Source organism: Streptomyces sedi (assembly GCF_006335015.1).
In the GTDB taxonomy this organism is placed as follows: Bacteria; Actinomycetota; Actinomycetes; order Streptomycetales; family Streptomycetaceae; genus Streptomyces; species Streptomyces sedi.
The window spans coordinates 227259-284929 of the sequence record NZ_VDGT01000003.1 but is presented as its reverse complement, the minus strand read 5'-3'; the positions used below and the strand labels follow the sequence as shown (position 1 = coordinate 284929).

Annotated in this window: 46 protein-coding genes, 2 pseudogenes and 1 CRISPR repeat array; of the genes and pseudogenes, 23 read left to right on the top strand and 25 right to left on the bottom strand. The window is 74.6% G+C overall.

The features are described 5' to 3' along the window. Positions 1-104 precede the first annotated feature (104 nt). A complete protein-coding gene (locus FH715_RS05975) occupies positions 105-1184 on the top strand; it encodes a ThiF family adenylyltransferase (protein WP_170184644.1) in 1080 nt (359 codons plus the stop codon). Between the two features lie 50 nt (positions 1185-1234). Further along, positions 1235-2716, top strand: coding sequence for an ABC1 kinase family protein (locus FH715_RS05970; protein ID WP_139641452.1), 1482 nt, complete (start codon positions 1235-1237; stop codon positions 2714-2716). A 49-nt stretch (positions 2717-2765) separates the two neighbouring features. After that, positions 2766-3038: a CRISPR direct-repeat array (repeat unit 29 nt; unit sequence CTGCTCCCCGCACGCGCGGGGGTGTTCCC). 109 nt (positions 3039-3147) lie between these two features. Here the strand turns inward: FH715_RS05970 and FH715_RS28755 are convergent. From FH715_RS28755 to FH715_RS05950, 4 genes are all read right to left on the bottom strand, one after another. Beyond that, complete coding sequence (locus FH715_RS28755) at positions 3148-3492, bottom strand: hypothetical protein (protein WP_139641450.1); 345 nt, start codon at positions 3490-3492, stop codon at positions 3148-3150. After that, positions 3489-3839: a WhiB family transcriptional regulator gene (locus tag FH715_RS05960; RefSeq protein WP_097229783.1), complete on the bottom strand. Its 351-nt coding sequence runs from the start codon at positions 3837-3839 to the stop codon at positions 3489-3491. The genes FH715_RS28755 and FH715_RS05960 overlap by 4 nt, the downstream gene beginning before the upstream one ends. A 124-nt stretch (positions 3840-3963) precedes the next feature. Then, positions 3964-4284, bottom strand: a complete 321-nt coding sequence (locus FH715_RS05955; RefSeq protein ID WP_139641448.1) for a hypothetical protein — start codon at positions 4282-4284, stop codon at positions 3964-3966. A 143-nt stretch (positions 4285-4427) separates the two neighbouring features. Beyond that, the gene (locus FH715_RS05950) at positions 4428-6788 is read right to left on the bottom strand and encodes an ATP-dependent DNA helicase UvrD2 (protein WP_139641447.1); all 2361 of its coding nucleotides are present in this window, start codon (positions 6786-6788) and stop codon (positions 4428-4430) included. A gap of 107 nt (positions 6789-6895) precedes the next feature. On the opposite strand from FH715_RS05950, the gene FH715_RS05945 reads away from it, so the two are divergent. Continuing rightward, positions 6896-7150 carry a glutaredoxin family protein gene (locus FH715_RS05945; RefSeq protein WP_139641445.1) on the top strand — a complete coding sequence of 85 codons (255 nt, stop codon included), beginning with the start codon at positions 6896-6898 and terminating at the stop codon, positions 7148-7150. 53 nt (positions 7151-7203) lie between these two features. Here the strand turns inward: FH715_RS05945 and nudC are convergent, their stop codons facing one another. The 4 genes from nudC to FH715_RS05925 all read right to left on the bottom strand — a co-directional run bounded on the left by nudC (position 7204) and on the right by FH715_RS05925 (position 15342). Further along, positions 7204-8151 carry an NAD(+) diphosphatase gene (nudC, locus tag FH715_RS05940; RefSeq protein ID WP_139641443.1) on the bottom strand — a complete coding sequence of 316 codons (948 nt, stop codon included), beginning with the start codon at positions 8149-8151 and terminating at the stop codon, positions 7204-7206. A 10-nt stretch (positions 8152-8161) separates the two neighbouring features. Beyond that, positions 8162-11542: an ATP-dependent helicase gene (locus tag FH715_RS05935; RefSeq protein WP_139641441.1), complete on the bottom strand. Its 3381-nt coding sequence runs from the start codon at positions 11540-11542 to the stop codon at positions 8162-8164. A 68-nt stretch (positions 11543-11610) separates the two neighbouring features. Then, positions 11611-14865, bottom strand: a complete 3255-nt coding sequence (locus tag FH715_RS05930) for an ATP-dependent helicase (RefSeq protein WP_139641439.1) — start codon at positions 14863-14865, stop codon at positions 11611-11613. Positions 14866-14988: 123 nt separating this feature from the next. Then, a complete protein-coding gene (locus FH715_RS05925; protein WP_139641437.1) occupies positions 14989-15342 on the bottom strand; it encodes an MGMT family protein in 354 nt (117 codons plus the stop codon). Between the two features lie 122 nt (positions 15343-15464). Between FH715_RS05925 and FH715_RS05920 the strand changes: the two genes are divergently transcribed. After that, on the top strand, positions 15465-18146 hold the full coding sequence (locus FH715_RS05920) for a lysylphosphatidylglycerol synthase transmembrane domain-containing protein (protein ID WP_139641435.1): 2682 nt from the start codon (positions 15465-15467) through the stop codon (positions 18144-18146). A 330-nt stretch (positions 18147-18476) separates the two neighbouring features. On the opposite strand, the gene FH715_RS05915 is transcribed toward FH715_RS05920, so the two are convergent. Continuing rightward, positions 18477-20852, bottom strand: a complete 2376-nt coding sequence (locus FH715_RS05915) for an ABC transporter permease (protein WP_139641432.1) — start codon at positions 20850-20852, stop codon at positions 18477-18479. Then, positions 20849-21610: an ABC transporter ATP-binding protein gene (locus FH715_RS05910; protein WP_097229792.1), complete on the bottom strand. Its 762-nt coding sequence runs from the start codon at positions 21608-21610 to the stop codon at positions 20849-20851. The genes FH715_RS05915 and FH715_RS05910 overlap by 4 nt, the downstream gene beginning before the upstream one ends. Positions 21611-21720: 110 nt before the next feature. On the opposite strand from FH715_RS05910, the gene FH715_RS05905 reads away from it, so the two are divergent. From FH715_RS05905 to FH715_RS05870, 8 genes and pseudogenes are all read left to right on the top strand, one after another. Beyond that, positions 21721-22890 carry a histidine kinase gene (locus tag FH715_RS05905; RefSeq protein ID WP_170184643.1) on the top strand — a complete coding sequence of 390 codons (1170 nt, stop codon included), beginning with the start codon at positions 21721-21723 and terminating at the stop codon, positions 22888-22890. Then, complete coding sequence (locus FH715_RS05900) at positions 22887-23525, top strand: response regulator transcription factor (RefSeq protein ID WP_139641742.1); 639 nt, start codon at positions 22887-22889, stop codon at positions 23523-23525. Before FH715_RS05905 ends, FH715_RS05900 begins: the two co-directional genes overlap by 4 nt. Positions 23526-23792: 267 nt before the next feature. Continuing rightward, complete coding sequence (locus FH715_RS05895; protein WP_139641430.1) at positions 23793-24194, top strand: TOBE domain-containing protein; 402 nt, start codon at positions 23793-23795, stop codon at positions 24192-24194. A gap of 7 nt (positions 24195-24201) precedes the next feature. Further along, complete coding sequence (gene modA, locus FH715_RS05890; RefSeq protein ID WP_139641428.1) at positions 24202-25017, top strand: molybdate ABC transporter substrate-binding protein; 816 nt, start codon at positions 24202-24204, stop codon at positions 25015-25017. 7 nt (positions 25018-25024) lie between these two features. Next, positions 25025-25810, top strand: a pseudogene (locus FH715_RS05885) (ABC transporter permease); the annotation flags it as partial. 179 nt (positions 25811-25989) lie between these two features. Then, the gene (locus tag FH715_RS05880; RefSeq protein ID WP_139641424.1) at positions 25990-27588 is read left to right on the top strand and encodes an alpha/beta hydrolase; all 1599 of its coding nucleotides are present in this window, start codon (positions 25990-25992) and stop codon (positions 27586-27588) included. 78 nt (positions 27589-27666) lie between these two features. Continuing rightward, positions 27667-29295, top strand: coding sequence for an alpha/beta hydrolase (locus FH715_RS05875; protein WP_139641422.1), 1629 nt, complete (start codon positions 27667-27669; stop codon positions 29293-29295). A gap of 44 nt (positions 29296-29339) precedes the next feature. After that, positions 29340-30929: an alpha/beta hydrolase gene (locus tag FH715_RS05870; protein WP_246108583.1), complete on the top strand. Its 1590-nt coding sequence runs from the start codon at positions 29340-29342 to the stop codon at positions 30927-30929. Positions 30930-31053: 124 nt separating this feature from the next. On the opposite strand, the gene moeZ is transcribed toward FH715_RS05870, so the two are convergent. The 6 genes from moeZ to FH715_RS05840 form a co-directional block, all read right to left on the bottom strand. Beyond that, the gene (moeZ, locus tag FH715_RS05865) at positions 31054-32232 is read right to left on the bottom strand and encodes an adenylyltransferase/sulfurtransferase MoeZ (protein ID WP_139641419.1); all 1179 of its coding nucleotides are present in this window, start codon (positions 32230-32232) and stop codon (positions 31054-31056) included. A 161-nt stretch (positions 32233-32393) separates the two neighbouring features. Continuing rightward, positions 32394-33329 carry an NAD-dependent epimerase/dehydratase family protein gene (locus tag FH715_RS05860; protein ID WP_139641417.1) on the bottom strand — a complete coding sequence of 312 codons (936 nt, stop codon included), beginning with the start codon at positions 33327-33329 and terminating at the stop codon, positions 32394-32396. A gap of 3 nt (positions 33330-33332) precedes the next feature. Next, positions 33333-34640: a hypothetical protein gene (locus tag FH715_RS05855; protein ID WP_139641415.1), complete on the bottom strand. Its 1308-nt coding sequence runs from the start codon at positions 34638-34640 to the stop codon at positions 33333-33335. Further along, positions 34637-36211 carry a DUF3492 domain-containing protein gene (locus tag FH715_RS05850; RefSeq protein WP_139641413.1) on the bottom strand — a complete coding sequence of 525 codons (1575 nt, stop codon included), beginning with the start codon at positions 36209-36211 and terminating at the stop codon, positions 34637-34639. Before FH715_RS05850 ends, FH715_RS05855 begins: the two co-directional genes overlap by 4 nt. Positions 36212-36394: 183 nt before the next feature. After that, on the bottom strand, positions 36395-37507 hold the full coding sequence (locus FH715_RS05845) for a DUF3152 domain-containing protein (protein WP_139641411.1): 1113 nt from the start codon (positions 37505-37507) through the stop codon (positions 36395-36397). A gap of 9 nt (positions 37508-37516) precedes the next feature. Next, positions 37517-38476 (bottom strand): alpha/beta fold hydrolase, encoded by a 960-nt coding sequence (locus tag FH715_RS05840; protein ID WP_139641409.1) that lies wholly within the window; start codon positions 38474-38476, stop codon positions 37517-37519. A 190-nt stretch (positions 38477-38666) separates the two neighbouring features. Here FH715_RS05840 and FH715_RS05835 point away from each other — a divergent pair, with 190 nt between their 5' ends. From FH715_RS05835 to FH715_RS05810, 6 genes are all read left to right on the top strand, one after another. Next, positions 38667-38903 (top strand): hypothetical protein, encoded by a 237-nt coding sequence (locus FH715_RS05835; protein ID WP_139641397.1) that lies wholly within the window; start codon positions 38667-38669, stop codon positions 38901-38903. Positions 38904-39033: 130 nt separating this feature from the next. Then, a complete protein-coding gene (locus tag FH715_RS05830) occupies positions 39034-39660 on the top strand; it encodes a TetR/AcrR family transcriptional regulator (protein ID WP_139641395.1) in 627 nt (208 codons plus the stop codon). Between the two features lie 612 nt (positions 39661-40272). Then, positions 40273-40500, top strand: a complete 228-nt coding sequence (locus tag FH715_RS05825; RefSeq protein ID WP_139641393.1) for a DUF3107 domain-containing protein — start codon at positions 40273-40275, stop codon at positions 40498-40500. A gap of 97 nt (positions 40501-40597) precedes the next feature. After that, positions 40598-41260, top strand: a complete 663-nt coding sequence (locus FH715_RS05820) for a suppressor of fused domain protein (protein WP_139641391.1) — start codon at positions 40598-40600, stop codon at positions 41258-41260. A gap of 43 nt (positions 41261-41303) precedes the next feature. After that, positions 41304-41942 carry a DUF6758 family protein gene (locus tag FH715_RS05815; protein WP_139641388.1) on the top strand — a complete coding sequence of 213 codons (639 nt, stop codon included), beginning with the start codon at positions 41304-41306 and terminating at the stop codon, positions 41940-41942. Positions 41943-41972: 30 nt separating this feature from the next. Next, positions 41973-42824, top strand: a complete 852-nt coding sequence (locus FH715_RS05810; RefSeq protein ID WP_139641386.1) for a PHP domain-containing protein — start codon at positions 41973-41975, stop codon at positions 42822-42824. A gap of 7 nt (positions 42825-42831) precedes the next feature. Here FH715_RS05810 and FH715_RS05805 read toward each other — a convergent pair whose 3' ends face one another. After that, the gene (locus FH715_RS05805) at positions 42832-43689 is read right to left on the bottom strand and encodes an alpha/beta fold hydrolase (RefSeq protein WP_139641385.1); all 858 of its coding nucleotides are present in this window, start codon (positions 43687-43689) and stop codon (positions 42832-42834) included. Between the two features lie 166 nt (positions 43690-43855). On the opposite strand from FH715_RS05805, the gene FH715_RS05800 reads away from it, so the two are divergent. Beyond that, the gene (locus FH715_RS05800) at positions 43856-45670 is read left to right on the top strand and encodes a bifunctional metallophosphatase/5'-nucleotidase (RefSeq protein WP_139641383.1); all 1815 of its coding nucleotides are present in this window, start codon (positions 43856-43858) and stop codon (positions 45668-45670) included. 41 nt (positions 45671-45711) lie between these two features. On the opposite strand, the pseudogene FH715_RS05795 reads toward FH715_RS05800, so the two are convergent. Beyond that, positions 45712-47401 (bottom strand): annotated as a pseudogene (locus tag FH715_RS05795) (DEAD/DEAH box helicase). A 301-nt stretch (positions 47402-47702) separates the two neighbouring features. On the opposite strand from FH715_RS05795, the gene FH715_RS05790 reads away from it, so the two are divergent. Both FH715_RS05790 and FH715_RS05785 read left to right on the top strand, forming a co-directional pair. Next, on the top strand, positions 47703-48461 hold the full coding sequence (locus FH715_RS05790) for a ferritin-like fold-containing protein (RefSeq protein ID WP_139641379.1): 759 nt from the start codon (positions 47703-47705) through the stop codon (positions 48459-48461). Between the two features lie 715 nt (positions 48462-49176). Beyond that, complete coding sequence (locus FH715_RS05785; RefSeq protein ID WP_139641377.1) at positions 49177-49746, top strand: hypothetical protein; 570 nt, start codon at positions 49177-49179, stop codon at positions 49744-49746. Here FH715_RS05785 and FH715_RS05780 read toward each other — a convergent pair. Further along, on the bottom strand, positions 49713-50414 hold the full coding sequence (locus FH715_RS05780; protein WP_211367459.1) for a hypothetical protein: 702 nt from the start codon (positions 50412-50414) through the stop codon (positions 49713-49715). The genes FH715_RS05785 and FH715_RS05780 overlap by 34 nt on opposite strands. Before the next feature lie 170 nt (positions 50415-50584). On the opposite strand from FH715_RS05780, the gene FH715_RS05775 reads away from it, so the two are divergent. After that, positions 50585-51760 carry an Mrp/NBP35 family ATP-binding protein gene (locus FH715_RS05775; RefSeq protein ID WP_139641373.1) on the top strand — a complete coding sequence of 392 codons (1176 nt, stop codon included), beginning with the start codon at positions 50585-50587 and terminating at the stop codon, positions 51758-51760. 42 nt (positions 51761-51802) lie between these two features. Here the strand turns inward: FH715_RS05775 and FH715_RS05770 are convergent, their stop codons facing one another. The 5 genes from FH715_RS05770 to sigE all read right to left on the bottom strand — a co-directional run bounded on the left by FH715_RS05770 (position 51803) and on the right by sigE (position 56575). Further along, complete coding sequence (locus tag FH715_RS05770; RefSeq protein WP_425472683.1) at positions 51803-52483, bottom strand: hypothetical protein; 681 nt, start codon at positions 52481-52483, stop codon at positions 51803-51805. Positions 52484-52615: 132 nt separating this feature from the next. Next, positions 52616-53164, bottom strand: coding sequence for a sec-independent translocase (locus tag FH715_RS05765; protein WP_139641370.1), 549 nt, complete (start codon positions 53162-53164; stop codon positions 52616-52618). Between the two features lie 134 nt (positions 53165-53298). Then, positions 53299-54846 carry a S1C family serine protease gene (locus tag FH715_RS05760; protein ID WP_246108581.1) on the bottom strand — a complete coding sequence of 516 codons (1548 nt, stop codon included), beginning with the start codon at positions 54844-54846 and terminating at the stop codon, positions 53299-53301. 74 nt (positions 54847-54920) lie between these two features. Beyond that, positions 54921-55763, bottom strand: a complete 843-nt coding sequence (locus FH715_RS05755; RefSeq protein WP_139641366.1) for an anti-sigma factor family protein — start codon at positions 55761-55763, stop codon at positions 54921-54923. After that, a complete protein-coding gene (gene sigE, locus FH715_RS05750) occupies positions 55760-56575 on the bottom strand; it encodes an RNA polymerase sigma factor SigE (RefSeq protein WP_139641365.1) in 816 nt (271 codons plus the stop codon). The genes FH715_RS05755 and sigE overlap by 4 nt, the downstream gene beginning before the upstream one ends. Positions 56576-56669: 94 nt before the next feature. On the opposite strand from sigE, the gene FH715_RS05745 reads away from it, so the two are divergent. Next, positions 56670-57383 carry an O-methyltransferase gene (locus FH715_RS05745; protein ID WP_139641363.1) on the top strand — a complete coding sequence of 238 codons (714 nt, stop codon included), beginning with the start codon at positions 56670-56672 and terminating at the stop codon, positions 57381-57383. Between the two features lie 88 nt (positions 57384-57471). Here FH715_RS05745 and FH715_RS05740 read toward each other — a convergent pair whose 3' ends face one another. After that, positions 57472-57639: a DUF3117 domain-containing protein gene (locus tag FH715_RS05740; protein ID WP_019434894.1), complete on the bottom strand. Its 168-nt coding sequence runs from the start codon at positions 57637-57639 to the stop codon at positions 57472-57474. Positions 57640-57671 lie beyond the last annotated feature (32 nt).

The window sequence follows — 57671 nt, the reverse complement described above, 5'->3', positions numbered from 1 at the left end:
TGTGGATAACTTTCCGCACGTCCGCTCTGTTCCCGTCATGATGGGGCCCGACAGTGAGCCGAGAGCCCGCAGGGGCTCGAAGGGGGGCAATCCCGATGCATCCGATGATCAAGCCTTCGCTGCGCCGCGGCTGGCGGGACCAGAAGACCGTCCGCTACGGGGTCACCCCCGCGCATTCCGTGCTCGTCGGCCCGGTGGACAACACGACGGAGAGCTTCCTCTCGCTGCTCGACGGCACCCGCGGGCTGCCGGCGCTGCGGGACGCGGCGGCCTCGCTGGGGCTCGGGGCCGAGACCGCGGACCGGGTCACCGAGCGGCTGGCGCTGGCGGGCGTGCTCGACGACGCGACGGCGGAGCCCGAGGCGGCGAAGGAGGTCACCGAGTCCATGCGCCCCGACCTCGCCGCGCTCTCCCTGCTCCACGTGCCCCCGGGCGGCGGGCTGCGCGCCTGGACCCGCCGCCGCACGGCACGGGTGCTGGTCCGCGGCGCGGGCCGGGTGGGCGCCGCCATCGCCGGCGCGCTCTCCCAGGCCGGTGTCGGCAGGGTCGAGGTGACGGACGGCGGACGGGTCACCCCGATGGACACCGCCCCCGCCGGGCTCCGCCCCGGCTGCGTCGGCGAGCGCCGCGCGACGGCCGCCCAGGCCCTGGTGCGCTCGCTGCGTCCCTGGCGGCGCGTACCGACTTCGGAGCGACGCGGCCCCGAGCTGGTGATCATGGCTCCCCGGGACGGCCTCGCCGCCTATGTGCCCGATCCCGTCCGCGCGGAGGACCTGATGGCCTCCCGCACCCCCCATCTGTACGTGGGCGTGGTGGAGGCGACGGGCTTCGTCGGGCCGCTGGTGCTGCCGGGCACCAGCTCCTGCGCCGAGTGCCTGCTGCGGAACCTCAGCGACGACGAGCCCTCCTGGCCACTCCTCGTCGCCCAGTGGCGCAACGGCCGCGGCCCCGGAGTCCCCGCCTGCGACACCGCCCTGGCCACCGCCGTCGCCGGGCTGACCGCGTGCGCCGCACTCGCGTTCCTCGACGGCCAGTTCACGCTCCCCCCGCACGGCAGGACCGAGTACGTGCTCCCCGGGCCCACGAGCACCACCCGGACCTACGCGCCGCACCCCGAGTGCTCCTGCGGAGCGGCGGCCCACGACGGGCCCGCACACCCGCCGGCCTCGACGGGTCCACAATGAACGGGAGACCTCGCGCGACGGCCGTGCGATCGCCGGGAGTTGGAGGGGACATGTCTGATCTACCCCGCAAGGCGGTGACCAGGACCGCGAAGCTGGCCACCCTGCCACTGGGCTTCGCCGGTCGGGCGACCTGGGGGTTGGGGAAGCGGATCGGCGGGCGCTCCGCCGAGCTGGTCGGCCAGGAGCTCCAGCAGCGCACCGCCCAGCAGCTGTTCACGGTGCTCGGCGAACTGAAGGGCGGCGCCATGAAGGTCGGCCAGGCCCTCTCGGTCTTCGAGTCAGCCCTCCCCGAGACCGTGGCGGGCCCCTACCGGGCCGCGCTCACCAAGCTCCAGGAAGCCGCTCCCCCGATGCCGGCCGGCTCGGTGGTGAGGGCGATGGAGGAGCGGCTGGGCGAGGACTGGCGCACACGCTTCCAGTCGTTCGAAGAACGCCCCGCCGCCGCGGCCTCCATCGGCCAGGTCCACCGCGCGGTGTGGGAGGACGGCCGCGAGGTCGCGGTCAAGATCCAGTACCCGGGCGCCGGTCCCGCGCTCCTCTCCGACCTGACCCAGCTGGGCCGCTTCGCTCGCGTCCTCGCTCCCTGGGCCCCGGGACTCGACATCAAACCGCTGATCGAGGAGATGCGCGACCGGGTCGCCGAGGAGCTGGACTACGCCCTGGAGGCCGACTCCCAGCGCATCTGCGCCGAGGCGTTCCGCGACGACCCGGACGTGGTGGTACCCGAGGTGGTCTGCCAGCGGGAGGGCCTGCTGATCACCGAGTGGCTGGACGGCATCCCGCTCTCCGAGGTGATCGGCGACGGTGAGCGGCCCGAGCGGGACCGGGCCGGACAGCTGCTGGCGCGCTTCCTCTTCTCCGGCACCGCCCGCACGGGCCTGCTGCACGCCGACGCGCACCCGGGGAACTTCCGGCTGGTCCCCGTCGCCGACGAGCCGGTGGAGCGCTGGCGGCTCGGCGTGCTGGACTTCGGCGCGGTCAACCGACTGCCCGAGGGCCTGCCCCCGGCCATCGGCCGGTCACTGCGGCTCTCGCTGGACGGCTCGGCGGCCGAGGTCTACGCCGAGCTGTGCGAGGAGGGCTTCGCCAAGGAGTCGATCGAGCTGGACCCCGAGGAGGTGATGGACTACCTACTCCCGATGACCGAGCCGGCGCGGGTGGAGGAGTTCACCTTCACCAGGGAATGGCTCCGCACCCAGGCGGCACGGATAGCCGACCCCCGCTCGGCGGCACACCAGTTGGGCCGACGCCTCAACCTGCCACCCTCCTATCTCCTGATCCACCGGGTGACGCTCTCCACCATCGGCGTCCTCTGCCAGCTGAACGCGACGGTCCGCCTACGCGACGAACTGATCGACGGCCTCCCCGGCTTCGCCGACCCCGACCTGCCGCCTCCGGCGAACGACGAGGACGGCGACGAGGCGGAGGCGGTCGCGGCGCCCAAGGCGGAGCCCGGTGCGGTGGAAGCGGAGGGCGAGCCGAACGGTCCGACGCTGACGAAGGCTGAACGAGCGGAGGGCCCGGCTGAGTAAAGTAAGCGAAGTCCGCCGAAGCGACGGATAAAACCCCAGCTCACGACCCCTGCTCCCCGCACGCGCGGGGGTGTTCCCAGTATCCGGCCGCGACGCGGGTCGAGAAACTCCTGCTCCCTGCACGCGCGGGGGTGTTCCCGCCCGCGCTTGTGCGGCGAGGTCTGGAAGCCGCTGCTCCCCGCACGCGCGGGGGTGTTCCCTGCGACATGAGGCCGAACGCCTGCGCGCCGTCCTGCTCCCCGCACGCGCGGGGGTGTTCCCGTCGTGCGACGCCTCGAAGACCCGATGAACGACTGCTCCCCGCACGCGCCGGGATGTTCCCACCCCGCTCGGTGACCGGCTCGCGCCTCCGTGTCCGGAAAAGCCGGACGGCCGGTCCGCGGGTGCGGCCGGCCGTCGTGTGGGTGGGGGCGCTCAGACAGCGCCTGTGGTCACTGCATCACCGCGCGGGCGAGGGCCCGGCGGGCGCGTCGGGAGGCGCGTTCCGCCCGGCGCTGGAGTCGGTCTGATCGGCGGGCTTGGCGCTGTGCCTCCGCGAGCCTGCCGGCCATACGTTGGGACATGGCTTCCGCGGCGCGTTCTTCCATATGGGAACGCGCCATGGCTTCTGGGATGAGTTGCAACTTCCTGGTCCTGTTCTGTTCCTGTCGGGACTGACGTTGTCCGACAGGGCGGCGGCTGGTGGCCGTCTCCGTGTGGGGTTCGATCACCAGCGCCTGGTGATGCCTGCGCGGCCCGTAGGGGGCCGGGCGGCCGATGGTTCCGTGCGTGCTCATGCCGAGACCGGGTTCTTCCGGGGGCGGCCACGGGGCCGCTTCCTCGGGACCACCACGCCCTGGACGAAGAGCTCCCCGCCCCAGACGCCCCAGGGCTCCCGGCGGTCCTTCGCGCCGGCGAGACACGCCTCGCGGAGCGGACAGGTCTGACAGAGGGACTTGGCGTACTCGACGTCGGCGGGCGACTCGGCGAAGAACACCTCGGGGTCGTACGAGCGGCAGGGCACGCTTTCGTCGAGTCGCTCGATGGCCTCGTCGAGCTCGTTCAACGTGAAGAGCGGGGTCACTGAAGTCTCCGGATCGGGTGGCGAGTTGAGGTCAGGTCGGGCGTACGGCGCGAGTGGCACGGTGTTGTCCTCGTGTCGTTGAGTTGTCGAACCGCTCGGCGGTCGCCGGGCGACGGGAAACAAAAGGGCCGCGAAACCCTGTGTGGGTTCCGCGGCCCCTGAGGTGCCGACCTGATCTCGCCGATCAGGTTGGATCACTCCAGGGTTCGAGCCCGCGGAGGGCCCACTTCGAGTGAGACTTGGTCTGCTGTCCAAAGGTCTGGTGGCCGGCGCCGACGAGATTGGCCGTGGCGTTGCCATAGGCGGCCACGCCGCCTGCGACTGCCGCCGCAGCTGCCGTCTCGGGCACCGAGATCGGTCGCTCGTCAGCGAAGACACCGATGGCGTCGGACATGGGCATGGCTGCGGCCAGCAGCGCCACCTCGACAGACGGCAGGGCCTCACTGAGTACGGCGGAGTCGGCGAAAGCCGGGCCGGACAGCTTGTCGTGAGTCAGAACGAGCACGGGAATCGCCTCCTTCGCGGAGTCTCAGGGGCGGCCTGGGCCACCGGGGTGTTTGTCTCAGTACAGCATGGGTCCGTGGGAAGGGAAACCCTCTCCCGGAGTCACGTGGAGCACGCTATGCGGACCGCTCTCGGGGACGCAATCTATTTTTCGGGGTCCTCTTCGGAAGCTTCTTCCGAGCCCTCCTCGGCCCGCTCGGGAAGCGGCTCCCCCGCGCAGAGCGCCAGCAGCTCCGCGCCGAATTGCCGCAGCTTGTGGGGGCCCACCCCGGGAACGCGGGTCAGCTCGCGCTCGGTGGCGGGCGGCTGCTCCGCGATCGCCATCAGGGTGGCGTCGGTGAAGACGGCGTACGCCGGCCGCCCCAGCTCCTGGGCGCGTTCGAGCCGCCACTCGCGCATCCGCTCGTACAGCTCCTCGTCCATCGTCGAGGGGCAGTCCACGCAACGGCGCAGCTTCAGCTCCGTGGCCTCCGTGAGTGTGCGCCCGCACACCCGGCAGGGCACCGGGCCGCGCGGCTTGCGCCCCTTGGCACCGCCGCGCTCCACTCCCCCGGCGCCGCCGCGTCCCCGGGCCGCGTCCGAAGCCGAGCCCGGCCGCAGCCCGTCCAGGAAGCGGCTGGGGCGCCGTCCGGCCCGGCCGCCCGGGGAGCGGGCCAGCGCCCACGACATGCACAGATGGAAGCGGGCCCTGGTGACGCCGACATAGAGCAGCCGGCGCTCCTCCTCGATCTGCTCGGGCGTCTTGGCGTGGGTGATCGGCAGCATCCCGTCCGTGAGCCCGACGAGGAAGACCGCGTCCCACTCCAGCCCCTTGGCCGTGTGGAACGAGGCCAGGGTGACGCCCTCGACCGTCGGCGCGTGCTGGGCCGCGGCCCGCTCGGCCAGCTCGGCGACGAAGTCCGCCAGCACCGCGTCCGGGCGGGAACGCTGGAACTCCTCGGCCAGCCGCACCAGCGCCCGCAGTGACTCCCAGCGGTCCCTGGCCGCCCCCGAGCCGGCGGGCGGCTCCGGCGTCCAGCCGGTGCTGGCGAGCACCGCGCCGACCTCCGCGGCCAGCCCCTCCCCCTCGGCGGCCGAGGTGTCGGTCCCCGCGGCGCGGGAGGCGCCGCGCAGCGCGAGCCCGGCCTGCTGGATCTCCTGGCGGTCGAAGAAGCGCTCGGCGCCTCGGAGCTGGTAGGGCACCCCGGCGTCCGCGAGGGCCTGCTCGTAGATTTCGGACTGGGCGTTGACCCGGTAGAGGACGGCGATCTCGCTGGCCGGGACGCCGGGGCCGCCCTCGGCGACCGGGGTCAGCAGCTCCTTGATCCGGCCGGCCGTGGCCTCCGCCTCGGCCGGCTCGTCGGCGTGCTCGTGGAAGACGGGCTCGGGTCCGGGCTGCCGCTGGGAGACCAGCTCCAACCGGTGCTCGGCCGCGCGGCCCTTCGCCTGGGCCAGCAGCCCGTTCGCCAGATGCACCACCTGGGGCGTGGACCGGTAGTCGCGCACCAGCTTGACCAGGGTGGCCTCGGGGTGCTGGGCACGGAAGTTCAGCAGGTGATCGGGGGTGGCGCCGGTGAACGAGTAGATGGTCTGGCTGGCGTCGCCGACCACGCAGACGCTGTCCCGGTCCCCCAGCCACAGCTGGAGCAGGCGCTGCTGGAGCGGGCTGACGTCCTGGTACTCGTCGACCGTGAAGTGCTGGTACTGGCGGCGGATGGTGTCGGCGATGTCGGGCCTGTCGGTGAGGATGCCGACCGTCAGCAGCAGCACGTCCTCGAAGTCGATCAGGCCCCGGTCGCGCTTGAGGCGCTCGTATGTCGCGTAGACCCGGCTGGTCTCCGCCGGGTCGCGCGGCGCGTCCCGGTCGGACTTGGCGACGACGGCCGGATAGTCCTCGGGGGTGGCCTGGGTGACCTTGGCCCACTCGATCTCGCCGAGCATGTCCCGCAGCTCGGCCCGCTCCAGCCGGATGCGGCAGCGCGCGCCCGCCTCAGCGACCAGCTGGTGCTTGCGCTCCAGCAGCCGCGGCTGCTCGCCGCCGATCGCCTTGGGCCAGAAGAACTGGAGCTGCCGCAGCGCCGCCGCGTGGAAGGTGCGGGTCTGCACGCCGCCGGCGCCCAACTGCCGGAGCCTGCCGCGCATCTCGCCCGCCGCCCTGGCCGTGAAGGTGACGGCGAGCACCGTGTTCGGCTGGTAGACGCCGGCGCGCACGCCGTAGGCGATGCGGTGGGTGATGGCCCTGGTCTTGCCCGTGCCGGCGCCGGCCAGCACGCAGACCGGGCCCCGCAACGTGGTGGCGACCGTGCGCTGCTCCGGGTCGAGGCCGTCGAGGACGGCGTCCGCCGAGTCCGGGACGGCCGGGAAGGCACCGTGCGGTAGCGTCCCGTGCGGGGCGCCGGCCGCGCGACTCCCCGGCGGAGTGCTCCCGGGGAGCGGGCTCTCCGGCGGGACGGCTGAGGCGTGCGGTGCTGAAGTCACCCCGCCATGCTGCCAGGTCCTGGCGGCGGCGCGCTTCGGGTTGTCCACAGCCGGTGGAATTCCTCGTACCGCTCCGGACGTTCCCCCCTCGCAGGGTTCGGACCCGGTGTCCCCATCCTCACCCACCACAGGCCATCTCGCGAAGGAGCCGGACGATGCAGGGCACAGTGACGATGTACAGCACCACCTGGTGTGGTTACTGCCGTCGTTTGAAGAGCCAGATGGGCCGCGAGGGCATCGCGTTCAACGAGGTCGACATCGAGCAGGACCCGGCGGCCGTGGCGCTGGTGGAGAAGGCCAACGGCGGCAACAGGACGGTCCCCACGCTCGTGGTCGTCGGCGAGAGCGGTGCCGAGACGACCATGACCAACCCCTCGCTCAACGAGGTGAAGAACGCCCTGGCCGCCTGAGCCGCGGCCACCTGACCGGTCGGCTGACCACCCGGGCCACCAGGCTTACCAGTTCACCAGAGTGAGCTGACCAGTGGCTTGCCGTACCACTGCTCGACCAGGCGGGAGGCGATGGAGACCCCGGACGGGGCCAGCACCTCGCCCGACTCCATGGCCTCCCGCAGGTCGTCCCGCGAGAACCAGCGGGCCTCCTCGATCTCCTCGCCGTCCACCGTGACCTCGGTGGTCGTGGCGCGGGCGACAAAGCCCAGCATCAGGCTGGAGGGGAACGGCCAGGGCTGGCTGGCCTGGTAGGCGACCTCGCCGACCGTGACACCGGCCTCCTCGGCGACCTCCCGCACCACCGCCTGCTCGATCGACTCCCCCGGCTCGACGAAGCCCGCCAGGGTGGAGAACCGGCCCTTGGGCCAGTGCAGTTGCCGGCCGAGCAGCGCCCGGTCGTCGTCGTCGAGGACCAGCATGATCACGGCCGGGTCGGTGCGCGGGTAGTGCTCGGCGCCGCACGCCTGGCAGCGGCGCACATGGCCGGCCGCCGCGATCACGGTGCGCTCGCCGCAGCGGGAGCAGAAGCGGTGCAGCCGCTGCCAGTTCTCCAGGGCGACCGCGTGCACCATCAGCTCGCTGTCCCGGTCCGAGAGCAGCGTCGCCGCCTCGCGGAGACCGGCCGGGCGGGCCGCGTCGTCCATGCGCCCCGGCAGGGCGTCCTTCTGGAGGGCGAAGTAGCGGACGCCCTCCTCGTCGGTGCCCAGGTAGTAGCGGTGGGCCTCCGTGAGGGGGGCGTCGAAGGACGGCATCATCACCAGCTCGGTGCGACCGTCCGGGGACTCCTCGATGAGCGCCTGCCCGCCCGACACCACGAAGACCCGGGTGCTGGGATGGCTCCACGCGGCTCCCAGCCACGCCTCGTCGAGGCGGTGACCGGAGTCCCGGTCGATGCCTCCGGTCGCGGTGAGGGGGATCGGCTGGACGACGCTGTCCTGGCTGGCCGGGGTGGTACTCATACCCGAAAGCCTAACCGGGATCGTTGAGCTCCCAGGCGTCCTCCCCCGTCAGCAGCCGTTCCAGGCCACGGCGCCCCGGGAGCACGCTGGGGCGCACCAGCTCGCCGCTGCGGACATAGAGAAAAGCGGCGCTGACCTCGCTCAACGGCAGCTGGTGGCGTTCGGCCCAGGCGAGCCGGTAGATGGCCAGCTGGAGCGGGTCGGCCTCCTGGCGGCGGGCCGTCTTCCAGTCGATGACCTCGAAGCGGGGCGTGGGTCTCCCCGGCCGCTCCGGCACCCGGTAGACGGCGTCGATCCGCCCCCTGATCACCCGGCCGGCGAGCTGGAGCTGGAACGGCGCCTCGATCCGGTAGGGGCGGCGGCGCGCGTACGGGGTGCGGCTGAACGCCTCCTTGAGCGCGGCCAGTTCTTCCTCGTCGCGGATCTCGGCGTCCTCGCCCGGGTCGCCGCCCGGCAGCTCGTCCGGGCCGAGCAGGGGCAGCGGCAATGTCTCGAAACTGGACTGCACCCAGGCGTGGAACCGGGTGCCCCGGCGGGCCGCCGGCTGCGGCGGGCGCGGCATCGGCCGGGCCAGCTCGCGGGCGAAGCCGTCCGGGTCGGCCGCCAGCCGCTGCACCTGGGTCGCGGTCAGCGACAGCGGCAGCCGCACCTCCCGCACCCCCGACCTGGCCTGGCGCAGCTCCTCGGCGAGCACCGGCAGGTCGCGGTCCCAGGAGGCGACCTTCCGCCGCTCCTCGGGCGTCAGCTCGTCCTCGGTCACCTCCCCGGCGGGAACGGACTCCGCCGCGGCTTCCTCCCCCTCGTGCTCCCCGTACTCCCCGTGCTCCTCGTGCTGCCCGTGCTCCGCGTGGCGCTGCTCCGGCGGGGCGCCGAGGCGGGCGAGGACCGCGCGGGCCGCGGCGCGGCGGCGGGCCAGCGCCGCCGGGTCGAGCGGCAGCGGCCACGTCGGCTCGGCCGCCCGGGCCGCCGTCAGCGCCGGGTTCTCCGCGTCCTCCTCGGGGGGCTCGGCCCAGTGCTCCACCTCGCCGTGGTCGGCGCCGGCCTCGCAGTGGGCGCGCAGCGCCTCAAGGAACGCGGACGGGCCGCGCGGGCGCTTCTGGCTCGGCCCCCACCAGTGCCCCGAGCCGAGCAGCAGCCGGCGGGGCCGGGTGAACGCGACATAGCCGAGCCGCAGCTCCTCCAGCTCCAACTGCGCGGCGCTCTCCACCCCGTGGGCCTTCAGCCCCGCGGAGGTCCACTCCGGGGTCGCCGGCAGCGTCTCCGCGTCGCCGCGCAACGGGTGCGGCAGGGTCCTGGACTGGCGCAGCCAGGAGTCCCTGGCGCGGGCGCCGGGGAAGACGCCTGCGCACAGCCCCGGCAGCGCCACCACGTCCCACTCCAGGCCCTTGGCCTTGTGCGCGGTGAGCACCTGCACCGCGTCGCCGCCGCTGGGCAGCGAGCCGTCGAGGCCCCGGTCGTACTCCTCGGCGGCCCGCAGAAAGGCGAGAAAGGCGGGGAGGGTGGCCTCCCCCCGCACGGCGGTGCCGGCCCGGCCGGCGGCGAAGCCGGCCGCCACGTCGAGGAACGCGCCCAGCGTCTCCCGGCGCCGCGCCGCCAGCGCCTGCGGCGAGGCCGCCAGCTCCACCTCAAGCCCGGTGGCGCCGAGCACCCGGTGGAGCGTGTCCATCAGCGGGTCGGCCAACGAACGGCGCAACTCCCGCAGCTCGGCCGCCAGGTGGGCGAAGCGGACGCGGGCCTGCGGGGAGAACGGCAGCCTGTCGTCCGGCTCGGCGAAGCCCGGCTGCTCCCCGCCGCCGCCGACGAAGGTGTCCAGCGCGTCGGCCAGCGAGACCACCTCCGCCGGGTCGGTGCCGGCGACCGCGTCGGCCAGCCGGGCCAGCGCCGCCGCCTCCTCGTCGCCGTCGTCCGCGCCGCCCCCGCGCCGCACCAGCAGCCGGGCGCGGCGGCCGAGCAGCGCCAGGTCGCGCGGGCCGATCCGCCACCGCGGGCCGGTCAGCAGCCGGACGAGGGCCGCGTTGGCCGTGGGGTCGGCGAGCACCTGGCAGACGGCGACCAGGTCGGAGACCTCCGGCAGATGGAGCAGCCCGGAGAGCCCGACCACCTCGACCGGCACCCCGCGCGCCACCAGCTCGGCCTGGATCAGCGGGAAGTCGCCCGCGGTGCGGCAGAGCACGGCGATCTCGCCCGGGGCGGTGCCCGTGCCGACCAGGTGGGCGACGGAGTCCGCCAGCCAGCCCAACTCCTCGGCGTGCGTCTCCAGCAGCGCGCAGCGCACCAGCCCGTCCCGCTCGGCGCCGTCCGCCGGGCGCAGCGGGCGGACGGCGGGGTGCCGTGCGCGCAGCGGCGCGGCCAGCTCGTTGGCGAGGGCCAGCAGCCGGCCGCCGCTGCGGCGGTTCTCGCTGAGGGTGAGCACGGTGGCGGGGCGGCCGGCGGCGTCGGCGAAGTGCTCGGGGAAGTCGTCCAGGTTCGCCACCGAGGCGCCGCGCCAGCCGTAGATGGCCTGGCAGGGGTCGCCGACAGCGGTGACCGGGTGGCCGCTGCCGGAGCCGAAGAGGCCGGCGAGCAGCATCCGCTGGGCCACGGAGGTGTCCTGGTACTCGTCGAGCAGCACCACCCCGAACTGCTCGCGCAGCAGCCGCCCGACCTCCGGGCGCTCGGTGGCCAGCCGGGCGGCGAGCGCGATCTGGTCGCCGAAGTCCAGCAGGTCGCGGGCGCGCTTGCGGGCCCGGTACTCCTCGACGCGCTCCAGCAGCGCCCGCCGCCCGGCGGCTGCCTTCGGCACCTGGCGCAGCGCCGCGTTGGTCAGCCTGGCCGTCTCCAGCTCGGCCAGCAGCTCGCCGTCGAAGGCGCGCAGCCGCTCGGGCGTCACCAGGTGCTCCGACAACTCGCCGTCCAGGGCGATCAGATCACTCACGAGGGTGGTGAACCCGGCCTCCGGCGGCTCGAAGTCGGCGGGCGCGCCGCGCAGCACCTCGGCGGCCAGCTGGAAGCGGCCGGCGTCGGCCAGCAGCCGGGAGGAGGGCTCGACGCCGAGCCGCAGCCCGTGCTCGCTCAGCAGCCGGCCGGCGAACGCGTGGTAGGTCGAGATGGTCGGCTCGCCGGACTCGGAGGTGTCGATGCGGGCCCTGGCCAGGGCGGCGCGCACCCGCTCGGCGAGCTCGGCCGCCGCCTTGTTGGTGAACGTCAGGCCCAACACCCGCTCCGGGGCAACCTGTCCGGTGCCGGCGAGCCAGACGACGCGGGCGGCCATCACCGTGGTCTTGCCGGAACCGGCACCGGCGACCACGGCCTGCGGCACCGGGGGCGCGGTGACGCAGGCCAGCTGCTCCGGGGTGAAGGGGACGCCGAGCAACTCGGCGAGCTGCTCGGGACCCGTGAGTCGTGCGGGCACCCGAGTGAGGGTAGTCGCCACCACCGACAGCCGCCGCCGGCGCCGTGCGCGCCGGCCGCACGCGCCGGCTACTCGACGGTCTGGCGCCCCTCGGGCCGGGAGGCGCAGGAACCGCGGAACGCGCAGGAGCCGCAGTGGTTCCCGGTGCGCGGCGCGAACCGTTCGTCCAGGACCCGGCCGGCGGCCTCGGCGAGCAGGTCGCCGACCCAGTTCGTCGACGCCTCGGCCAGCGGCTCCTGGTGCTGGACGGCGGGCAGCGACTCGCCGCCGTCCTTGCGGGTGGCGCCCTGCCGCAGATGGACCAGGGCGGCGCCGGCCGCCTCGACGTCGGGTCCCGCCACCGACTCGTCGTGCCGCACTGCCAGCTGGTAAACGGCCAGTTGGGGGTGGTGGGTTACCTGTTCGGCGGTCGGCCTGCCCTTGCCCGTCTTGAAGTCGACGACGTAGGCGCGGCCGTCGGCGTCGCGTTCCACCCGGTCCAGCACGCCCCTGATCCGCACCTCGTGCGGGCCGGCGGGGAGCGTGACCTCGAAGTCGCGTTCGCTGGCCACCGGTTCGGCGCCGGTGTCGGCGCGCAGCACGTGCCAGCGGAGGAAACGTTCCAACGCGGCCCTGGCCTCGGCCTGTTCGCGCCGGGACTGCCAGGGCGCCTCGAAGGCGAGCGAGTCCCAGACCGTGTCCAGCCGCGCCATCAGCACCGACAGGTCGGCCGGGCTGGTGCCGGAGGCGACCTCGTCGGCGAGGACGTGCAGCACGTTGCCGAAGCCCTGCGCGGTGCTCGGCGGGCCGTCGGCGTGCGCCTCCCGGCCGAGAAACCACTGGAGCGAACAGGTATTGACCAGTTGGTCGAGCGCGCTGCCGGTGAGCGCCACGGGGCGCTCGGGGTCGCGCAGCGGCGCCTCGGAGCGCGTGGTCTCACGCAGCCCCCACCAGCGCTCCGGATGCGCCGCCGGCGCCAACGGGTGCCCGTCGTCGTCGGCGAGCGCGGCCAGCCGGGCGAGCCGCTCGGCGGCGGCGGCGCGCAGCGCGGGCGAGGCGTCCGGGTCGACGGTGGTGGCGCGCAGCTCCGCGATCAGCGCGGTCAACGACAGCGGGCGCGGCGGGCGGGTGCTCAACTCGACGGGCTCCACGCCCAACTCGTCGAGGAACCGGGAGGGCTGCTCCCCGTCGTCGGCGCCCCTGACCGCCGTGACCACCAGCCGGTCCCTGGCGCGGGTCGCGGCCACGTAGAACAGCCGCCGCTCCTCGGCGAGCAGCGCGGCGGGGCCGAGCGGCTCGGCGAGCCCGTCCCTGCCGATGCGGTCCGCCTCCAGCAGGGAGCCGCGGCGCCGCAGGTCGGGCCAGCCGCCCTCCTGCACCCCGGCGATCACCACCAGCGACCACTCCAGGCCCTTGGCCCGGTGCGCGGTCATCAGCCGCACCGCGTCCGGCCTGGCGGCGCGCGCCCCGAGCGTGTCGGCGAGGATGTCGTGCGCCTCCAGCTCGGCCAGGAAGTTGAGCGCCCCCCGGCCGCCGATGCGCTCCTCGGCGCGCGCCGCCGCCTCGAAGAGGGCGCAGACGGCGTCGAGGTCGCGGTCGGCGTTGCGCCCGGCCGCGCCGCCGCGCCGGGCGGCGCGCTCCAGCCGGTGCGGCCAGCCCGTGCCGTCCCACAGCAGCCACAGCGCCTCCTCAGCGGTGCCGCCGCCGGCCAGCGACTCGCGGGCCTTGCGCAGCAGTTGACCGAGGCGCTGGGCGCCGGACGCGTACGTCGGGTCGTGGGTGAGGAGCCGCTCGGGCTCGGCCAGCGCCCGCGCCAGCAGCACGTCCGAGGGCTGCGCCGGGCCGCCGACCGCCGCGCGTTCCTCCTCGCGCAGCGCCCGGCCGAGGCGGCGCAGGTCGGCGGCGTCCATCCCGCCGAGCGGCGAGGTGAGCAGCCGGGACGCGGTCTCCGGGTCGAGGACCGCGCCCTCGGCCGGCTCGGCGACCACCCGCAGCGCGGTCAGCAGCGGCGCGACCGCCGGCTCCTGGCGCAGCGGCAGGTCGTCGCCGTCGACCTCCAGCGGCACGCCGGCCGAGGTCAGGGCGCGGCGCACGGCGGGGATGGTGTGGTGGCCGGCGCGGACCAGGACGGCCATCTCGCCCCAGGGCACGCCGTCCTCCAGACGGGCGCGGCGCAGCAGGTCGGCGATGTTGGCCAGCTCGGCGCCGGGCGAGGGGCAGGTGAAGACCTCCACCCGGCCGCCCTCGCGGGCCGGCTGGGGGGCGCGGTGCTGGCGCAGCACCTCGGCCGGCAGCCGGGTCAGCGGCATCCGCGAGGCCAACGCCCGCGTCGCGGCCAGCAGCCCGGCACCCGAGCGGCGCGCCACCCGCAGCGCCAGCACGGGCGCCGGGTCGCCGGCGGCCGTGCGGAAGGTGTCGCGGAAGCCGAGGATGCCGTTGAGGTCGGCGCCGCGGAACGCGTAGATCGACTGGTCGGGGTCGCCGAAGACCACCAGGTCGCGCCCGTCGCCCGCCAGCGCGCGCAGCAGCGCGGCCTGCGCCGGGTCGGTGTCCTGGTACTCGTCGACGAAGACCGCGTCGTAGCGCGAACGGACGGCGGCCAGGTGCTCAGGCCGCTCGGCCAGCCGGACGGCGTCCCGCAGCAGCTCGGTGTAGTCCAGCACGCCCTGCGCCTGGGTGACGTCCAGGTACTCGGCGAGGAACTCGGCCGCCACCTCCCAATCCCTGCGCCCGGTGCGGCGCGCGAACTCGCCCAGCGTCTCCGGGTCGAGCCCCAGCTCCCTGCTGCGTGCCAGCACGGCGCGCAGCTCGTCGGCGAAGCCGCGGGTGGTCAGGCAGGAACGCAGTTCGGCCGGCCAGCGCGGGCCGCGCCCCGAGCGCTCCAACTCCTGGTGGCCGGCGAGCAGTTCCCGTAGATAGAGGTCCTGCTCGGGGCCGGAGAGCAGCCGCAGCGGCTCGGCGAACAGCTCCCGGTCCTGGTGGGCGCGGACCAGGGCGTAGGCGAACGAGTGGAACGTGGTCGCCTGCGGCGCGCGCCCGCCCAGCTCGGCGGTGAGCCGGTCGCGCAGCTCGACGGCGGCCTTGCGGCTGAAGGTGAGGACCAGTTGCCGTTCCGGGTCGGCCCCGGCGCGCACCCGGCGCGCGACGGATGCCACCAGGGTGGTCGTCTTGCCGGTGCCGGGACCGGCGAGCACCAGCAGCGGACCGCCGGGATGGTCAACCACGGCGCGCTGGCTCGCGTCCCCAGCGGTGTCGCGTGCGTCGAGGGCCGGGGTGCGCACCAGTCGGTACGCTCCCGGGGCGGGCGGCCGGTCAGTGGACGGGACGGAGAGGCTCACGTGCATCGCGGATTCTCGTGGAGGTTGGGGTCGACGGTACGCCAGTCGGTGGGTGGGGCGCGGGGTTTCGCCAGGGAAGCCGGCCGGGACCGCGCCCGCCCCGCGGGGAGACCCCCGTGCCGCCCCGCCTCACCCCGGCTCGGTCCAGCGGGCCCGGCGCAGGTCGACGCGGACCGTGCCGCCGTCCCAGCCGGCGCGCAGCGGCGTGGACTCCGCGCGGTAGTGCTCCAGCGCGCGCCGTTCGTGCCCGGGCGCCGGGCGCCCGTCCGCGCGCACCACGCGCCACCAGGGCACCGCACCGCCGTAACGGGCCAGCACCGTCCCCACCTGGCGCGGCCCGCCTCTGCCCACCACGCCGGCGATGTCGCCGTAGGTGAGGGCGCTGCCCTCGGGAATGCGTTCGACGATGGTGAGCACCTCGTCGGCGTAGTCGGACAGGCGGTGCGGCGGCTCGTGCTCCGCCGCCTGGGTGGCGGGCCTCATGTCGCCCATGGTGCCGTATCTCACCAAGCCCACCGCGCTGTCAGTGACTCGTGCCAGTATCGTCCCCGTACGGGGGAGAGCTGGTCGGTGGTAGTCGCTCCAGCGCGAGATCGTTTCCAGGGATGCGGCCAGTGATACGGGGCGAGGAAGAACGAGCGGAGCGGGCGGCGGAGCAGCCGGACCAGGCGCCGCCGCTTGAGGCGCTGCAACGCGCGGACCCGACCAGGAGCGACCTGGTCGAGGTCGACGAACCGATCCTCACCGCGCGCGTGCACCGGCCGGCGGATCTGCTGCGGACCCTGCTGGGGCTGCTGGCGATCGGGGCGCTGCTCGCGGTGGCGACGTTCGCCATCGGCACCACCGAGGGCATCGAGCGCGACGTGGACAAGGGCTCCCAGCAGGCGCCCTCGCTGCTGATCGACTTCGCCGGCTTCGCCTCCGCCGTCGCGGTGCTCATCGTGCCGATGGCCTTCGCCATCGAACGGCTGATCCGCAGGGACGGGTTGCGGATCGCGGACGGGGTGCTGGCGGCCGTGCTCGCGCACGGGATCTCGCTCACGTTCAGCCTCTGGGTCGCCAGGATGGCCCCGCAGTCCATGCAGGACGCGCTGATAAGGGACGCGCCGGCGGGCGGCGGGCTGACCGATCCGGTCCACGGCTATCTGGCGCCGGTCATCGCCTACGCGACCGCCGTCGGGATGACGCACCGGCCGGGCTGGCGGCTGGTCATGTGGTCGGTGGTGACGCTGGACGCGGTGGCGGTGCTGGTCGCCGGGCACACCACGCCGTTCTCCGTCGCGGTCACCGTGCTGATCGGCTGGACCGTCGCCTACGCCACGCTGTACGCCGTCGGCTCGCCCAACGTGCGGGCCACCGGGCAGCAGTTGCTCGCCGGGCTGCGCCATGTCGGCTTCCGGCCGGTCAGCGCGCTGCGCGCGGACGAGCCCCCCGAGACCCGTGAGCGGGAGCGGGACCGGGGGGCCAACGCGCCGACCCGCCGCTACCTGGTGACGCTGGAGTCCGGGCCGCCGCTGGACGTGACGGTGCGGGACCGTCAGCAGCAGGCGAGCGGCTTCTTCTACCGCGTCTGGCGCAGGCTGGCGCTGCGCGGCATCACCCAGCGGCGCAGCCTGCCCTCGCTGCGGCAGGCCCTGGAGCAGGAGGCGCTGCTGGCGTACGCGGCGATCGCCGCCGGGGCCAACGCGCCCAAGCTGATCGCCACCTCGGAGCTGGGCCCCGACGCGGTGATGCTGGTCTACGAGCACATCCCGGGCCGCGACCTGGACTCGCTGCCGGACGACGAGGTCTCCGACACGCTGATGGAGACGGCCTGGCAGCAGGTGACGGCGCTCCAGTCGCGCCGGATCGCGCACCGCAGGCTGGACGGCAGGTCGCTGCTGGTCGACCGCGACGGCACGGTCTTCCTGACCAGCCTGCGCGGCGGGGAGATCGCCGCGGGCGACCTGCTGCTGCGGATGGACGTCGCGCAGCTGCTGACCACGTTCGGGCTGCGGGTCGGCGCCGAGCGCGCGGTGGCGGCGGCGGTGACGGTCCTCGGGCCGGACGCGGTCGCGGACAGCCTGCCGCTGCTCCAGCCGATCGCGCTCAGCCGCGCCACCCGGTCGACGCTGCGGCAGCTGGCCAGGGAACGCTCCCAGCGCGAGCGGCAGGCCGTGCTGGACGCCACCCGCGCCTACCGCGAGGCGCGCGGCAGCCTCCCGGAGAACGCGGACCGCAAGACGGTCAAGGCGGCCAAGCAGGCCGAGAAGCAGGTGATGGACGAGGCCCTGGAGAACGCCAGGGAGGCCGACCTGCTGTCCCTGATCCGTCAGCAGGTCCTGCTCATCAGGCCGCAGGCGCCGATAGAGCCCGCCCGGATCGAGCGCATCAGACCCCGGACGCTGGTCAGCCTGATCGCCGCCGTCTTCGCCGGGTACTTCCTGACCAGCCAGTTGATCAACCCGGAGTTCCAACGGGTCTGGGACGACGCCAACTGGGGCTGGGTCATCGTCGCCGCCGGCTTCTCGGCGCTGACCTACTTCGCGGCGGCGATCAGCCTGCTGGGCTTCGTCCCCGAGAAGGTCAACTACCCGCGCACGGTGCTGGCGCAGGTCGCCGGCTCCTTCGTGAAGCTGGTCGCGCCGGCAGCGATCGGCGGCGCGGCCCTCAACGCCCGCTTCCTGCAGCGACAGGGGCTGCGCCCCGGCCACGCGGTGGCCAGCGTCGGGGCCTCGCAGCTGTTCGGGCTCTCCAGCCATGTGCTGCTGCTGCTGACGTTCGGCTACCTGACCGGCACCGAGCACACGCCCAACCTCCCACAGGACCGCACGGTGATCGCCGGCCTGCTGACGGTGGCGGTCGCGGCGCTGATCATCACGGCCGTGCCGACGCTGCGCAAGGCGATACTGGAACGGGTGCGCACCCTCTTCGCCGGGGTCGTACCCCGGATGCTGGACGTGGTGCAGCGGCCGAAGAAGCTGCTCGCCGGCATCGGCGGGATGCTGCTGATGACGCTGGCGTTCGTGATGTGTCTGGACGCGTCGCTGCGGGCCTTCGGCTGGGAGTTGAGCTACCCGACGATCGCGGTGGTCTTCCTCGCGGGGAACGCGCTGGGTTCGGCGGCGCCGACGCCCGGGGGCATCGGCGCGATCGAGCTGACGCTGAGCGCCGGGTTGACCGCGTTCGGTGTGCCGCCGCAGGTGGCGTTGGGCGCGGTGCTGCTGTTCCGGCTGATGACCTTCTGGCTGCCGGTGCTGCCGGGGTGGCTGGCGTTCACGCAGTTGACGCGGAAGGAAGCGATTTAGCCTCCGGCGGGGTGGGGTGCGACCACCCGCCTTGCCGGTACGGCACGGTGTGTCGTCCTCGCCCCGGCACGGATGCACCGCGCAGTTCCCCGCGCCCCCAAGCCCGCCACCGGCGTGACAGGGGCGCGGGGAACGGCGCGAGCAACCCAGCACCGAGCCGCAGACGACCACCCACTCAAGCCACGCACGTGAATAGTCGACCACCCCCCTCCCCGCGCGCCCACCGCCGGTGCAGGGGCGCGGGGAACGGCGCGAGCAACCACACAGCGAGCCGCAGACGACCACCCACCCAGACCGGCAAGGTCGGTGGTCTGCGGCCCGCCGCAGGCGTCAGGCGGGGCGGCGCAGGGTCGTGCGGGCCGGGAGGAGGCTCGCGGCGAGCCCCGCGAGGAGGCAGGCCCCCACCGCGCCCAGCGCCCAGGGCCACTCGACCGCCAGTCGCACCGGGAGGCCGAGGGTCGCACTCAGCCCGTGCACCATCCCGAGCAGGGCGGGCGCGACCGCAGCCAGGGCCAGGACCGTCCCGAAGGCGACAACGCAGGCCGTCTCGCCGGCGACGGCCGTCAGGATCTGGCGGGTCGTCGCGCCGGCCAGGCGCAGGGCGCGGAAGTCGCGGGACCGGTCGTGGGTGGCCACCAGCAGGGTGGAGGCGACGGCGATCGCGGTGTAGCCGGCGGTCATGGCGACGAGGATCAGCGTGAAGACACGGATGAGCCGGTCCTCCTCGGCGTCGGCCGAGCCGGCGTGCTCCGCCACCGTGACCTCCCGCGCGCCGAGCGCGGCGGCGGGGCTCAGCGGGGGGCCGTCGGTGCGGTAGGCGACGTCGGCCAGCGCGGAGGGGTCGTGGGCGCGCACCAGTTCGCGGGGGAGAAAGAGCTGGTAGGGCAGCGAGTCGTCCACCACGGCGGCCACCCGCGCCCGGGCCGTGCGGCCGTCCTCAAGGGTCAACGTGGCGGTGTGCCCCTCCGACCAGCCGTGGGCGGCGGCGACGGCCGCCGTGACGAGCACCGTGCCGGCACCGGGCGCCGGCTGACCGTAGATCCGTTCGAAACCGGCGGAGACCCCGGCCGCCGACAGCGCGGCGCGGCCCTCGCCGCCGTAGACGGTCGTCGACAGCAGCGCTGTTCCGGTCGCGTCGCCGACCGCCGCGTCCGAGAGGCCGGGTGTGCCGTCGGGCACGAGCGCCGCTTCGGCGTTCACGCTCGCGGTCCGTTCCGCGGTGTCGGCGTTGGCGGTCGTCTGGACGGCGCTGGTGATCAGCACGGTGAAGGCGACGGTGACGAGCACCGGCGCGACGGTCGCCGCGGTGCGGCGGACGGCGGTGCGCGTGTTCTCGCGAACGAGTAGGCCCGTCGCTCCCGCACGCCGTGCCAGGGGCCGGGTCAGCGCACCGATCGCCGGCCCGGTCAGGGCCGGGAGAAGGAGGGTCAGTCCGACGGTCATGCCCATGGCGGTGCCCAGGCCGAGAAGCACCATGCCGTCGGGGCCCGCGAACGCCGTGCCCACGGCGCACGCCAGGCCCGTGGTGGTCGCGGCCAGCCCGACGAGCCACCGGCCACGTGTCATCGCGCGCTCCTCGACGACCGCCTCGCGCATCGCCTCCAGCGGGGCGACCCGGGAGGCGCGCCGGGACGCCGCTCGCACCCCGGCGAGCGCGATCAACGGGCCCAGCGCGCAGGCCGCGAGCGGCACCCACGGCTGGATGCGGAGCGCGAAGCCCGCCGGCTGGAAGCCCGCCTCGACCATCAGGTCGGCCAGCGCCGGCGCCAGCAGGGTGCCACCCAGCGCACCCGTGGCCGCGCCGACCAGGCCGAGGGCCAGCGCCTCCCCGTACAGCATCCGTCGCAGCTGCCGGGGCGTGGCGCCGATGGTGCGCAGCAACGCCATCTCCCGGCGCCGCTGGGCGACGGTGAAGGCGAACGTCGACGCCACGACGAAGACGGTGACGAAGACGGAGAGGACGGCCATGGCGGTGAGCACCTGGCTGCCGATCCATCGGGTCATCTCGTCCCGCTCCGGCACGAGGACGTCGCGGGCGTCACCGACGAGGACCCGCCCGTCGCCGCCCACGACCCGCTCCGCCTCCGCCGCGATCCGCGCCGTGTCGGTGCCCGGCTCCGGGAGCAGGCCGATGACCCGGACGCCGCCGGCGAGTCCGGCGGCCCGCGCGTCGGAGACGTAGTAGCCGGGGCCGTCCAACGTGCCGGAGACCGTGAACGGTTCGGCCCCGAGGGCGGTCAGGAGGGTGACCCGGTCGCCCGGCGCGAGGCCGAGCGCCCGGTCGACGACGACGGAGTCGTCGCCGGTGGGCGGCGTGCCGGCGGTCAGGTCGTAGGAGGCGAGCGCCGCGCTCGACCAGCCGTGTCCCTGGCGTTCGCCCGCGCTCTGCTCGGACCCCTCGGCCTGCGCGTAGAACGAGCGGTCCGCCACCGCGTTCTCGACGCCGGGGATCGCCGCGAGTTCCCCGCGCAGCCGCTCCGCCTCCTCCGGGTGCCACGGGGGCTTCTGGGCGGCCTGCCCCGCGACCTGCTCGCCGGTCGGGCTCCGCACGAGGATCGGCGCCCCGGCCAGCCGTTCGGGGACCCCGGTGCCGCCGGAGAGCAGGATCAGCGCGCTGAACGTCACCACGGTCACGCCGAGCGCCACGGCGGTGAAGGCCCCCAGGAAGGAGACCCAGCGCCTGCGCAGTGTCGCCACGCTGATCACGCCCCCACCTCCAGCGCGGCCATGCGTGCCGCGATCGTCTCCGGGCCGCGGGCGCCGGGCAGTTCCTCGGCGACCCGCCCGTCCGCGAGCAGGACCACCCGGTCCGCGCGGGCTGCGGCGGCCGGGTCGTGGGTGACCATCACGACGGTCTGCCCGCGCCGGTCCGCGAGTTCCCGCAGCAGCCGCAGGACCGTCCGGGAGGCGCGGATGTCCAGCGCGCCGGTCGGCTCGTCCGCGAAGAGGACGGCGGGCCGGGCGATCATCGCGCGGGCGATGGCGACCCGCTGCTGCTGCCCGCCGGACAGCTCGCTCGGCCGGTGGCCCGCGCGGTCAGCGAGCCCCACCTCGGCCAGCGCCGCCGCCACCTCGCCGGCCGCCGGGCGGCGCCGGGCGAGCCGCAGGGGCAGCTCGACGTTCTGCGCGGCGGTCAACGCCGGCACGAGGTTGAACGACTGGAAGACGAAGCCGACGCGCTCACGGCGCAACAGGGTCAGCGCGTGCTCGTCGAGCCCGCCGAGTTCCGTGTCGCCGATCAGCACCTCTCCGCTCGTCGGGCGGTCGATGCCCGCCGCGCAGTGCAGCAGCGTCGACTTGCCGGAGCCCGAGGGGCCCATGACGGCGGTCACCGTTCCCGCCTCGAAGCGCAGGGACACCCGGTCCACGGCCGTGACGGGCTCGCCGCCGGTCAGGTGGCGCCTCGTCACCGCCCGAAGCTCGGCGGCCACTCCCGTCGTGCGGGGACTGTCTGTGGAGATCATGGGAACCAGACAACGGCAGCGCGCCGTTCGGCACACTGGCGCCAGTGCGAGAACGCGTACTCCACCTGGCACTACTGCGGCCCGCGCCCGCGCGCCCTACGGTCGTCGGTGTGGAACCCCGTACCGTCCTGGAGGCCCTCGCCCGGAACCCGCTGGGCTACCTCCGCTCCGCCTGGCCGTGGCGCGCGGCGCTCTACCTGCTGTCCGGCTGCCTGTGCACGGTCGCCGTCGGCCTCGGTGCCGCCGGGCTTGTCCTGACCGCGCCCGGCGGCGTGGCCGGGGCGTGCTGCGCGCTGCTTCTCGTGACGGGAGCCGTCGGAGTCTCCGGCGTGTTCGAACGCCGCCGTCTGGTCCTCGTCGACCGGGACCGGCACGGGGTCCCGCGCCGCCGACGGGCCATCGGCTACGGAGCCGTCTCCGTCCTGGCCGTCGGCTGGGTGGACCTGGGCGTTCTGCTGCTCGCCCTCGGCATCCCCTGCGGACTGCTGCTGAGCCCGCTGCAACCGACCGCGGCCACCTGGCAGAGCGTCACCGGCCCGATCGCCGGCGTCCTGCTTCTGCCGGTCGTCGCGTACCCCGTCGGCGCCTGGGCGGGTGCCCGTGGCACCGTCGCCCGGGAGGTCCTGGACCCCGGGGACCGCAGGCTGCGGGAGGTCACCCGCTCGCGGGCCCGGCTGGTCGACGCCTTCGACGCCGAACGGCGCCGCATCGAACGCGACCTCCACGACGGCGCCCAGCAGCGCCTCGTCGCCCTGCACATGAGGCTCGGGCTGGCCGGCCTGGACCTGCCGCCGGGGAGCACGGCGGCGAAGGACGTCCGCGAGGCGCACACCCTCGCCGGTGAGGCGCTGGCCGAGCTGCGGGAGTTCCTCCGCGGCGTGCACCCGCAGATCCTCACGGAACGGGGGCTGCCCGCGGCGTTGCGGGATGTCGCGGGGCGTTGCGCCGTTCCGGCCGACCTCGACCTGGGGGTGCCGGGGCGGTTGCCGACGAGGGTCGAGGAGACGGCCTACTTCGTGGCGACCGAGGCACTCACCAACGTCGCCAGACACAGCGGTGCCGGCCGCTGCCGGGTCACCGCCCGCCTGCACGACGAGGTGCTGCGTCTGGAGATCGAGGACGACGGCGCGGGCGGCGCCGACCCGGCCCGTGGCACCGGCCTCACCGGCCTCGCCGACCGGATCGCGGCGGCCGACGGCAGAATGTTCCTGTCCAGCCCACCCGGCGGACCCACCCTCCTGAGAGCCGACATACCGTGCAGCAGCCCGCCCGCATCGTGATCGCCGAGGACGCCGTGCTTCTGCGCGAGGGCCTCGTCCATCTTCTGGAGCGCCTCGGCCACCGGGTCCTCGCCGCCGTCGGCGACGGCCCGTCGCTTCTGGCCGCCGCCCGGGAGCACCGGCCGGACCTGGTCGTCGCCGACGTCCGCATGCCTCCCGGGCACACGGACGAGGGGCTGCGCGCGGCGCGACGGCTCCGGGCCGAACAGCCCGGGCTCGCCGTCCTGTTGCTCAGCCAGTACGTCGAGCAGACCTTCGCGGACGAACTCCTCGGGGAACGGCACGACGGCGCGGGCACCGGCTACCTCCTCAAGGAACGCGTGGGCAACGTCGAGGAGTTCACGGACGCCGTCGCCCGGGTCGCGGCCGGCGCCACGGTCGTCGACCCCGAAGTGGTGCGGCAGCTCCTGGCCCGCCGCCGCGACCCGCTGGCACGCCTCACCCCCCGCGAGCGCGAGGTCCTCGCGTTCATGGCGGAGGGCCGCTCCAACGCCGCCATCGCCCGTCGGCTGTTCGTCACGGAGGCCGCGGTCGCCAAGCACATCGCGAGCATCCTGCTGAAGCTCGACCTGCCCCCGGCGGCCCCGGACGACCACCGGCGGGTGCTGGCGGTACTCACTTATCTGCGCGCGTGACCCCCGCCGGGGCGGGCTCACGCCGACAACCCACCTTGCCGGTGCAGCACCGTAGTCGACTGCGGCCCGCCACACAGCATTCGCGCCGCCCACCGCCGGTGAAGGGGCGCGGGGAACTGCGCGAGCAACCCAACGCCGGGCCGCAGACGACAACCCACCCAGACCGGCAAGGTCAGTAGTCGCCCCCGACCCGCCACACAGCAACCGCGACCCCATCCCGCAAGAAAACCTTGTGGATGCGACCCAAACCCCCGTACCGTCCAGCACATGCGGTTCTACGGCATGGGGCAGGCAGCGCGGCTGCTCGGCGTGAGCGCGGACACCGTGCGGCGGTGGGCCGACGGCGAGCGGCTGCCGACGCGGCGGGACGAGGCCGGCAAGCGGCAGGTGGCCGGGGAGGATCTCGCCGCGTTCGCCGTGGCGTGGGGCGCCGAGGGCGCGCCCGGCGGTGACCTGGGCGAGCCACGCACCAGCGCCCGCAACGCCTTTCCCGGGATCATCACCAAGGTCACCCTTGGCGACGTCGCCGCCCAGGTGGAGATCCAGGCCGGGCCGCACCGGCTGGTGTCGCTGGTGACCCGCGAGGCCGTCGAGGAGCTGGGCCTGGCGGTCGGCGAGGAGGCCGTCGCGCGGGTCAAGGCCACCAGCGTTCATGTCGACCGGAGGTGAGCCCCCGATGCCCCGCACCCGAACCCCCGTGCCCACTCACACCCCTACGCGCCGCGCGCGCCTTCTGCCCGCGCTGCTTGTGCCGGCCGCGCTGGTCCTGGCCGGTTGCGGCGCGGACGACGGGGCGTCGGGGAGCGACGGCGGGGGCGGCGGCTCCGAGGTGACGTTGACCGTGCTGGCCGCGGCCTCGCTGACCGATGTCTTCGAGGAGGCGGGCGCCGCCTACGAGGAGGAACGCCCGGGCACCACGGTGCGGTTCTCGTTCGCCGGCTCGCAGGAGCTGGTGGCCCAGCTGAACGGGGGCGCGCCGGCCGACGTGCTGGTGACGGCCGACACCGACACCATGGCGTCCGCCGCCGAGCTGACCGGCGAGCCCGAGACGATCGCCCGCAACGAGCTGACCATCGTCACCCCGCCGGACAACCCGGCGGGTGTCGAGGAGTTGGCCGACCTCGGAGAACCGGGGCTGCGGCTGGTGCTGGCCGCGCCCGAGGTGCCGGCGGGCCGCTACGGCCAGGAGGTCCTCCGGGAGCGGGGCGTCGAGGCCGAGCCGGTCTCGCTGGAGAGCAGCGTGCGCGCGGTGCTCGGCAAGGTGCGGCTGGGCGAGGCCGACGCCGGCCTGGTCTACGCCACGGACGCCGCCGTCGCCGGCGACGACGTGCGCACGGTGCCGATCCCGGAGGAGTGGAACGTGCTCGCCGCGTACCCGGCCGCCGCGCTGAACGAGGCCGAACACCCGGACGAGGCGGCCGACTTCGTCAGCTGGCTCAACGGGGAGACCGCCAGGGGCCTGCTCGCCGACGCCGGCTTCCTCGCCCCGTGAGCGGCGCGTGAGCCCCGGCGCGCGCCGCCGGCGCCCGCCCCTGGCGCTGGCGCTGCCCGCGCTGCTCGCGGTCGCCTTTCTCGCCGTTCCGCTGCTCGGGGTGCTGGTCGACGCGCCCTGGGGCGACCTCGGCGCGCGGCTGACGGAGCCGGCGGTCACCGAGGCGCTGCGGCTGTCGCTGCTGGTCTCGGGCTGGGCGCTGCTGCTCTCGCTGCTGCTCGGGGTGCCGCTGGCCTGGCTGCTGGCCAGGACCGACTTCCCCGGCCGGACGCTGGTGCGCTGCCTGGTGATCCTGCCGATGGTGCTGCCGCCGACCGTGGCGGGTGTGGCGCTCGCGCAGGGATTCGGCCGGCGGGGGCTGCTGGGCGAGCAGCTCGAACGGTTCGGCTGGACGCTGTCGTTCAGCACCGCGGGTGCCGTGGTGGCGGCGACGTTTGTCGCGATGCCGTTCCTGGTGATCAGCCTGGAGGGCGCGCTCGGCGGGATCGAGCCGCACTTCGAGGAGGCGGCGGCCACCATGGGAGCCGGCCCGCTGCGCACCCTGTGGCTGGTGACGCTGCCGATGCTGCGCCCGGCGCTGGCCGCGGGCGCGGCGCTGTGCTGGGCGCGGGCGCTGGGCGAGTTCGGGGCGACGATCACGTTCGCCGGCAATCTGCCGGGCACCACGCAGACCCTGCCGCTGAAGGTCTATCTGCTGCTCCAGGACGATCCGGCGGGCGCGACCGCCGTGTCGCTGCTGCTGCTGGTGGTGGCGGCCGGGGTGCTGATCACGCTGCGCGGCCGGTGGGTCGGGGTGCTCCAGCCGGGCCGTTGACGGGCGACATTCAGACGAGGCGCGGGCGGCGCGCGGGCGGGACGCGCCGGTGTCGGAGGCGGCGCCGCTCCTCACCCGGTTGACCCGCGCCGGGTCGCGGCGCTGGCGCGGCGGTGTCGACCATGGAGCGGTCGGAGCCGACCGTTGGGAGCCGTCTGATGCACCGAGCCCGCCTGCTCGTCCCCGCGCTGCTGACCACGGGCGCCCTGGTGGGCGGCTGCGCCGGCGCCAGCGCCGACGCCGAACGTCCCGCATCCGCCGTCGAGGGCGCCCGGGACACCGACGACCTGCCGAAGTCGTTCACCGAGCAACGGCTGGAGTGGAGCCCCTGCCCGCCGCCCGACAGCTCGCAGGGCGACGACACGGCGACGACCGCCCCGCTGCCCGACGGCGGCGAGTGGGAGTGCGCCACGTTGACCGCGCCGCTGGACTACACCGACCCCGAGGGCGACACCATCGACCTGGCGATGGTCAGGGCGCGGAGCGAGGCCGAGGGCGACGACCGGATCGGCTCGCTCCTCTTCAACTTCGGCGGCCCCGGCGGCTCGGGCGTGGTGACGCTGCCCGCCTTCGGCGAGGACTACGACGAGCTGCGTCGCTCCTTCGACCTGGTGAGCTTCGACCCGCGCGGCGTCGGCGACAGCGAGGGCGTGCGCTGTCTCGACGACGCCGAGCTGGACGAGTACTTCGCCTCCGACCTGTTCCCGGAGACCCGCGAGCAGGAACGTGCCTACACCGGCCGGCTGCGGCAGTTCACCGAGGGCTGCGAGGAGCGCTCGGGCGATCTGCTGCCGCACCTGACGACCACCGCGACGGCCCGCGACCTGGACCTGATGCGGCGGGTGCTCGGCGACGACAAGCTGCACTACTTCGGCATCTCCTACGGGACCGAGCTGGGCGGCGTCTACGCGCACCTCTTCCCGCGCCGCGTCGGCCGCGCCGTCTTCGACGCCGTGGTCGACCCCTCCGGCACCTCGGAGGAGGGCGCGAAGGGGCAGGCCGAGGGGTTCCAGCGCGCCCTGGAGAACTATCTGGACCACTGCGTCGACCAGGACGACTGCCCCCTCGGCGGCGACCGGGACGAGGCGGAGGAACGGCTGTCGGCGCTGCTGGAGCGGCTGCGCGAGCAGCCGTTGCCGACCCAGGACCCCGACGACCGTCGGCTGACCGAGGCGTTGGCGTACGGCGGCATCGCCCAGTCCCTGTACTCGGAGGACTTCTGGCCCTATCTCACCCAGGGTCTCGCCGACGCGACCGACGAGGAGGACCCTGACGGCTCGGTGCTGCTGGCGCTCGGCGACGCGATGAACGGCCGCAACCCGGACGGCACCTACACCACCCTCCAGTCCTCCCTCACGGCGATCAACTGCGCCGACTCCGACCGGCGTTACGACGAGAAGGACGTGCGCGACGTGCTGGGCGAGTTCGAGGACACCTCGGCGATCTTCGGCCCGCCGATGGCGTGGTCGCTGCTGACCTGCACCGACTGGCCGGTGGACGGCGCCGCCGCGCATCCGGACGTGTCGGCGGAAGGCTCCGAGCCGATCCTGCTGATCGGCACCACGGGCGACCCGGCGACCCCCTACGAGGGCACCTCCCGGATGGCCGACGCGCTCGGCGGGGACGTGGCGGTCGAGCTGACCTACGAGGGCGAGGGGCACGGCGCGTACAACAGCGGCAACTCCTGTGTCAGGGACGCCACCCACGCCTATCTGGTGGACGGTGAGATTCCCGACGACGGCACCACCTGCGACTGAGCGGGGCCCGCGCAGCGGGTAGCCTCCGTTGAGGGGGCCGGCGCCACGCGGCCCGTCGAGATCGCGAGGGGGCCGCGCATGGGTCGGGGTGGCAGTCGGGGAGGCACGCGGGGCGGCATACGCGCCGTCGTTCCGCTGGCGCTGGTCGGGGTGCTGCTCGCCGGTTGCTCCGGCTCCTCCTCCGGACCGGCCGAGCCGGAGGACCCCGGCGGCCGGAACACCCCGTCGGACACCGGCACCGACCCGGCCGACGTCGAACTCCCGCCGCTGCCCGAGCGGTTCACCGAGCAGCGCCCGGAGTGGGAGAGCTGCCCCGCGCCGTCCCCGCTCCAGGGCGCGGGCGGACCGCCGGGCGAGCCGTGGCGGTGCGCCACGTTGACCGTTCCGTTGGACTACGCCCAACCGGACGGCGACACCATCGAGTTGGCGATGATCCGGGCCGAGGCCCAGGACCGTGAGGACCGGATCGGCTCGCTGGTCTTCAACTTCGGCGGCCCCGGCGGCTCAGGCGTCGCCAGCCTGCCGCGCTCCGGCGACCGTTACGAGGCGCTGGCGGAACGCTACGACCTGGTCAGCTTCGACCCGCGCGGCGTCGGCGAGTCCGCGGGCGTGGTCTGCCGCGACGACGAGGCGATCGACGCCGCCGCCCAGGACACCCTCGGCCCGCCGCGCACCCCGGAGGAGGAACGCGCGTTCCTCACCGCCAACCGCGAGTACGCCATCGACTGCACCGAGCGGAACGGCGACGTGCTGGCGCAGGTCGGCACGGTCAACGCGGCCCGCGACCTGGACCTGATGCGGCGGGTGCTCGGCGACGACAAGCTGCACTACTTCGGCGTCTCCTACGGCACCAAGCTGGGCGCCGTCCACGCCCATCTCTTCCCCGACCGCGTCGGCCGCACCGTGCTGGACGCCGTGGTCGACCCGACCAGGGACCAGGTGGAACGGCTGCTGTTGCAGACCGAGGGGTTCCAACTCGCCCTGGACAACTACCTCCAGGAGTGCGGCCGTTCCCCCGACTGCCCCGTCGGCGGGCCCGGCGAGGAGGGCCACACGGCGCTGACCGACCTCTTCGAGGCGCTGCGCGAGGACCCGCTGCCCACCGGCTCCGGCCGGCTGCTGACCCACGACCTCGCCGTCACCGGCGTGTTGGCCAGCCTCTACTCCCGCGGCTCCTGGGACTTCCTCGGCGAGGCCGTCCGCGAGGCGCGCGAGGACGGCAGGGGCGAGCTGCTGCTGCGCGCCGCCGAGCAGTACAACGGGCGTGACGCGGAGGGCCGTTACCGCAATCTGGGCTCCGCCAACACGGCCGTGAACTGCGCCGACTTCGCCTCCCGCCCCACGTTGGAGACGGTGCGTGAGCAGCGCGACGCGTTCGTCGAGGCCTCCCCCGTGTTCGGCGAGCACCTGGTGTGGGGGCTGCTCTCCTGCGCCAACTGGCCGGTCAACGGGGAACGCGACCAGCCCCGGGTCGCCGCCGACGGCGCCGCGCCCATCCTGCTGCTGGCCACCACCGGCGACCCGGCGACGCCCCGGGTCGGCGCAGAGCGGATGCGCGAGGAACTGGGCCCGGGCGTCGGGGTGCTGCTGACCTACGAGGGCGAGGGGCACGGCGCGTTCAACAGCGGCGACCCCTGCGTCAGGGACGCCGTGCTCTCCCAACTCCTGGACGGCGATCCGCCGGGCGACGGTACCGTGTGCTCCTGATGAGACCTATGCCGACGCACAGGCGGACACACATATCCCGGGCGGTGACCGCGGCGACCCTGCTCGCGCTCACCGCCGCCTGCACCTCGGGCTCCTCGGACCGCCCCGAGGAACGCGCGCCTGAGTCCGGCGGCGCGCCCTACGAGGGGCTGCCGGACGAGCTGGGCCGCCAGAGCCTCGACTGGACGAGCTGCCCCGCGGCCTCGCCCAGCCAGGACCCGATGGCCACCGCGCCCCCCGACGAGCTGGCCGAGGGCGCGGGGTGGGAGTGCGCGGACCTGGAGGTCCCGCTGGACTACGGGCAGCCCGAGGGGGACACCATCGAGTTGGCGCTGATCAGGGCGCGGGCCGGGGACGGAGCGGAGCGGATCGGCTCCCTGGTCTTCAACTTCGGCGGCCCCGGCGGCTCGGGTGTCGCGACCCTGCCGGCCGCCGGCGAGAGCTTCGACTCCCTGCGCGAGGGCGGCTACGACCTGGTCAGCTTCGACCCGCGCGGGGTCGGCGAGAGCGAGGGCATCGTCTGCCTGAGCGACGCCGAACGGGACGCGGCGGTCCAGGAGTTGGGCTCGCTGCCCGAAACCGACGAGGAGCGGGAGATCGCCGAGCGGCAGGAGCGCGAGTTCATCGCCGCCTGCGAGGAGAACTCGGGCCACATGCTGCGCCATGTCTCCACCGCCAACGCCGCCCGCGACCTCGACCTGATGCGCCATGTGCTCGGCGACGACGCGCTGTACTACTTCGGCGTCTCCTACGGCACCCAGCTGGGCGCCACCTACGCCAACCTCTTCCCCGACAAGGTCGGCCGCACCGTCCTGGACGCGGTCGTCGACCCGGACGACGACCCGGTCCACCAGGGTCTGCTGAACGCGATGGGCTTCCAGCGCGCCCTCGACCACTATCTGGAAGACTGCGTCCAGCAGTCGGACTGCCCGGCCGGCGAGAACCCGGCCGACGGCAACCTCTGGATCAGCGACCTCCTCACCGACCTGGAGGACGCCCCGCTCCCCACCACGGACGCCTCGGGCCGCGACCTGACGGTCACCCTCGCGTTCGCGGGCATCATCTCCACCCTCTACTCCGAGGACTCCTGGGAGTACCTGACCCTGGCCCTGGAAGAGGTGCGCGACCAGAGCACCGGCGACCTGCTGCTGCTCCTCAGCGACCTCTACAACGAACGCAACCCGGCCACCGGCGAGTACTCCACCCAGGAGCCCGCGTTCACCGCCATCCGCTGCGCCGACCAGCCCGGCGGGTTGAGCGAGGAGGAGGCCCTGTCCCACCAGGACGAGTTCGTCGAGGCGTCCCAGGTCTTCGGCCCCTACATGGTCTGGTCGCTCGGCGGCTGCGGCGACCACTGGCCGGTGACCGAGGCGGCCGACCCGCCGAACTACGACGCCACCGACTCCGCCGAGCCCCTGCTCCTCCTCGGCACCGCCGGCGACCCGGCCACCCCCATCGAGGGCGCCGAACGGATGCGCGAGGCCATGGGCGGCCCCGAGACCGCCCCCCTCCTCCGCTGGGAAGGCGAGGGCCACGGCGCCTACCTCAGCGAGTCCCCCTGCGTCGTCGAAGCCGTCGACGCCTGGCTCTTGAACGGCGAGATCCCACCCGACGACACCACCTGCCCGGCCTGACCGTCCGGCGGACACGAACTCTCCCGGCGGGGAGCCCCCTCTCCCCCGACCCCGCTGAGACGAGCGGAGCCCACGGGTCCCGGCTCGCGAGACGCGTGGGCTCCCCGGTGGGGAAAGGCTCCGCTCAGTAGACCGGCTTCTCCGGCTCGATCTGGTTGACCCAGCCGATGACGCCGCCGCCCACGTGGACCGCGTCGGCGAAGCCGGCGTCCTTCAGGACGGCCAGCACCTCGGCGGAGCGGACGCCCGTCTTGCAGTGCAGGACGATCCGGCGGTCCTGCGGCAGGTCGCCCAGGGCGTCGCCCATCAGGAAGTCGTTCTTCGGGACCAGTCGGGCGCCGGGGATCGAGACGATCTCGTACTCGTTGGGCTCCCGGACGTCGATGATGTCGATCTTCTCGTCGGCGTCGATCCACTCCTTGAGCTGCCCCGGCGTGATCGTGGACTCCCGCGCGGCGGCCTGCGCCTCGTCGGAGACCACGCCGCAGAACGCCTCGTAGTCGATCAGCTCGGTGACCGTCGGGTTCTCGCCGCAGACCGCGCAGTCGGGGTCCTTGCGGATCTTGACCTGGCGGTAGTTCATCTCCAGGGCGTCGTAGACCATCAGCCGCCCCACCAGCGGGTCGCCCACGCCGGCCAGCAGCTTGATCGCCTCGTTGACCTGGATCGAACCGATCGAGGCGCAGAGCACGCCGAGCACGCCGCCCTCGGCGCAGGAGGGGACCATGCCGGGGGGCGGGGGCTCCGGGTAGAGGCAGCGGTAGCAGGGGCCGTGCTCGGCCCAGAAGACCGAGGCCTGGCCGTCGAAGCGGTAGATCGAGCCCCAGACATACGGCTTGCCGAGCAGCACGCAGGCGTCGTTGACCAGGTAGCGGGTCGCGAAGTTGTCCGTGCCGTCGACGATCAGGTCGTAGTCGGCGAAGATCTCCATCACGTTGGAGGAGTCCAGCCGCTCCTGGTGCAGGTTGACCTGGACGTTCGGGTTGATCCCCAGCACGGTGTCCCGCGCCGACTCCGCCTTGGGGCGGCCGATGTCGGCCTGGCTGTGGATGACCTGCCGTTGCAGGTTCGACTCGTCGACCTCGTCGAACTCGACGATCCCCAGCGTCCCGACGCCCGCAGCCGCCAGGTACATCAACGCGGGGGAACCGAGGCCGCCGGCGCCCACGCAGAGCACCCTGGCGTTCTTCAACCGCTTCTGACCCGCCATCCCCACGTCGGGGATGATCAGGTGGCGGGAGTACCTGCGGACCTCATCGACGGTTAGTTCGGCGGCCGGCTCTACCAGCGGGGGCAGCGACACGGGGACTCCGTAGGGTCATAGGGACACGCGTTCTGTCGTTCAACACTGCCACGGACGGTCTCATTCCAAGACCCCGGTCCCAGCACGCGAGACGGGCCCGTCCGGCGTCGCCACCGCGGCGGCCCGGCCGGTCGGGGAGGCACCGGCCGGGCCGCCGGGGTTCACATCCGGCAGGCGGCCTCCATCCAGATGTCGGCCAGCGACTCCTCGAAGCCGATCCTGGCCCGCCAGCCGAGCCGGTCCCGCGCGGTGCGCACGTCGGCCTGCTGCCAGGCGCCGCACCCGTCCGGGTAGGGCGCCGCCTGCGGCGTGCCCTCACCCGTCGCCTGCCGGGGCAGCGAGGGGCCGTCCAACTCCAGCAGCGTGCCGCCGAAGCCGGAGATCCTGGCCAACGCGGTGGCGGCCTCGCGCAGCCGGACCGCGTGGCCGGTGCCGATGTTGACCACCCCCTGGGCGGCCGAGAGGGTCGCCGCGTGCACCGCCCGCGCCACGTCCCTGACGTCGACGAAGTCGCGCTGCACGCCGAGCCCGCCGAGCTTCAGCTCGCTGTCCCCGTGCTGCATCGCGCGGCGCAGCGAGTCCGCCAGCCGCCCCAGCGGGGAGCCGGCGGGGGTACCGGGCCCGGTCGGCGAGAAGACCCGCAGCACGATCGCGTCCAGCCCGGAGCCCAGCACCAGCTCCGTCGCCGCCAGCTTGCTGACGCCGTACGGCCCGCCTGGCCTGGCCACCGCGTCCTCCGCGATGGAGGAGCCGTGCTGCGAGGGGCCGTACTCGGCGGCGCAGCCGACCTGCACCAGCCGGGAACGGCAGCCGCTGCGGCGCAGCGACTCGCAGAGGGTGGCGGTGGCGACCGTGTTGTGCCGGGTCAACTCGCTGGCGGTGCCCCGGATGGCGCCCGCGCAGTTGATCACCACCCCGGGGTGCACCGCGTCCAGGAAGCGGGTCAACGCCCCCGGGCTGCCGGTGGACAGGTCGAAACGGACGTCGGCGTCGTCACCGCGCCCCAGCGCGGTCAGCTGGACCGCCGGATCGGCCAACAGCCGGTCGGCCACGAAGCGGCCCAGGTAGCCGTTGGCTCCCAGCAACAGCACTCTCATCGGTCAGACCTCCGGCCTTCCCGGTGACCGGTTCCGGTCGTGGCCTGCGTGACGGGTGGTGCGGTCATCGCTAGTCGTGCTCCTCGCGTGTGAACGGTGCGGCCACGGCCGAGGCGGTGGCCGACGCTGGGAAACTCCGGGTGACGGGTCAGGCGGAGCGTCCGGTGACGGGTCGGGTGACAGGTCCGGCGGGGCAGCCGGTGACGGGGCACGCGGGGCGTCCCGCGGCCCGGTCCCGGGGACCCGCCCCGCCCGGCCGTCGACCGGGCGGAGGGGAAGGGCGCGGTGCGCGCTCGGCCGGGGCAGCGCCACGACCGCGCCCACCAGCAGCAGGCAGCCGCCGACGGCGCAGGCCGCCAGCGGCACGACGGCCGTGCCGTGCGCCGCGACCGGCGCGGCGACGGGCTCGGCCAGCGCCGAACAGCCCGGCAGCCAACCGGCGCCGGCCAGCGCCAACGCCAGCAGCTCGACGGCCCCGACCAGCGCGAGGCCGGCCGCCGCCAGCGCTCGCAGGCCGTGCCGCACCAGCAGCGCGGCGAGCCCGAGCGGCCAGCCGAGCGCCGCCGCCGCCAGCGTGCCGCCGCCGGCCCACGGTGCCCACGGCGGCGACAGCAGCCACAGCGCGGCCGGCGGCACGGCGAGCGCCGCCGCCAGCAGCAGGCAGCCGCGCAGCAGCGAGGCGCGCGCCCCGGCGGCGAACTCCCGCAGCCTGGGCGCCGCGAGCAGCGCCGCGCAGCGGTCGGTGAACGCGTCCCGGCACCAGGCGATGGGCGCCACCGAGAAAGCCAGCAGAAGCGCGGCCCCCGCGGCCGAGCCCGTCTCGTGGTGCCGGCCGACCAGCAGCTCGCCGAGCATCGCGTCGCCGACCAGCGCGTACCCGACCGGCGGCAGCGCCAGCAGCCCGGCGACGCCGGGCGGCGCGTGCCTGGCCAGCACCAGCAGCACGGCGAGCAGGGTCAGCACCCCGCAGGCCACGGTGAGCGCGGCCCGGCCCGGCGCCGCCTCCGGCGGCAGCCGGTCGACCAGCCACAGCCCCGCCGCGCACAGCGCGCCCGGCAGCAGCGGCAGCGCGAGGCGCACGCCGGCGCGCCGGGCGGGGCGGGGGGCGGGCGGCGGCGCCGGGCGCCCGGCCCTGGCGTGCAGCTCCTCGGCGAGCGCGAAGACGTCCCGGTGCCGGCAGCGCGCCGCCGTCGCCTCGTCGACCCCGCGCGCCTCCAGGCCCGCCGCGATCTCCAACGGGTCGACGGCCGCCGCGCACAGCTCCCGGTGCTCGGTCAGCAGCGCCCGCACCGGGTCGGCCGAGGCGCTCACGACAGCTCCTCCGCCCCGGCCAGCACGCCGGGCGCCGGCCGCCGGCCGGGGGCCGCGCGCGCCCAGCGCGGGCGCGGGCGGGCCGCCGCCCGGCCGGCGGCGAGCTCGGCGTAGCCGGCGTCCAGGGTGGCGATCCCGCGCTCGTGGCTGAAGCGGTCCAGGGCCCTGGCCCTGGCCGCCGCGCCCAGCCGCGCCCGGCGGGCCGGGTCGCGCAGCAGCGCGAGGCAGGCGTCGGCCAGCGCGGCCGGGTCGCCTGGCGGCACCAGGACGCCGGCGTCGCCCAGCGCCTCGGCCGCCGCCCCGGCGTCCACCGCCACCACGGCCCGGCCGCAGCTCATGGCCTCGACCAGCGCCGCGGGGAAGCCGCCGCGCGCGTCGACCAGCACGGCCACCGTGCCCGCCGCCCAGCCGGCGGCCCGCGCCGCCGCGCCTGCGGCCGGCCGGTGCTCCACCGACCCCGGCGGGCACCAGCGCACGCCCGGCACCGCGCCGGGCTCGGGGGCCGGCCCGCCGAGCGCCAGCAGCCGCGCAGCCGGCTCGGCCGCCCGGACCCGCGCCAGGGCGCGCAGCAGCCCGCCGGCGTCGGCTTCCTCGTCCAGCGGCCCCGCCGTGACCAGCGTCGGAACGGGCGGGGCCGGCAGCTCGTCGGCGAGCGCCGCCAGCTCGCCCACCGCCACTCCCGGCCAGACCGGCCGCTGCCGCGCCGGGTCGGCCCCGCACCGCCGCTGCCAGCGGCCGGCGCGGGCGTCGCCCGGGGTGATCAGCTGGGCGCCGTGGTACACCGCGCGGGCCAGGCCGAGTTGGAAGCCGGCGAGCAGCGCCCGCACCGGCGCCCTGGCCGCCGAGGGCGGCACCGCGTGGCCCGCCGTGCCGGCCAGCGCCGACAGGTGGTGCTCGCGCAGCCGCACCCTGAACTCGGTGACCAGCAGCGGCGTCCCGTGGAAGTGACGGGCGAGCAGTCCGGGCAGCGCGGCGGGTCCGCCGCCGACCGCGTGGCAGACGTCGGCCTTCCCGAGCCCGGGGTCGAACGGGTCGCCCGCGTACCAGTCGAGCGAGAGCGGGCGCAGCGCGCGCTCCAGCCGTTCGGCGACGGCGAGCAGGTCCCCGACGCCGGCGCCCACCGCGGCGCGCGGCGCCCCGGGGCGGCGGCAGGCCGCCTCCAGCACGGCGAGCGCCTGGTCGGAGGCGAGCCAGCGGGCCAACCCGCCGTGCGCCGCCGCCTGATCGGCGAGCGCGTAGAGCCCCATGGCGAAACGGTCCGCCACCCCGCCGCCGGCCCCCGTGTCGCCGGTGAGCCCGGCCGTCAGCTCCTCGAACGCCTCGCCGAAGTCCCGCGCCGCCCGGCGGGAGGGCCGGCGCCCGGGGGGCGGGCCCCAGAGCCTCCCGGTCCGCACCAGCCGCACGTGCGGGGGCAACGGACGGCGCGGCCCTCTGGCCTGCCGCCGGCCTCTGCTGAGCGCCCGCACCTCGAAGTCGTGCCCGGGCAGCGCGCGCACCAGCCGCTCGCACCAGGCGACCAACTCGCCCTGGGCATACGGGTAACCACCCTCGGTGAGCAGTGCGACGCGCACCGGTGCACCCCCTCACTCCGTCTTCGGGACGGGCCGTCGGGACTCAGCGAGGAGACGCTATGTCCGCGAGGGCGAGGCACGCCGGACGGTTGTCCGCCACGCCACCTGAAGGGGTGAATATTCGTGACTTCGCCACCACTCAGTCGTTTGGCGGTGTCAGTGGCAACGGGGCCGGTGAGCGGCTCAGTTCCCCGGGTGCGGCCAGGCGTTGGGCTCGCAGGTGACGCCCTCGATCGTGAGGAACTTGGTCTGCTGCATCATCACCGGCGCGATCGCGCCCTCGCTCGGGCAGAGCGCGTGGCCGTAGCCCAGCCGGTGGCCGACCTCGTGGTTGACCAGCATCCGGCGGTAGTTGGCGATGTCGTCCCCGTAGGTCTCCGAACCCTGCGCGAAACGCCAGGCGTTGATCATCACCCGCTCCGTGCTGGAGGAGTTGCAGGAGACGTTGTCCTCCGTGGTGTCAAGGCCGGAACGCGCGCACCATTCGGCGGTGGTGCCCGGGCTCGCCAGCGTCACCACGAAGTCGTAGTCGCCCTCGGAGACCCGCGCGAAGCCGCGCTCCCCCTGGTTGCCCCAGCTGCGCCCGTCGCTGAGCGTGCGGTGCACCACCTCGGCGAAGAACGCGGCGTCGATACCGAGGTCCTCCTCCACGTCCACCCGGTACCGCAGCACCCGGTCCGCCTCCTGGTCGACCGCCGGCTCGCTGCCCGGCACCGGGACCAGCTCGCCCGAGCCGGTCAGCTCGGGGTCGAGCGGGAACGTCGAGGCCAGCAACTCGTCGTAGGTCGGCTCCGGCGTGGACTCCTCCGGCTCCGACGGCTCGATGTCCTCCGGCGGCGCCGGCCTGCCGTCCGCCTCCTGGTCCGGGTCGAGCACCGACCGGCCGTCCGCGTCCTCCGCGAGCACCGAGGGCGCGGCCTCGTCGCCCGGCCTGGCCAGCTGCCCGGCGACCAGCACCACCAGGACCGTGACCAGCGCCAGCGCCGTCACCCCCACGAGTGAACGTCCCCGGCTCTCACGGCCGGCCTTGCGTCGCCGCGCCGCCCGGCCTCCGCCCTCGCCGGGCTCCGGCGCGTTCACCTGGGCCGCCCTGCGGTGTCCGGCACGCGCGGGCTGCCCGGGCACCCCGGGCTCGGGGCCTTCGGGCTCGGGGGCGGTGGGCACGGGCAGCGGCTCGACGCGGTCGAAGGCGTCCAGATACTCCTGGCGCGGCCCGTCGCGGCGGGCCCCGCCGACCTGCCCCGGCCAGCCGCGCGAACCGTCGGGCACGGGCGCGGGGGCGTCACGGCGTTCCATCCGGTGCCCTCAGCCCTCCCGTTCGATCCCGGCTCGGAACTCGCGGAACGAGTCGGCCACCAGGTCGGGGTACTCCATCATCGCCACGTGCCCCGCCTCGGGCAGCACCACCAGCCGCGAGGTGCCGAACGCCCGGCAGGCGCGCCTGGCCATCCGGTACGAGACCAGCCGGTCCCGCACCCCGTAGATCAACAGGGTGGGCGCCATGACGCGTTCGGCCTGGCGCCACAGGGAGTGCTGGCCACCGAGTGTGTAGGCGTTGACCAGACCCCGGGTGGAGCGGGTCAGCGACTCCCAGAAGTAGGGCAGCGACTGACGGCGTTCCAGCTCGGCCTTCGCGGCCGAGAACTCCTCTGGGGTGATCCGCGAAGGGTCTCCGTAGCACAGCGACAGCACATCACGCGCGCGCTGCTCCGGCGACGAGGCGCGCGTCACGCGTCGCAGGAGTCGACTCATCCCGGGACCGCCCAACAGCGCGGTAGGCAGCGCCGACCACTGCGGCGGCACCTCCGGCAGCGCGGGCGAGACCAGGGTCAGGGAACGCACCAGGTCCGGCCGGAGCGCGGCGACCCTGGTGGCCACGGCGCCGCCCATCGAGTTGCCGAAGAGATGGACCGGGCCGCGCCCCGCAGCCTCCAACTCCCGGAGCACGGCACGTGCGTGACCCGGGATCGAGTAGTCGCCGCCGACGGGCGGCGGGGAGGCGCCGAACCCCGGCAGGTCGAGCGCCTCACACTCGACGTCGCCGGCCAACAGCTCCATCAGGGACGACCAGTTGCGCGAGGAGCCGCCCAGGCCGTGCACGAGGAGCGCCGGCTCCAGGCCGTCCGCGGTGGAGGCGCGGCGGCGGACGGCCAGCGTCATCCCGGGGCGCTCCACCGTTCTGATGGTCTCCCCCTCGCGGACCCCCGGCCAGCCCTCGGCCGCGGCGAGGGCGGCCTCCACGCGTCGCTCTTCGGTGGATGGCATGCGCGCCATAGTACGAGCACCCACACCCCCTGACACGCCTCCGTCCCCGCCCCGTGACGGTTTCCGTACGCCGCCGTACCCCCGTTGTCTCACTTCGCCCTCTCTCCGTGCGCCCCTCGTCCGTTCGCCCGCACGGCCCGGCGCGCCTAGGCTGGCGTTCACCCGTCCGTCGTCTCGGAGGTGACGCACGATGGCGCAGGAGCCGACCGACCCCGAGTCCCTGTCCGAGCTGCTCCAGGGCAGCCAGGAGGAGCCGTACGCGGAGGAGCTCTCCGAGGAGACGCCCCGCGAGGACGCGGCCGAGCAGCACCGCGATCTGCTGCGGCTGCGGGACACGCCGCTGACCGAACGCGACGCCGAGTCCGACCCGGCCGACGCCGCGGAACAGTCGCGCGTGGTGGACCCCGGGGACGACGAGTACCGCTGAGCGCGCTTGTCCACAGAGTGAAATCCTGGCCCCACGATGCACGCACAGCGACGGCTCGAACGTACGATGACAGCACGGAGAACCACACGAACGGCGCCCAGAGCGCGACGAGAGCAGTCCGGGAGGCGGCGTGACAGCCACTGAGCAGACCGAGGCCCGGCCGCGCGGCACCCGCCTGCCGCGGCGGGCCCGGCGGAACCAGCTGCTGGGCGCGGCGCAGGAGGTCTTCGTCGCCCAGGGCTACCACGCGGCGGCCATGGACGACATCGCCGAGCGCGCCGGCGTCAGCAAGCCGGTGCTCTACCAGCACTTTCCCGGCAAGCTTGAGCTGTATCTGGCCCTGCTCGACCAGCACTGCGAGGCGCTGCTGGGCGCGGTGCGGCAGGCGCTCGCCTCGACCCAGGACAACAAGCTGCGGGTCGCGGCGACCATGGACGCCTACTTCGCGTTCGTCGAGCACGAGGGCGGCGCGTTCCGGCTGGTCTTCGAGTCGGACCTGACCAACGAGCCGACCGTGCGGGAGCGGGTCGACCAGGTCTCCTACGACTGCGCGAAGCTGGTCAGCGCGGTGATCGCGGAGGACACCGACCTGGCGCCCGAGCAGTCGATGCTGCTCGCGGTGAGCCTGTGCGGGATGGCCCAGGTCACGGCGCGCCACTGGCTGAGCAGCGGCCAGAAGGTGCCGCGTGAGGTCGCGCACGGACTGATCGCGTCCCTGGCGTGGCGGGGCATCGCGGGGTTCCCCATCCAGCACTAGCGCCTTGCCGGCGGGGCGCGGACGACCACCCACCTGGCCGGTACGGCACCGTGGTCGTCTCACCCCCGCCACCCAGCATTCGCGCAGTTCCCCGCGCCCCCAAGCAGGCCGTCACCGGCCGCGCGTGAACCCGCACCCGACCGACCACGCCAACCCACCCCAGGGGCGCGGGGAACTGCGCGAGCAACCCGCCACCGGGGCGCACCCGACAACCCACCCCGCCACGAAGCTCCGTAGTCGACCAACCCCCGCCACCCAGCATTCGCGCAGTTCCCCGCGCCCCCAAGCCGCCCACCGCCGGTGAAGGGGCGCGGGGAACTGCGCGAGCAACCCAACGCCGGGGCGAGGACGACAACCCGCCCCGACCGGCAAGGTCAGTAGTCGACCAACCCCCGCCACAAACGCACCGCGCCCACCGCCGGTGAAGGGGCGCGGGGAACTGCGCGAGCAACCCAACGCCGGGGCGAGGACGACAACCCGCCCCCGCCGGCAAGGCGCTGTTCGCTACGGGCGTGGCCGATCGGGCACGGCCCCGTGGCCGGCGCGGTTAACCTGTGTCAGCAGAACGGCGCGGACCATCGCGCACGTGGATGACCAGCGGAGGGACAAGCCGTGGAGATCAAGATCGGCGTACAGCACACGCCGCGCGAGATCGTTCTTGACAGCGGACAGTCTGCCGAGGAGGTAGAGAGCGCCGTCGCCGCCGCGCTCTCCGGCAGCGGCAAGCTGCTCACCCTGGTCGACGTTCAGGGCCGCAAGGTCGTCGTTCCCGGCGACCGGCTGGCCTACGTGGAGATCGGCCGGCAGACCCCGCGTCGGGTCGGCTTCACCCCCGCCTGACGTACCAGGACCAACGAGGGCGGCGGCCGGGAGACCCCGGCCGCCGCCCTCGTCGTGTCGGCACCCGCGCCGCCCACCCGTGGAGTGAACAAACGCCATGCACGCCCCCCGTCACGTTCCCGTGCTCGACCTGGTGGCCGAGCGGCTGCGCGACACGTTCGGTGAGCCCGACGCGCGGGCCTCGGTCACCTTTCTCGGCACCGAACGGATCGAGGTACTCCGCTTCCCCCTCCCCGGGCAGGGCCCCCCGCCCGACCAGGGCACCCCGCCCGCCACGAGCCGCCCGCCCGGCCAGGGCCTCGTGTGCTACGCCACGCTCGGCATGTCGGCCGCGCCCATGGCCGACCCGACGGCGGCGGTCGCCGATCCCGAACGCGGGCCGCGCGCCGAGCTGTTGCTGACGTTGCGCGCCGGTCTCGCGCCGGTCGACCAGGTGCTGCGCCCGCTCGCGACGTTCGCCGCCACCCCTCAGGTGGAGGGCCTGGTGGTGGCGCCCGGCGGTTCGCTGGAGCTGGGCGAGCCGCTGTGGCCGGGGGCCGCGTTCCGGGCGGTGCTGGTCGGCGAGGGGGGCGATCCCGTTCCCGACCTGGAGCTGCCGGAGCCGCTCTCCCCGGTGCGTTTTCTGCCGTTGCTGCCGATGACGCCGGCGGAGGCGGCGTGGAAACGCGCCAGGGGTGCGCCGGCGCTCGCGGAGCGTTGGGCGAGCGCCGGAACAGACCTCACCAGTCCCACCCGTTCGGCGGTTTCCCTCCAGGGGTGAACAAGCTTGACGCCGGCTCACGGCGGGGCGACTGTTGATGCCCATGAGGGGTGAACCGAGCTGCCCGAGATGCGGTGCCCGGGTACGGGCCCCCGGACTCTTCGCCGACTCCTGGCAGTGCCCCGCGCACGGCGCCGTCCACCCGCTGCGCCCCGTGGTGCCGCCGAGCGTCGGCGCGCTCACGGCGGTGGCCGACCGTTCCTCGGTGCCACTCTGGATGCCCTGGCCGCTGCCGGTCGGCTGGCTCTTCACCGGGGTGGTCGGCGCGGGCGACGACGCCGGGGGCGGGCGGGCCACGGCCCTGGCCTGCTCGGGCCCCGGTCCGCTCGGCGGCCCCGGCGAGATGCTGTTCGTGGCCGAGGAGACGGGCGTCGGGCTCGGCGCGCGGTACGCCGGCCTGCCGGGGCCCGATCCCGGCCCCGGGCTCTCGGTGGACGAGCCTCCCCGGGTCAAGGTGATCGCGGCCGGGCGGCCCACGCCGCTGTGGCTGGTCGAGGGCGCGCCCTCCGACCGCGCGGTCTTCGCGGGGGAGGCGTCGGGCATCTGGCTGTGGGCGGTGGTCTGGCCCGAGCAGTCGGGGCTGCTGCTCCACGAGGAGCTGGTCCTGGCCGACCTGCGGGAGGCCGGCTCCGAGCTGGCCCTGGTGCCGTGCGGAAGGCTCTCCTCACGGCTGCTGGAGTGATCGGCCGCGGGCGCCGGTAGGCTGGGCGTCGTGCGCATCGACCTGCACACCCACTCGACCGCTTCCGACGGCACCGACTCCCCCGCCGAGCTGGTGCGCAACGCCGCGGCAACGGGCCTCGACGTCGTCGCGTTGACCGACCACGACACGGTCTCCGGCCACGTGGAGGCCGCCGCCGCGCTGCCCCGGGGGCTGACGCTGGTGCCGGGCACCGAGTTCTCCTGCCGGTTGGAGGGCGTCAGCCTCCACATGCTCGGCTATCTCTTCGACCCCGAGGAGCCCGAACTCGCGCGGGAGCGCGAGCTGTTGCGCGACGACCGCGTCCCGCGCGCGCGGGAGATCACGCGCCGGCTGCGCGAGCTGGGCGCGCCCGTCAGCTGGGAGCGGGTCCGTGAGTTGGCCGAGGGAACGGTCGGCCGGCCGCACATCGCCGCCGCGATGGTCGAGGCCGGGGTCGTGGAGACCATCTCCGACGCGTTCACCGCCGAGTGGATCGGCGACGGCGGGCGGGCGCACGTCGGCAAGCACGAGCTGGACGCGTTCGAGGCCGTGCGGATGATCCACCGGGCCGGCGGCGTCGCGGTCTTCGCGCACCCGCTGGCGCTCAAGCGCGGGCGGTGCGTGCCGGAGAGCGCGATCGTGCGGCTCGCCGAGGCGGGGCTCGACGGCGTGGAGGTCGACCACTTCGACCACGACGCGGCGACCCGCGACCGGCTGCGCGGCATCGCGGGCGACTTCGGCATGGTGGCCACCGGCTCCAGCGACTACCACGGCGCCCGCAAGCCCTGCCCGCTCGGGCTCAACACCACGGCGCCCGAGCAGTTCGAGGCCCTGATCGCGCGCGCCACCGGCGCGAAGATGATCGGCGCCCCGGCGGCGTAGCGCCCGGTCAGGAGCGTTCGGGCAGCCCGGCCCAGAACGCGGCCAGCGCCGCCGCCGTCTCACCCGGGCGGTCGGCGTTGGGCGAGTGCTCGGCGCCCTCGACCACCGTGCGGTGGGCGCCCAACCTGCGGGCCATCTCGTCCAGTTCGGGCACCGGCCAGGCCGCGTCCCGTTCGCCGGAGATCACGTGCACCGGCACCCCGGTCGCCGCCAGCGCGTCGACCCGGTCCGGCTCGTAGCACAACGTCCTCGCGGTGCCGCGGAGTTGCGCCGGCGAGTTGGCCATCCAGCGGCGGCGCTGGAAGTTCCACAACTCGCTGGTGTCCGCCTTCGGTTGGACCCACCACCACAGCCGCCGCTGCCCCAGCGTCGGCAGCCCCGCGGTCACCGCGCGCGCCCGCCAGCGCTGTCCGCGCGTGACCCGGCCGGCGCCCGACGCGAGCAGCGTCAGCGAGGCGAACGGCTCGCGCCCGCCGGCGGCGGCCCGCAGCACCGCGCCCCTGCTGATCAGCCCGCCCAGCGAGTGCCCCAGCAGATGCACGGGCCCCTCGCCCAACTCGGCGGCCTGCGCCAGCACATCCTCCGCCAGCGCGCCCAGCCCGTAGGTGCGCCGCTCCCGGTCGCCCACGGACTCGTGCTGCCCGCGCCCGTCGACCGACACCACCCGGAACCCGGCGGCGGCCAACGGCTCCAGCAGCGCGATGAAGTCCTCCTTGCTGCCGGTGAAACCGGGCACCAACAGCGCGGTGCCCAGCGGCGGAGCCCCCTCGGGCGCGGCTTCCAGCACCGCGAACCCGCCCCTGCGAGTGGCCAACGAGTAGGCCCGCACCCCGGCGGGCGGCACCAGAAACGGCGGTCTGCTCATGCCGGAACAGTAACCGCCCCCGCCCCGCCGCCCGACGGCCCGGCCCGGCGTGGCCGCGACCCGAAACGCGACCGTCACCCGAGGGTGACGCCACGGGGGTGTCGCGCGACGGCCGAACACGCCAGAATCTACGCGCGTCAGGCAAGACCACCGAGGAGCCAGCCGGATGTCCCTAGACCGCAGAACCTTCGTCGGCCGCACCGCCGCCACCGGCGCCGGGGTCGCCCTCGCCGGCGGGCTCGCCGCGGCGCCCGCGACCGCCGCCGCCCAGGCGCCCGCCGACGCCGGCCGCCGCCACCCCCACCGTTTCGAGCTCACCGTGCTCGGCACCACCGACCTGCACGGACACGTCCACAACTGGGACTACTTCACCGACGACGAGTACACCGACGACGACGGCAACGACGTCGGGCTCGCCAAGATCTCCACCCTCGTCAAGCGGCTGCGCGCCGAGCGCGGCCCGGAACGCACCCTGCTGGTCGACGCGGGCGACACCATCCAGGGCACCCAACTCGCCTACTACTACGCCAAGGTCGACCCGATCACCGGCGACAGCGGCACGGTGCACCCCATGGCGCTCGCCATGAACGCCGTCGGCTACGACGCGGCGGCCCTGGGCAACCACGAGTTCAACTACGGCATTCCGCTGCTGCGCGCCTTCGAGGAGCAGTGCGACTTCCCGCTGCTGGCCGCCAACGCGCTGGACGCGGCGACCGAGCGGCCCGCGTTCCCTCCCTACTGGATGACCCGGGTGCGCACGCCGCAAGGGCCCGACGTGAAGGTGGCCGTGCTCGGCCTGACCAACCCCGGGATCGCCATCTGGGACCGGGCGCACGTCGAGGGGAAGATGCTCTTCCCCGGGCTCGTCGAGCAGGCCGCGCACTGGGTGCCCCGGCTGCGTTCCCTCGGCGCCGACGTGGTGCTGGTCTCCGCCCACTCCGGCACCAGCGGCGAGTCCTCCTACGGCGACCAGCTGCCGCACGTCGAGAACGCGGCCACCCTGGTCGCCGAGCAGGTCCCCGGCATCGACGCGATCCTGGTCGGCCACGCGCACGAGGAGATCGCCGAACGCCGGGTGGTCAACGAGGCGACCGGCCGCGAGGTGGTGCTGGCCGAGCCGCTGAAGTGGGGCCAGCGGCTGACCGTCTTCGACATCGCGCTCAGCAGGTGGCGCGGCGGCTGGCGGGTCGACGGCGTCAACTCCTCCGTGCTCAACAGCAACACCGTCGAGGAGGACGAGGAGATCACCACGCTGCTGGCCGAGCAGCACGCGCGGGTCGTCGACTACGTGAACCAGGTGATCGGCACCGCGACCGAGGCCATGAGCGCCGCCGAGGCGGCGTGGCGGGACGTGCCGATCATCGACTTCGTCAACCACGTGCAGGCCGAGACCGTGCGGGCGGCGCTCGCCGGCGGCGAGTACGCGGAGCTGCCGGTGCTCTCCCAGGCCGCCTGCTTCTCCCGCACGGCGGCCATCCCCGCCGGCGAGGTCACCATCCGCGACGTGGCCGGGCTCTACGTCTTCGAGAACACCCTGGAGGCGCGGCTGGTCACCGGAGCGCAGCTGCGGGAGTACCTGGAGTTCTCCGCCCGCTACTACGTGCGGACGGCGCCGGGCGACCCGGTCGACCCCGAGGCGCTGACCAACGCGGACGGCATCCCCGACTACAACTACGACGTGGTGTACGGGGTGACCTACGACGTGGACATCGCCCAGCCCGCCGGCTCCCGGATCAGCGAGCTGCGGCTGGGCGGGGAGCCGTTGGCCGACGACGCCGAGCTGGTGCTCGCCGTGAACAACTACCGGGCCTCGGGCGGCGGGAACTTCCCCGGCGTCCCGGAGACCGAGCAGCTGTGGGCGGACTCCGAGGAGATCCGCAACACGCTCATCGCGTGGGTCGAGTCCACCGGCGAGATCGATCCCTCGGTCTTCGCCGGCGCGGACTGGCGGCTGACCCGGGAGGGCGAGCCCGTCTTCTGACACGGGCACGCCCCGACACGGCGGACGGCCGGACCGGCGACTCAGTCGCCGGTCGCCGGGGTCGCCCCGGCGGCGCTGCCGCCCCGGGTGCGGCGCCGGCGGCGGCGCGGCGCGCGGGGCGCGGTGCCGTCGGCCTCGGCCGCCGCCTGGGGGGCCTCCTGGTCGGCCTTCGCGGGCTTGGCGGCCCGCTCGGCCTGCTCGGCGACGGGCTCGCCGGCCCGGGTGCGCCTGCGCTGCCGCTTGGGCCGCGCGGGGCGCTTCGGCTCGGCCGTGACGGCGCCGGCGGCGCCTCGGCGCCCGCCGCCCCGCCTGGCCTGCGGCCCGCCGAGGTCCTCGACCTCCTCGGCCGCCAGGCCGGCCCTGGTGCGCTCGGCGCGCGGCAGGGTGCCCTTGGTGCCCTCGGGGATGCGCATCTCGGCGAAGAGGTGCGGCGAGGTGGAGTACGTCTCCGGCGGCTCGTGGAACGCCAGGCCCAGCGCCTTGTTGATCAGCTGCCAGCGCGGGATGTCGTCCCAGTCCACCAGCGTGACGGCGATACCTGCGGCGCCGGCCCGGCCGGTGCGGCCGATCCGGTGCAGATAGGTCTTCTCGTCCTCGGGCGTCTGGTAGTTGATCACGTGCGTGACGCCGTCCACGTCGATGCCGCGGGCGGCGACATCCGTGCAGACCAGCACGTCGACCTTGCCGTTGCGGAACGCCCGCAGCGCCTGCTCCCGCGCACCCTGCCCCAGGTCGCCGTGGACGGCGCCGGAGGCGAAGCCGCGGCGGCTGAGCTGGTCGGCGACGTCGGCGGCGGTGCGCTTGGTGCGGCAGAACAGCATGGCCAGGCCCCGGCCCTCCGCCTGGAGGATGCGGGCCACCATCTCGGCCTTGTCCATCGAGTGGGCCCGGTAGACATGCTGAGCGGTGTTGGCCACAGTCGCGCCCTCGTCGTCCGGCGCGGTGGCACGGATGTGCGTGGGCTGGTTCATGTAGCGCCGGGCGAGCCCGATGACCTGGCCCGGCATGGTGGCCGAGAAGAGCATGGTCTGCCGCCGGGTCGGCAGCAGCTCGATGATCTTCTCCACGTCGGGCAGAAAGCCGAGGTCCAGCATCTCGTCGGCCTCGTCCAGCACCAGGCATCGCACCTGGGAGAGACGCAGCTTGCGCTGACCCGCGAGGTCCAGCAGACGCCCCGGGGTGCCGACGACCACGTCGACTCCCTTGGTCAACGCCTCGACCTGCGGCTCGTAGGCACGGCCGCCGTAGATGGACAGCACCCGCACGTCGCGGGCCTTGCCCGCGGTGAGGAGGTCGTTGGTGACCTGCTGGCACAGCTCACGGGTGGGAACGACGACCAGCGCCTGGGGCGCCTCGCTGAGCTGGTCGGCGCTCGCGCGGCCGGCCTCGACGTCGGCGGCCACGGTGACGGACTCCAGCAGCGGCAGCCCGAAGCCGAGGGTCTTACCCGTGCCGGTCTTGGCCTGCCCGATGACGTCGGTCCCGGCGAGCGCGACCGGAAGCGTCATCTCCTGGATGGGGAACGGGGTGGTGATGCCGACGGCCTCCAGGGCCTCGGCGGTCTCGGGCAGAATCCCGAGATCTCGGAATGTGGCGGTAGCGGACAGCGTGGTTGCCTCTTCTGTGTGACGCGGCACACGGCGGCGAGGCGGGTCTGTGGACCGCGCCATGGCTCGGCGGCCCCTTCGGGGGCCGGCAGCGGCCGGCGCGGGACCCGGTCGTCTCGCTCAAGCGCAAGCACCGCGCGAGCGGGTCCCTCTGGTCACGGGCCGTGCGGGGAGCACGATCCGCGTGAGGGCTGGTCACGTTCGGAGCCGATCGGGCCACCGACCGGACACCGCAGGGCCACCCGGGCTCCACGTTCGGGGGCCCAGGAGACTCCAGCTTCGGAATCGAGACCCACCACACCTGGGCGAGTCCTCTTAGCACTGTACCCCGGAACCGGTCACACATGGCAGGGTGCGTTCCGTCGCGGGTCCTGGAGGGCCCGAGGGGACGTGAGGCGCGTGCCCTGGGACTATCCTGCTTGGCCATGGAGACGCCGCAGAACCCCGCCGAAGAAGCCGCAGCCGAACCCGCCGCCGAGACGGCGCCCACGGGGATCGCCGCGAGCGACTGGGCCGAGGCCTCGGCCGACCCGCGCTACCGCGCCGCCGTCGTCGACCTGCTGGGCGCGCTGGCCTACGGGGAGCTCGCGGCGTTCGAGCGGCTGGCCGAGGACGCCAAGCTGGCGCCGGGGATCTCCGACAAGGCGGCGCTGGCGCGGATGGCGTCGGCCGAGTTCCAGCACTTCGAGCAGCTGACCGGGCGGCTGCGGCAGATCGACGAGGACCCGACCGAGGCGATGGCCCCGTTCGCCGCGCCCCTCGACGAGTTCCACCGGCTGACGGCGCCGTCCGACTGGCTGGAGGGCCTGGTCAAGGCGTACGTGGGCGATGCCATCGCGGCCGACTTCTACCGCGAGGTGGCCTCCCGGCTGGACTCCGACACCCGCGCCCTGGTGCTGCGGGCGCTGGACGACTCCGGCCACGCCTCCTTCGCGGTCGAGAAGGTGCGCGCGGCGATCGAGGCGGAGCCCCGGGTCGGCGGGCGGCTCGCCCTGTGGGCCCGCCGGCTGATGGGCGAGGCGCTCTCCCAGGCCCAACGGGTGGTGGCCGACCGCGACGCGCTCTCCACGATGCTGGTGGGCGGCGTCGCCGACGGCTTCGACCTCGCGGAGATCGGGCGCATGTTCTCCCGCATCACGGAGGCCCACACGAAGCGGATGGCCGCGCTGGGCCTCTCGGCGTAGGGCCTTGCCGGCCGTTCCCGGTGACAGCCCGCGCCACGGTGGTCACTCGACGACCGTCCCCCACCGGCCAGGTGGATAGTCGCCCGCACCACGGTGGTCAGTCGACAACCGTCCCGCACCGGCCAGGTGAGTAGTCGCCCGCACCACGGTGGTCACTCGACAACCGTCCCGCACCGGCCAGGTGAGTAGTCGCCCGCACCACGGCGGTCGGTTACCCGCGCAGTTCCCCGCGCCCCTGCACAGCCCGTGGGCGGCCCAGGGGCGCGAGGAACTGCGCGGTGCATCAACGCCAGGCCGCAGACGACAACGGCGCCGGACAGCCAAGGTGAGCAGTCGACCGCACCACGGCAGCCAGCACGACAACCCATCCCCCACCGGCCAGGTGAGTAGTCGCCCGCACCACGGTGGCCGGTTACCCGCGCAGTTCCCCGCGCCCCTGCACAGCCCGTGGGCGGCCCAGGGGCGCGAGGAACTGCGCGGTGCATCAACGCCAGGCCGCAGACGACAACGGCGCCAGACAGCCAAGGTGAGCAGTCGACCGCACCACGGCGGTCGGTTACCCGCGCAGTTCCCCGCGCCCCTTCACAGCCGGCGGGCGGCTCGGGGGCGCGGGGAACTGCGCGGTGCATCAACGCCAGGCCGCAGACGACAACCCATCCCCCACCGGCAAGGTGGGTGGTCGACTGCGGCGCCGCCGCGTCACTAAGCTCGCCGCATGGCGACAACCGCGGTGGAGCACGGATTCGACCGGGCCCTGATCGAGGAGGCCGCGCGGAAGTCCGCGCTGGTCTGGGTGCGGGGTCCTGAGGGGCCGGCCAGGCCCCTGTGGCACGTCTGGCACGACGGCGCGCTGTGGCTCGTCGGCGGCGCCGGCGAGCAGCCGTTGGACGGGCTCGGCCTGGTCCCCGGTGGCCGGGCCACCGTCAGTTGCCGCAGCAAGGACAAGGGCGGCAGGCTCGTCGTCTGGGCGGCCGAGGTCGCCGAGCCGGAGCGGGGGGACCCCTCGTGGGCACCGGCCGTCGCGGAGCTGGCCGGGAAGCGGCTGAACGCGCCGGACACCGCCGCACTCGCCGACCGTTGGGCCGCCGAGTGCACGGTGCTGCGGCTGGCGCCGGTGGGTGAGCCGCTCCAGCGTCCGGGCGCGATGCCGGACGACGGCGGCGCCGCCGCCCCGTTGCCCACCCCGGCGAGCACCCGGGTCGCCACCCCCAGCGGGCTGCCGACCCGGCGTCGCACGCGGCGCGGGGGGCGTCAGTCGTCCTCGGGCAGCACCTCGTCGCCGTAGTCGACGACCTCCTCGTCGGCCGGCGGGTGGAGGCTGAACTCCTGGTCCCAGTCGGTCAGTCGCAGGTCGCCCGCGTCGCCGCCGCGGTGCAGCCGCAGCGGGTAGGGGGTGCCCTCCAGCGCGACGTCCAGGGTGCCGCCGTCGCCCTCGGCCGCGTTGAGCTGGATGGTCCGCACCCCGTCCACCTCGCTCTCCTCGCCCGTCGTCCGTTCGCCGTCGAGGACCAGCAGCGACTCCAGCAGCGCGTTCTTCTCGGTGAAGCCGCTCAGCTGCGCGTAGGCCGGGTCGTCGGGCGAGACCAGCACGTACTTGCCGTCGAGTTTCTGCGTGGGGTCGCTCTCCAGCTCCTCGGGGATGCCCTCGGTCTCCCAGAACGCGGCGTCGGCGCGCATGTACATGTCGTCGCCGACCCGCAGCAGTTCGAAGGTGGTGTCCTCCATGGACACCTCGCCGACCCCGCCCTCGGGGCCGATCCGCATGTCCAGTCGGAACGCGCTGCCCTCGGCGACCACGGTGCCGGAGAGCCGCACGGTGGCCGCCTCGGTGGCCGCGGTGCGGGCGCGTTCCTCGATCTCGTCGGGCGGCAGTTCCTCGACCCCGTTGGTCTCCACGGCCGGCTCGTCCGACCCGCACGCGACGGTGCCGAACCACAGCGTCGCTCCCGCCACGGCGACCGCCGTGCGCCGACGCCAACCCCGTCGCGATGCGGGGCCACGAGCTGTCACGGTGGGTGCCTTTCCTCCGTTGGAGCGCTGGTGGCGGCAGCGTACCGGCAACCCGACGGCGCCGGTGTCCGGGGCGGTCCCTCGATGACGGTGGGGCGCCGTACCATCGGGGCATGGCTACCGACATTCCCCCTGCGACCGGCGCCACCGGCACCCTGCCCACCGAGGACGACGTGCGGGCCGCGCTGCGGCGGGTGAACGATCCGGAGATCCACCGTCCGATCACCGACCTCGGCATGGTGAAGTCGGTCGCCGTCGAGCCGGACGGGAAGGTCGCCGTCGGGATCTATCTGACGATCCAGGGCTGTCCCATGCGGGAGAACATCACGGCGGACGTGACCGCCGCGGTCTCCGCCGTTCCCGGGGTGCGCGAGGTCGCCGTCGAGCTGGACGTGATGAGCGACGAGCAGCGCAAGGAGCTGGCCACGACGCTGCGCGGCGGGCAGGCCGAGCGCGAGGTGCCGTTCGCCAAGCCGGGGTCGCTGACCCGGGTCTACGCGGTGGCCTCGGGCAAGGGCGGCGTCGGCAAGTCCTCGGTGACGGTGAACCTGGCGGCGGCGATGGCCGCCGACGGGCTGAAGGTCGGCGTGGTCGACGCCGACATCTACGGCCACTCGGTGCCGCGGATGCTGGGCACGGACGCCACCCCCACCCAGGTGGAGAACATGATCATGCCGCCCAGCGCGCAGGGCGTGAAGGTGATCTCCATCGGGATGTTCACCCCGGGCAACGCCCCGGTGGTCTGGCGCGGTCCGATGCTGCACCGGGCGCTCCAGCAGTTCCTGGCGGACGTCTACTGGGGCGACCTGGACGTGCTGCTGCTCGACCTGCCGCCCGGCACGGGGGACATCGCCATCTCGGTGGCTCAGCTGGTTCCCGGCGCGGAGATCCTGGTGGTGACCACCCCCCAGCAGGCGGCGGCCGAGGTGGCCGAGCGGGCCGGCTCGATCGCGGTGCAGACCCACCAGAAGATCGTCGGCGTGGTGGAGAACATGGCGGGCCTGCCCTGCCCGCACTGCGGCGAGATGGTGGACGTCTTCGGCACCGGCGGCGGCCAGCGGGTGGCCGAGGGGCTGACCAGGACGACCGGCGCCGAGGTGCCGGTGCTGGGCAGCATCCCGATCGACGTGCGGCTGCGGGAGGGCGGCGACGACGGCCGCCCGGTGGTGCTCTCCGACCCGGACTCGCCCGCCGGGTCGGCGCTGCGCTCGATCGCGTCCTCGTTGGGTGCCCGGCAGCGGGGGCTGGCCGGGATGTCGCTCGGCATCACCCCGCGCGGCAAGTTCTGACGGCCTCGCGGGGCACGGCGGTGGTGCGCGGCGGGCGGGGGCTCAGCCGCGCACCGAGTAGCTCTCGATGTCCTTGATGATGGCGAAGCCCAGTCCGTAGGCGCTCATCCCGCGCCCGTACGCGCCGATGTGCGCCCCCTGCGGGGAGGCGCCGGCGAGCACCCAGCCGTACTCGGACTCGCGGTAGTGGAACGGCGTCGGCACCCCGTCGATCGGCAGGGAGAGCGCGCTCCAGCCGTTGCCGCCGAGGTCGTCCGCCAGTTCCCAGGCGATGTTGGTCTGCTGCTCCAGCCAGTCCTGGCGCAGCGCCCGCTCCATGGAGGCGGGCCAGGTGCAGGCCAGGAGCCCGGAGCCGGCCAGCCAGGCGGCCGAGGCGGGGGATGTCGCCTCCAGCAGGCCGTTGCCGTCGGCGCTGCGGCGCACGGGGCGCTCGGCGACGGTGACGACCGTGGCGAAACGTTGGTCCTCGTGTCCCAACTCGGCGCGTAGCGTCGGCTCCTGGCCGTGGCCGGTGGAACCGTGCTCCACGGAGCCGTCGGCGCCGGTGCCGACCTGGGTCAGCCAGCGCGGCCCGGTGAACGCGTCGTCCAGGCCGTACCAGGGGAAGTCGGCCGCCAGATACCCCTCCATCACCGGGCGGGAGCCCGGCACCCCCCGGACCTCTCCCCTGCCGGGATGGTCGCCTTTCGTGTCGTGCGGCTCCGCTCGACTTGTCGTCTCCATGTGCCGACGGCCTCCTCGTTGCCCTCGTCCTGGGCACACCCCGGACATAGGGAGGATAGCCATCCGTCTCCGCCGTGTCGGGCGGGCCCGGGAACCAAAGGCCGGCATATGCCCCGAAGGGGCCGAATCCACTCAGGTGGCGTCGATGTCGAACGGCGGAGGCTCGGCGGCGGCCCCGGAACCGGTCGAGGCGCCCGAGGAGGCGGCCCCCGTGGCCGCGTCGCCTGGCTTGCCGAGCCTCACGGATCCGCCACCGGTGGACTTCGCCGTGGAGGCGGTGCGCTGTTTGGTGAGGTTGGTGCGCGCGGCGGTGCCGGGCTTGCCCAGGTCGGGCTTCTTCCGCGCGGGCCGGGTGGACCTGCCGTTGACCGCGTCGGTGGCCTCGGTCAGCTCCTTGCGGACGTCCAGGTCGTTGGCCAGCTCCCGCAGGCCCAGGTCCTCGTTGTCCAGCAGGTGCTTCTTGGCGAACGTCCTCGGGTTGAGGTCCTCGAACTCGAAGTCCTTGAAGTCGGGGCCGAGCTCCGAGCGGATGTCCTGCTTGGCGTTGTCGGAGAAGTCGCGGACCTTGCGGATGAACTGCGTCACCTCGCGGATCATCCTCGGCAGTTTCTCCGGCCCGAAGACCATGATGGCCAGGATGATCAGCGTGATGAACTCAAGGGACCCAATATCGAAGAACACCTGGCAGCTCCCTCACGCACTTGAGTAGATGGCCACGGTACCCCGGTGCTACCGACGGAGGGAGACCCCCCGTCGTCCGTATCGGGTAAAGCGCCCGGTGGACGCCGGGCCGCCGCCGGGGCGTCACCCGGGGGTCACTGGTCGGGCGCCTCCGCCAGCTCCACGGCGATCGACAGCTCCCGGCCGTCGCGCTCGACGGTCAGCGCCAGCTCGTCGCCAGGGCGGTGGCTGCGGATGCGGATGATCAACTCGTCGGCGTCGGCGATCCGGTCGCCGTCGACGGCGGTGATCACGTCCCCGTCCCTGACGCCGGCCTCCTCCGCGGGACCGCCGGCGACGACCGCCGACTGGTCGGTCGAGCTGCCGACCCGGGCGCCCTCACCGGTGTAGCGGGTGTCCAGGGTGACCCCTATCACCGGGTGGGTGGCCCGCCCGGTGTTGATCAGCTGCTCGGCGACGTCCTTGGCCTGGTTGACCGGGATCGCGAAGCCGAGCCCCACGCTCCCCGCCTCGGGACCGCCGTTGTCCACGGAGCGGATCACGCTGTTCACCCCGATCACCCGGCCCTGGCCGTCGGCGAGCGGACCGCCCGAGTTCCCCGGGTTGATGGGGGCGTCGGTCTGGAGCGCGTTCACATAGCTGATGTCGGAGCCGTCCGCCTGCTCACCGCCCGCGGTGATGGGGCGCTCGGTGGCGCTGATGATCCCGGAGGTGACCGTGCCGGCCAGCCCGAACGGGGAGCCGATGGCGACCACCGGGTCGCCGACCCGCACCTCGTCCGAGTCGCCCAGCTCCAACGGGGTCAGCCCGGAGACGCCGGAGACCTTGACCACCGCGAGGTCGTAGCCGCCGTGCGCGCCGACGACCTCGCCGCTGACCGTGTCCCCGCTGCTGAAGGTGACCTCGACCGGGGTGCCCGGCCCGGCGCCGCCGCTGACCACGTGGGCGTTGGTGAGGATGTGGCCCCGCTCGTCGAGAACGAAGCCGGTGCCGGACTGACCGCCCGGCGCGTGCAGGGTGACCACGCCGGGCAGCAGCGCGTCGGCGATGCCGGCGATGCTGCCGCTGGGCGCGGCCGAGGAACCGCTCGACGTCTGCGGCAGCCGCACGTCGCTGAAGGCGCCCTCGCGCTCCAGCCAGACGCCGACCAGCCCGCCGACCACACCCGCGAGCAGGGCGATGACGGCCGCGCCCGCCACCAGCCGCCTGGTGCGGGAGGGCGGCGCGGCCGGGGGCGCCCCGACCGTCGCCGGGAGCGCGACCGGCGGGGCGTGCTCCGGGCTCGCCCAGGGGTCGTAACGGCGCGGGCCCTGCGCCGGGGGGATGCCACCACCGAGGCTGCCGCCGTCGGCCGGGGGCGCGGTCTGGCTCAGGGGGACGCCGCCGCCCAGGCTGCCGCCGTCGGCGGGTGGCGGGAGCCGGGTGCCGGTCGGGGGCGTGGGGTCGGGGCGCTGCACGGGCGGCGCCGGGGCCCAGGGGCCCGGCTGGCCGTAGGGCGGGGTGCTGTAGGGGTCCTCGCTGCCCGAGCCGGCCGGAGTCTCCCGCTCCGTGTCCCGCGCGGGCTTAGCGAGGCGGGAGGACGGGCCGGAGCCCGCCGCCCGGCTCGCGCCGGTACCCGGCCCGGAGGAGTCCGGGCCCTCGGCGGCCGGGCCGCGCCGCTCGACGCCGTTCCCCTTGTCCATGGCAGCCGTCCCCATCGTGTCCGCGCCGTCCCTCTGTCTACGGGGCTGCATTCAACCAGGTACGTCGGTGGAACTCAGCGCGGACTCACGGCGCCCAGGGCGCCGGGGCCGGTCCGCTCCGGGCGGAGCGGGCCTATGACCGGGTCGGGGACGGTCGCGGGAGGCGTGGCCTCCGGGACCGGCGACGGGCCGTGGAGCGCGGGGAGGCTGCTCCCCAGCAGGGGGAACCGCCCGGCGGGCGGCGGGGCCGTCTCGTCCACGTCGGCGACGGGCAGCACCCGGGCCACGCCCGGCTGCCGCAGCGCCTCCTCGTCCCTGGCGCCCATCGGGCGCGGGGCGGAACCCACCGAGGTGCCGGCGGCGACCGTACTGGAACCGGAAGAGCCACCCGCCGGGGTCCCCACTCCCGAGACGGCGCCGCCGATGGCGAAGGCCGCCAGGGAGACCGCGCCGGCGGCGGCGAAGGCGAGGCGATGGCCACGGGGAAGCCGGGCGGCCATCGGCTCGTGTATGCGGAACCCGGACGAGCCGCCGAACGAGGGCGGCTCCAGCGTCGAGGCGCGCCCGCGACCGCCGGGCAGCAGGTCGAGGGGGAAGCCGCGTTTGGGAGGGGTGCCGGCGGAGGGCGGGCCGCCCTCGCGCCTCGGGGCCTGGTCGGGGCCGGCGGTCAGTCCGCTGTCGGCCGGGACGTTCTGCAGGCGGGCCAGCAGGCCCGCCGAGAGCGCGGGCGGCGGGCTGGCGGCGAACGCGTTCTTCAGGGCGCGCTGGGCCTCGACCTCCGCCTTGCAGTGGGCACAGGTGGCGAGGTGGGCCAGGACGCGGTCCCTGCTGTCATGCGAAAGCTCGCCGTCCACCAGGGCGGCGAGGCTCTCTCCCAGATGCCGGTCTGCCGGGCCGGCTCCCGCGGTCGAGGTCACTCCATCGCGCCTTCCACTGATCCCGGGGCCCCGGACGCGACGGCGAGCGCCGGCTCGACGGGCTGGACGGCGGCGCGGGAACCGCGCTCCTCGGGCGAGCGGTGGCGCAGGGCCTTGCGCAGATGGGAACGCCCGCGGTGGATGCGGCTGCGGACCGTGCCGAGCTTCACCCCCAGGGTGGTGGCGATCTCCTCGTAGCTCAGGCCCTCGATGTCGCAGAGCACCACGGCGGCACGGAAGTCGGGCGCCAGGGTGTCCAGCGCCTGCTGCACGTCCGCGTCGAAGTGGGTGTCGTTGAAGTGCTGCTGGGGGGTGGGCTCCCGGCTGGGCAGCCGGTCGGCCGCGTCGTCGCCGAGCGCGTCGAACCTGATGCGCTGCTTGCGGCGGACGGAGTCCAGGAAGAGGTTGGTGGTGATCCGGTGGAGCCACCCCTCGAAGGTGCCCGGGGTGTAGGTCGACAGGGAGCGGAACACCCGGACGAAGACCTCCTGGGTGAGGTCCTCCGCGTCGTGCTGGTTGCCCGTGAGACGGTATGCCAGGCGGTAGACCCGGGCGCTGTGGGTGGAGACGATCTCCTCCCAGCTGGGAGGAGCCCAGCTCTGGCTGTCGGCGCCCGCGCTGAAGGTGGCCACGGCGGCGGTGGTGCCGTCGGCCGGCTCGGTGGTGGCCTGCGCTCGGTCGCTGTCAGCGTTGTCAGTCACGGAATTCGGCCCGCCGAACGACCGCCGGATGCGTGTGAGCACCCCCCGGCCCGTGGACGTGGCCGCACCTCCCCTGTCGGCTCTGGTGGTGTCCAGTGGAGTCCCAACCATAGCCACCTCGCCCGTTAGCTCCGGATAAGCATTTCTGACGGCTCACGACATCCCTCGGAACACCGCGCCTCAGTGACCAACGTCCACGCCGGGCATCCGGTTCCCCCGCGAAGTCGATACAGTCAAGGCGCGTGACAGACGGGGACAGGAGAGGGCCATTACGGGCAACCGGCTGACGAGCTGGGCGTTCGCCGAGGCGTACGGCGCACCGGACGCCGAGAGTCCCGAGGGGACGGCGCTGGCCTGGGCCCGCGTGCGGGCGCGCGAGGCCGGAGTGCGCGCCGTCTCCCCCGGCACGGGTGACGCGTTGCGCCTGCTGGCCGCCGTCTCCGGCGCCAGGGCCGTGGTGGAGATCGGCACCGGCACCGGCGTCTCCGGCCTCCACCTGCTGACCGGGATGCGGGCCGACGCGGTGCTGACCACCGTCGACATCGAGCCAGAGCGGCAGCAGTTCGCCCGGCAGGCGTTCCGGCTGGCCGGCTTCGCCGCCAACCGCACCCGGATCATCCCCGGCCACGCGCTGGACGTGCTGACCCGCCTCACCGACGGCGGCTACGACCTGGTCTTCTGCGACGGCGACCGGCTGGAGTACCTGGAGTGCCTCGCAGAATCGTTGCGGCTGCTGCGCCCCGGCGGGCTGGTCTGCTTCGCCGGGGTCTTCGCAGGCGGCCGGACGGTGGACTCGGCGGCGGCGCCGACCGAGGTGCGCCGGCTGCGCGAACTGCTGCGCGCGGTGCGGGAGAGCCGCCAGCTGGCCCCCGCGCTGCTGCCGGTCGGCGACGGCCTGTTGTGCGCGGCCCGGGTCTAGACCTGGGCGGCACCCCGGGTACGCGGACGGCGCCGCCCCGGAGACATGCTCCGGGGCGGCGCCGTGGTCAACGCGGAACGCGGCGACGTCAGCCGGTCACCTTCTTCAGCTCCTCGTCGAGTGCGACCGCCTCGTCAGGGGTCAGCTCGACAACGAGTCGGCCACCGCCTTCGAGCGGAACGCGCATGATGATGCCCCGCCCCTCCTTGGTCACCTCAAGCGGACCATCGCCCGTCCGCGGCTTCATGGCCGCCATGCTCGTTCCCCTTCCTGAACCAGCTCGTCGCA

Bases quoted from the DNA above. Each gene is read 5' to 3' on its own strand.
- FH715_RS05975 (WP_170184644.1), top strand. From the start codon at position 105: ATGATCAAGCCTTCGCTGCGCCGCGGCTGGCGGGACCAGAAGACCGTC.
- FH715_RS05970 (WP_139641452.1), top strand. From the start codon at position 1,235: ATGTCTGATCTACCCCGCAAGGCGGTGACCAGGACCGCGAAGCTGGCC.
- FH715_RS28755 (WP_139641450.1), bottom strand. From the start codon at position 3,492: ATGAGCACGCACGGAACCATCGGCCGCCCGGCCCCCTACGGGCCGCGC.
- FH715_RS05945 (WP_139641445.1), top strand. From the start codon at position 6,896: ATGCAGGGCACAGTGACGATGTACAGCACCACCTGGTGTGGTTACTGC.
- nudC (WP_139641443.1), bottom strand. From the start codon at position 8,151: ATGAGTACCACCCCGGCCAGCCAGGACAGCGTCGTCCAGCCGATCCCC.
- FH715_RS05930 (WP_139641439.1), bottom strand. From the start codon at position 14,865: ATGCACGTGAGCCTCTCCGTCCCGTCCACTGACCGGCCGCCCGCCCCG.
- FH715_RS05925 (WP_139641437.1), bottom strand. From the start codon at position 15,342: ATGAGGCCCGCCACCCAGGCGGCGGAGCACGAGCCGCCGCACCGCCTG.
- FH715_RS05920 (WP_139641435.1), top strand. From the start codon at position 15,465: ATGCGGCCAGTGATACGGGGCGAGGAAGAACGAGCGGAGCGGGCGGCG.
- FH715_RS05910 (WP_097229792.1), bottom strand. From the start codon at position 21,610: ATGATCTCCACAGACAGTCCCCGCACGACGGGAGTGGCCGCCGAGCTT.
- FH715_RS05895 (WP_139641430.1), top strand. From the start codon at position 23,793: ATGCGGTTCTACGGCATGGGGCAGGCAGCGCGGCTGCTCGGCGTGAGC.
- modA (WP_139641428.1), top strand. From the start codon at position 24,202: ATGCCCCGCACCCGAACCCCCGTGCCCACTCACACCCCTACGCGCCGC.
- FH715_RS05880 (WP_139641424.1), top strand. From the start codon at position 25,990: ATGCACCGAGCCCGCCTGCTCGTCCCCGCGCTGCTGACCACGGGCGCC.
- FH715_RS05875 (WP_139641422.1), top strand. From the start codon at position 27,667: ATGGGTCGGGGTGGCAGTCGGGGAGGCACGCGGGGCGGCATACGCGCC.
- FH715_RS05860 (WP_139641417.1), bottom strand. From the start codon at position 33,329: ATGAGAGTGCTGTTGCTGGGAGCCAACGGCTACCTGGGCCGCTTCGTG.
- FH715_RS05845 (WP_139641411.1), bottom strand. From the start codon at position 37,507: ATGGAACGCCGTGACGCCCCCGCGCCCGTGCCCGACGGTTCGCGCGGC.
- FH715_RS05840 (WP_139641409.1), bottom strand. From the start codon at position 38,476: ATGCCATCCACCGAAGAGCGACGCGTGGAGGCCGCCCTCGCCGCGGCC.
- FH715_RS05835 (WP_139641397.1), top strand. From the start codon at position 38,667: ATGGCGCAGGAGCCGACCGACCCCGAGTCCCTGTCCGAGCTGCTCCAG.
- FH715_RS05820 (WP_139641391.1), top strand. From the start codon at position 40,598: ATGCACGCCCCCCGTCACGTTCCCGTGCTCGACCTGGTGGCCGAGCGG.
- FH715_RS05815 (WP_139641388.1), top strand. From the start codon at position 41,304: ATGAGGGGTGAACCGAGCTGCCCGAGATGCGGTGCCCGGGTACGGGCC.
- FH715_RS05805 (WP_139641385.1), bottom strand. From the start codon at position 43,689: ATGAGCAGACCGCCGTTTCTGGTGCCGCCCGCCGGGGTGCGGGCCTAC.
- FH715_RS05800 (WP_139641383.1), top strand. From the start codon at position 43,856: ATGTCCCTAGACCGCAGAACCTTCGTCGGCCGCACCGCCGCCACCGGC.
- FH715_RS05790 (WP_139641379.1), top strand. From the start codon at position 47,703: ATGGAGACGCCGCAGAACCCCGCCGAAGAAGCCGCAGCCGAACCCGCC.
- FH715_RS05785 (WP_139641377.1), top strand. From the start codon at position 49,177: ATGGCGACAACCGCGGTGGAGCACGGATTCGACCGGGCCCTGATCGAG.
- FH715_RS05775 (WP_139641373.1), top strand. From the start codon at position 50,585: ATGGCTACCGACATTCCCCCTGCGACCGGCGCCACCGGCACCCTGCCC.
- FH715_RS05770 (WP_425472683.1), bottom strand. From the start codon at position 52,483: ATGGAGACGACAAGTCGAGCGGAGCCGCACGACACGAAAGGCGACCAT.
- FH715_RS05760 (WP_246108581.1), bottom strand. From the start codon at position 54,846: ATGGACAAGGGGAACGGCGTCGAGCGGCGCGGCCCGGCCGCCGAGGGC.
- sigE (WP_139641365.1), bottom strand. From the start codon at position 56,575: ATGGTTGGGACTCCACTGGACACCACCAGAGCCGACAGGGGAGGTGCG.
- FH715_RS05740 (WP_019434894.1), bottom strand. From the start codon at position 57,639: ATGGCGGCCATGAAGCCGCGGACGGGCGATGGTCCGCTTGAGGTGACC.